Source organism: Thauera sp. (assembly GCF_034003485.1).
In the GTDB taxonomy this organism is placed as follows: domain Bacteria; phylum Pseudomonadota; class Gammaproteobacteria; order Burkholderiales; family Rhodocyclaceae; genus Thauera.
The window spans coordinates 1-54,996 of the sequence record NZ_JAVEYL010000006.1; the positions used below are offsets into that span (position 1 = coordinate 1).

58 protein-coding genes and 1 tRNA gene (1 of these 59 only partly in view) are annotated in these 54,996 nt (G+C 67.1%); 30 read left to right on the top strand and 29 right to left on the bottom strand.

The genetic code is table 11. The features are described from left to right. The 9 genes from RBT54_RS04350 to RBT54_RS04390 form a co-directional block, all read left to right on the top strand. The coding region (locus RBT54_RS04350) for a flagellin (protein ID WP_320364488.1) at positions 1–354 on the top strand (354 nt) is incomplete at its 5' end. 77 nt (positions 355–431) lie between these two features. Then, positions 432–854 carry a flagellar protein FlaG gene (locus RBT54_RS04355; RefSeq protein WP_320364490.1) on the top strand — a complete coding sequence of 141 codons (423 nt, stop codon included), beginning with the start codon at positions 432–434 and terminating at the stop codon, positions 852–854. A 37-nt stretch (positions 855–891) separates the two neighbouring features. Further along, complete coding sequence (fliD, locus tag RBT54_RS04360) at positions 892–2,313, top strand: flagellar filament capping protein FliD (protein WP_320364491.1); 1,422 nt, start codon at positions 892–894, stop codon at positions 2,311–2,313. Positions 2,314–2,344: 31 nt separating this feature from the next. Continuing rightward, positions 2,345–2,758, top strand: a complete 414-nt coding sequence (gene fliS / locus RBT54_RS04365; protein WP_320364493.1) for a flagellar export chaperone FliS — start codon at positions 2,345–2,347, stop codon at positions 2,756–2,758. Between the two features lie 21 nt (positions 2,759–2,779). After that, positions 2,780–3,124 (top strand): flagellar protein FliT, encoded by a 345-nt coding sequence (locus RBT54_RS04370; protein ID WP_320364495.1) that lies wholly within the window; start codon positions 2,780–2,782, stop codon positions 3,122–3,124. A gap of 46 nt (positions 3,125–3,170) precedes the next feature. Beyond that, positions 3,171–4,412, top strand: a complete 1,242-nt coding sequence (locus RBT54_RS04375) for a flagellar hook-length control protein FliK (protein WP_320364498.1) — start codon at positions 3,171–3,173, stop codon at positions 4,410–4,412. Beyond that, on the top strand, positions 4,405–4,767 hold the full coding sequence (locus tag RBT54_RS04380) for an EscU/YscU/HrcU family type III secretion system export apparatus switch protein (protein ID WP_320364502.1): 363 nt from the start codon (positions 4,405–4,407) through the stop codon (positions 4,765–4,767). Before RBT54_RS04375 ends, RBT54_RS04380 begins: the two co-directional genes overlap by 8 nt. Before the next feature lie 210 nt (positions 4,768–4,977). Continuing rightward, on the top strand, positions 4,978–5,757 hold the full coding sequence (locus RBT54_RS04385; protein WP_320364504.1) for a flagellar brake protein: 780 nt from the start codon (positions 4,978–4,980) through the stop codon (positions 5,755–5,757). A gap of 39 nt (positions 5,758–5,796) precedes the next feature. Continuing rightward, positions 5,797–6,573 carry a flagellar brake protein gene (locus RBT54_RS04390; protein ID WP_320364506.1) on the top strand — a complete coding sequence of 259 codons (777 nt, stop codon included), beginning with the start codon at positions 5,797–5,799 and terminating at the stop codon, positions 6,571–6,573. 45 nt (positions 6,574–6,618) lie between these two features. On the opposite strand, the gene fliE is transcribed toward RBT54_RS04390, so the two are convergent. The 3 genes from fliE to RBT54_RS04405 all read right to left on the bottom strand — a co-directional run bounded on the left by fliE (position 6,619) and on the right by RBT54_RS04405 (position 9,766). Further along, the gene (gene fliE, locus RBT54_RS04395) at positions 6,619–6,942 is read right to left on the bottom strand and encodes a flagellar hook-basal body complex protein FliE (RefSeq protein WP_320364508.1); all 324 of its coding nucleotides are present in this window, start codon (positions 6,940–6,942) and stop codon (positions 6,619–6,621) included. Positions 6,943–7,088: 146 nt separating this feature from the next. Further along, positions 7,089–8,546 (bottom strand): sigma-54 dependent transcriptional regulator, encoded by a 1,458-nt coding sequence (locus RBT54_RS04400; RefSeq protein WP_320364510.1) that lies wholly within the window; start codon positions 8,544–8,546, stop codon positions 7,089–7,091. Continuing rightward, entirely contained in the window at positions 8,543–9,766 is a 1,224-nt protein-coding gene (locus RBT54_RS04405) for a sensor histidine kinase (protein ID WP_320364512.1), read from the bottom strand. Before RBT54_RS04405 ends, RBT54_RS04400 begins: the two co-directional genes overlap by 4 nt. Positions 9,767–9,987: 221 nt before the next feature. Here RBT54_RS04405 and fliF point away from each other — a divergent pair, with 221 nt between their 5' ends. From fliF to fliR, 13 genes are all read left to right on the top strand, one after another. Then, positions 9,988–11,685 (top strand): flagellar basal-body MS-ring/collar protein FliF, encoded by a 1,698-nt coding sequence (gene fliF, locus RBT54_RS04410; protein WP_320364515.1) that lies wholly within the window; start codon positions 9,988–9,990, stop codon positions 11,683–11,685. Continuing rightward, the gene (gene fliG / locus RBT54_RS04415; RefSeq protein ID WP_320364516.1) at positions 11,682–12,683 is read left to right on the top strand and encodes a flagellar motor switch protein FliG; all 1,002 of its coding nucleotides are present in this window, start codon (positions 11,682–11,684) and stop codon (positions 12,681–12,683) included. Before fliF ends, fliG begins: the two co-directional genes overlap by 4 nt. 72 nt (positions 12,684–12,755) lie before the next feature. Beyond that, positions 12,756–13,610: a flagellar assembly protein FliH gene (locus tag RBT54_RS04420; protein ID WP_320364518.1), complete on the top strand. Its 855-nt coding sequence runs from the start codon at positions 12,756–12,758 to the stop codon at positions 13,608–13,610. Next, the gene (gene fliI, locus RBT54_RS04425; RefSeq protein WP_320364520.1) at positions 13,607–15,001 is read left to right on the top strand and encodes a flagellar protein export ATPase FliI; all 1,395 of its coding nucleotides are present in this window, start codon (positions 13,607–13,609) and stop codon (positions 14,999–15,001) included. Before RBT54_RS04420 ends, fliI begins: the two co-directional genes overlap by 4 nt. Positions 15,002–15,214: 213 nt before the next feature. Next, positions 15,215–15,658: a flagellar export protein FliJ gene (fliJ, locus tag RBT54_RS04430; RefSeq protein WP_320364522.1), complete on the top strand. Its 444-nt coding sequence runs from the start codon at positions 15,215–15,217 to the stop codon at positions 15,656–15,658. 178 nt (positions 15,659–15,836) lie between these two features. After that, on the top strand, positions 15,837–17,207 hold the full coding sequence (locus RBT54_RS04435) for a flagellar hook-length control protein FliK (RefSeq protein ID WP_320364524.1): 1,371 nt from the start codon (positions 15,837–15,839) through the stop codon (positions 17,205–17,207). A gap of 93 nt (positions 17,208–17,300) precedes the next feature. Next, the gene (locus tag RBT54_RS04440; protein ID WP_320364526.1) at positions 17,301–17,876 is read left to right on the top strand and encodes a flagellar basal body-associated FliL family protein; all 576 of its coding nucleotides are present in this window, start codon (positions 17,301–17,303) and stop codon (positions 17,874–17,876) included. An 11-nt stretch (positions 17,877–17,887) separates the two neighbouring features. Next, positions 17,888–18,898, top strand: coding sequence for a flagellar motor switch protein FliM (gene fliM, locus RBT54_RS04445; protein WP_320364527.1), 1,011 nt, complete (start codon positions 17,888–17,890; stop codon positions 18,896–18,898). Next, a complete protein-coding gene (gene fliN / locus RBT54_RS04450; protein ID WP_320364530.1) occupies positions 18,891–19,355 on the top strand; it encodes a flagellar motor switch protein FliN in 465 nt (154 codons plus the stop codon). Before fliM ends, fliN begins: the two co-directional genes overlap by 8 nt. Next, positions 19,355–19,801: a flagellar biosynthetic protein FliO gene (gene fliO / locus RBT54_RS04455; protein ID WP_320364532.1), complete on the top strand. Its 447-nt coding sequence runs from the start codon at positions 19,355–19,357 to the stop codon at positions 19,799–19,801. Before fliN ends, fliO begins: the two co-directional genes overlap by 1 nt. Beyond that, positions 19,791–20,531 (top strand): flagellar type III secretion system pore protein FliP, encoded by a 741-nt coding sequence (gene fliP, locus RBT54_RS04460; protein WP_320364534.1) that lies wholly within the window; start codon positions 19,791–19,793, stop codon positions 20,529–20,531. The genes fliO and fliP overlap by 11 nt, the downstream gene beginning before the upstream one ends. A gap of 25 nt (positions 20,532–20,556) precedes the next feature. Further along, positions 20,557–20,826 carry a flagellar biosynthesis protein FliQ gene (gene fliQ / locus RBT54_RS04465; RefSeq protein WP_320364536.1) on the top strand — a complete coding sequence of 90 codons (270 nt, stop codon included), beginning with the start codon at positions 20,557–20,559 and terminating at the stop codon, positions 20,824–20,826. A 94-nt stretch (positions 20,827–20,920) separates the two neighbouring features. Then, positions 20,921–21,718 carry a flagellar biosynthetic protein FliR gene (fliR, locus tag RBT54_RS04470; protein WP_320364538.1) on the top strand — a complete coding sequence of 266 codons (798 nt, stop codon included), beginning with the start codon at positions 20,921–20,923 and terminating at the stop codon, positions 21,716–21,718. A gap of 21 nt (positions 21,719–21,739) precedes the next feature. On the opposite strand, the gene RBT54_RS04475 is transcribed toward fliR, so the two are convergent. The 12 genes from RBT54_RS04475 to flgB form a co-directional block, all read right to left on the bottom strand. Then, entirely contained in the window at positions 21,740–22,219 is a 480-nt protein-coding gene (locus RBT54_RS04475) for a hypothetical protein (RefSeq protein ID WP_320364540.1), read from the bottom strand. Positions 22,220–22,222: 3 nt separating this feature from the next. After that, entirely contained in the window at positions 22,223–23,125 is a 903-nt protein-coding gene (gene flgL / locus RBT54_RS04480) for a flagellar hook-associated protein FlgL (RefSeq protein ID WP_320364542.1), read from the bottom strand. A gap of 13 nt (positions 23,126–23,138) precedes the next feature. Continuing rightward, on the bottom strand, positions 23,139–25,100 hold the full coding sequence (gene flgK / locus RBT54_RS04485) for a flagellar hook-associated protein FlgK (RefSeq protein ID WP_320364544.1): 1,962 nt from the start codon (positions 25,098–25,100) through the stop codon (positions 23,139–23,141). Positions 25,101–25,184: 84 nt separating this feature from the next. Then, complete coding sequence (gene flgJ / locus RBT54_RS04490) at positions 25,185–26,291, bottom strand: flagellar assembly peptidoglycan hydrolase FlgJ (RefSeq protein ID WP_320364546.1); 1,107 nt, start codon at positions 26,289–26,291, stop codon at positions 25,185–25,187. A 10-nt stretch (positions 26,292–26,301) separates the two neighbouring features. Continuing rightward, positions 26,302–27,426, bottom strand: coding sequence for a flagellar basal body P-ring protein FlgI (locus RBT54_RS04495; RefSeq protein WP_320364548.1), 1,125 nt, complete (start codon positions 27,424–27,426; stop codon positions 26,302–26,304). 10 nt (positions 27,427–27,436) lie between these two features. Continuing rightward, positions 27,437–28,111, bottom strand: coding sequence for a flagellar basal body L-ring protein FlgH (locus RBT54_RS04500; protein WP_320364549.1), 675 nt, complete (start codon positions 28,109–28,111; stop codon positions 27,437–27,439). 11 nt (positions 28,112–28,122) lie between these two features. Beyond that, a complete protein-coding gene (gene flgG, locus RBT54_RS04505) occupies positions 28,123–28,905 on the bottom strand; it encodes a flagellar basal-body rod protein FlgG (RefSeq protein WP_320364551.1) in 783 nt (260 codons plus the stop codon). 216 nt (positions 28,906–29,121) lie between these two features. Continuing rightward, complete coding sequence (flgF, locus tag RBT54_RS04510) at positions 29,122–29,862, bottom strand: flagellar basal-body rod protein FlgF (protein WP_320364553.1); 741 nt, start codon at positions 29,860–29,862, stop codon at positions 29,122–29,124. Between the two features lie 31 nt (positions 29,863–29,893). After that, entirely contained in the window at positions 29,894–31,252 is a 1,359-nt protein-coding gene (gene flgE, locus RBT54_RS04515) for a flagellar hook protein FlgE (protein ID WP_320364555.1), read from the bottom strand. A gap of 15 nt (positions 31,253–31,267) precedes the next feature. Beyond that, positions 31,268–31,942, bottom strand: coding sequence for a flagellar hook assembly protein FlgD (locus RBT54_RS04520; protein WP_320364557.1), 675 nt, complete (start codon positions 31,940–31,942; stop codon positions 31,268–31,270). A 62-nt stretch (positions 31,943–32,004) separates the two neighbouring features. Then, positions 32,005–32,409, bottom strand: a complete 405-nt coding sequence (gene flgC / locus RBT54_RS04525; protein ID WP_320364559.1) for a flagellar basal body rod protein FlgC — start codon at positions 32,407–32,409, stop codon at positions 32,005–32,007. A gap of 11 nt (positions 32,410–32,420) precedes the next feature. After that, positions 32,421–32,825, bottom strand: a complete 405-nt coding sequence (flgB, locus tag RBT54_RS04530) for a flagellar basal body rod protein FlgB (RefSeq protein WP_320364562.1) — start codon at positions 32,823–32,825, stop codon at positions 32,421–32,423. Positions 32,826–33,160: 335 nt separating this feature from the next. Between flgB and flgA the strand changes: the two genes are divergently transcribed. From flgA to parC, 6 genes are all read left to right on the top strand, one after another. After that, positions 33,161–33,829 (top strand): flagellar basal body P-ring formation chaperone FlgA, encoded by a 669-nt coding sequence (flgA, locus tag RBT54_RS04535; protein WP_320364564.1) that lies wholly within the window; start codon positions 33,161–33,163, stop codon positions 33,827–33,829. A gap of 112 nt (positions 33,830–33,941) precedes the next feature. Beyond that, positions 33,942–34,241: a flagellar biosynthesis anti-sigma factor FlgM gene (gene flgM, locus RBT54_RS04540; RefSeq protein ID WP_320364565.1), complete on the top strand. Its 300-nt coding sequence runs from the start codon at positions 33,942–33,944 to the stop codon at positions 34,239–34,241. A gap of 13 nt (positions 34,242–34,254) precedes the next feature. Then, a complete protein-coding gene (locus RBT54_RS04545) occupies positions 34,255–34,746 on the top strand; it encodes a flagellar protein FlgN (protein ID WP_320364566.1) in 492 nt (163 codons plus the stop codon). An 80-nt stretch (positions 34,747–34,826) separates the two neighbouring features. Beyond that, the gene (locus tag RBT54_RS04550; RefSeq protein WP_320364568.1) at positions 34,827–36,815 is read left to right on the top strand and encodes a DNA topoisomerase IV subunit B; all 1,989 of its coding nucleotides are present in this window, start codon (positions 34,827–34,829) and stop codon (positions 36,813–36,815) included. A gap of 18 nt (positions 36,816–36,833) precedes the next feature. Continuing rightward, a complete protein-coding gene (locus RBT54_RS04555) occupies positions 36,834–37,013 on the top strand; it encodes a hypothetical protein (protein WP_320364570.1) in 180 nt (59 codons plus the stop codon). Next, complete coding sequence (parC, locus tag RBT54_RS04560; RefSeq protein ID WP_320364572.1) at positions 37,010–39,445, top strand: DNA topoisomerase IV subunit A; 2,436 nt, start codon at positions 37,010–37,012, stop codon at positions 39,443–39,445. Before RBT54_RS04555 ends, parC begins: the two co-directional genes overlap by 4 nt. Before the next feature lie 152 nt (positions 39,446–39,597). On the opposite strand, the gene motD is transcribed toward parC, so the two are convergent. The 11 genes from motD to rlmD form a co-directional block, all read right to left on the bottom strand. After that, positions 39,598–40,437 carry a flagellar motor protein MotD gene (gene motD, locus RBT54_RS04565; protein ID WP_320364574.1) on the bottom strand — a complete coding sequence of 280 codons (840 nt, stop codon included), beginning with the start codon at positions 40,435–40,437 and terminating at the stop codon, positions 39,598–39,600. A gap of 19 nt (positions 40,438–40,456) precedes the next feature. Further along, positions 40,457–41,197 carry a flagellar motor protein gene (locus RBT54_RS04570; RefSeq protein WP_320364576.1) on the bottom strand — a complete coding sequence of 247 codons (741 nt, stop codon included), beginning with the start codon at positions 41,195–41,197 and terminating at the stop codon, positions 40,457–40,459. A 33-nt stretch (positions 41,198–41,230) separates the two neighbouring features. Next, the gene (locus RBT54_RS04575; protein WP_320364578.1) at positions 41,231–42,001 is read right to left on the bottom strand and encodes an RNA polymerase sigma factor FliA; all 771 of its coding nucleotides are present in this window, start codon (positions 41,999–42,001) and stop codon (positions 41,231–41,233) included. 124 nt (positions 42,002–42,125) lie between these two features. Continuing rightward, the gene (locus RBT54_RS04580) at positions 42,126–42,914 is read right to left on the bottom strand and encodes a flagellar FleN (RefSeq protein WP_320364581.1); all 789 of its coding nucleotides are present in this window, start codon (positions 42,912–42,914) and stop codon (positions 42,126–42,128) included. A gap of 2 nt (positions 42,915–42,916) precedes the next feature. Then, complete coding sequence (flhF, locus tag RBT54_RS04585) at positions 42,917–44,407, bottom strand: flagellar biosynthesis protein FlhF (protein ID WP_320364582.1); 1,491 nt, start codon at positions 44,405–44,407, stop codon at positions 42,917–42,919. Between the two features lie 118 nt (positions 44,408–44,525). After that, the gene (gene flhA, locus RBT54_RS04590; protein WP_320364585.1) at positions 44,526–46,628 is read right to left on the bottom strand and encodes a flagellar biosynthesis protein FlhA; all 2,103 of its coding nucleotides are present in this window, start codon (positions 46,626–46,628) and stop codon (positions 44,526–44,528) included. 11 nt (positions 46,629–46,639) lie between these two features. Further along, a complete protein-coding gene (gene flhB, locus RBT54_RS04595; RefSeq protein WP_320364586.1) occupies positions 46,640–47,782 on the bottom strand; it encodes a flagellar biosynthesis protein FlhB in 1,143 nt (380 codons plus the stop codon). A 144-nt stretch (positions 47,783–47,926) separates the two neighbouring features. Continuing rightward, positions 47,927–48,385, bottom strand: coding sequence for a DUF192 domain-containing protein (locus RBT54_RS04600; protein ID WP_320364588.1), 459 nt, complete (start codon positions 48,383–48,385; stop codon positions 47,927–47,929). After that, positions 48,385–48,975 (bottom strand): pseudouridine synthase, encoded by a 591-nt coding sequence (locus tag RBT54_RS04605; protein WP_320364590.1) that lies wholly within the window; start codon positions 48,973–48,975, stop codon positions 48,385–48,387. Before RBT54_RS04605 ends, RBT54_RS04600 begins: the two co-directional genes overlap by 1 nt. Positions 48,976–49,033: 58 nt before the next feature. Next, a tRNA-Ser gene (locus RBT54_RS04610) sits at positions 49,034–49,121 on the bottom strand. 79 nt (positions 49,122–49,200) lie between these two features. Beyond that, on the bottom strand, positions 49,201–50,511 hold the full coding sequence (rlmD, locus tag RBT54_RS04615) for a 23S rRNA (uracil(1939)-C(5))-methyltransferase RlmD (RefSeq protein WP_320364592.1): 1,311 nt from the start codon (positions 50,509–50,511) through the stop codon (positions 49,201–49,203). 328 nt (positions 50,512–50,839) lie between these two features. Here rlmD and RBT54_RS04620 point away from each other — a divergent pair, with 328 nt between their 5' ends. Further along, positions 50,840–51,268, top strand: a complete 429-nt coding sequence (locus RBT54_RS04620; protein ID WP_320364593.1) for a hypothetical protein — start codon at positions 50,840–50,842, stop codon at positions 51,266–51,268. A 77-nt stretch (positions 51,269–51,345) separates the two neighbouring features. On the opposite strand, the gene bamC is transcribed toward RBT54_RS04620, so the two are convergent. The 3 genes from bamC to RBT54_RS04635 form a co-directional block, all read right to left on the bottom strand. Continuing rightward, entirely contained in the window at positions 51,346–52,488 is a 1,143-nt protein-coding gene (bamC, locus tag RBT54_RS04625) for an outer membrane protein assembly factor BamC (RefSeq protein WP_320364598.1), read from the bottom strand. Positions 52,489–52,514: 26 nt separating this feature from the next. Beyond that, a complete protein-coding gene (gene dapA, locus RBT54_RS04630; protein WP_320364600.1) occupies positions 52,515–53,393 on the bottom strand; it encodes a 4-hydroxy-tetrahydrodipicolinate synthase in 879 nt (292 codons plus the stop codon). Positions 53,394–53,517: 124 nt separating this feature from the next. Then, positions 53,518–54,444, bottom strand: coding sequence for a histone deacetylase family protein (locus RBT54_RS04635; RefSeq protein WP_320364602.1), 927 nt, complete (start codon positions 54,442–54,444; stop codon positions 53,518–53,520). A gap of 156 nt (positions 54,445–54,600) precedes the next feature. Here RBT54_RS04635 and RBT54_RS04640 point away from each other — a divergent pair, with 156 nt between their 5' ends. After that, positions 54,601–54,996, top strand: partial view of a MoxR family ATPase gene (locus RBT54_RS04640; RefSeq protein ID WP_320364604.1) — the beginning only. It continues 522 nt past the right edge of the window; only the first 396 of its 918 coding nucleotides appear in the window; the start codon lies at positions 54,601–54,603; its stop codon lies off the right edge, out of view.

A 54,996-nucleotide genomic window follows, 5' to 3' on the forward strand; every position in this document is an offset into this window, starting at 1 on the left:
TCAAACGATCAGACACAAGCAGCAGCGCTCACGGGAGTATCTGTTTCTAATATCGATATTTCTGACTTCGACGGGGCCAACGAGGCGATAAAGACAATCGACGCGGCTCTGAAAACGATCAATACAAGTCGTGCTGAACTGGGAGCCCTCCAGAACCGCTTCTCATCGACGATTGCGAATCTGCAAACGACCTCCGAGAACCTGTCTGCTTCCCGCGGCCGAATCATCGATGCCGACTTCGCCTCGGAAACCGCCAACCTCACCCGTGGCCAGATCCTCCAGCAGGCTGGCACGGCGATGCTGGCCCAGGCGAACGGTCTGCCGCAGAACGTGCTGTCGCTGCTCCGCGGTTAAACTCGGTTGATGTAACCAGCGTTCGGCGCGGAGCTCCCACGGAGCTTCGCGCCGTTGCCCCATGAAGGAGGCGAATCATGAGCATTCAAGGCATCGCATCGTCCAACGCGGCGATGGACGCGCAACTGGCGCGCGTGGCCAGCCAGCAGTCGGCAGCCAGCAGCCAGCGCAGCAGCGGCAGCAACACCCAGGCGCAGACGCCGCGCGTGAACGAACTCGGTGGCACACAGAACACCGCCCGTCCCGACCCGGCCGGCAACGAGGCGGGGGTACCCGACCGTGAGACCCTGCTGCAGGCGGTCGACGAAGTGCAGAAAGCCATCGCGCCAGTGGCACAGAACCTGCTTTTCTCCATCGACGACGACACCGGCCGCACCATCGTCAAGATCGTCGATTCTCAGACCGACGAGGTGATCCGCCAGATGCCTTCGGAAGAAGTGCTGGCGATCTCGAAGGCAATCGACAACTTGAAGGGCCTGCTGATCAAGCAGCAAGCCTGAGCGACCGAACACAGACCCACACGAACAGGAGCAGATCATGGCATTGAGTGCATCGGGACTGGGCTCCGGGCTCGACATCAACAGCCTGGTCTCGCAACTGATGGCGGTCGAGCGCCAGCCGCTGACCGCAATGGCGAGAAAGGAAGCGAGCTTCCAGGCCAAGCTGTCGGCCTTCGGGCAGATCAAGGGCAGCCTGTCTGCGCTGCAGACTGCAGCCAACGCGTTGAACGACGCGGCAAAATTTTCCGCCACCAAGGCAACGGTGGGCAGCGACGCCGGCTTTACCGCCAGCACCAGGAGCGGTGCGGCGGCGGGCAGCTATTCGGTGCAGGTGGAACAGCTCGCCAAGGTGCAGCGCGTTGCCACGGCGGCGGGCACCAGCTTCGTGCCCACGGCCGGCACGGCCGAAGCCCCCACCACCGTCAGCATCACCTTCGGCAAGATGGACGGCAGCAGCTTCGTGGCGGGTGAGGCTGGCGCCAAGTCGATCGACTTCACCGGCAGCACCATCGAAGCGCTGCGCGACGCGATCAACAAGGGCGACCTGGGCGTGACCGCCAGCGTCATCGACAACGGCACCGCCAAGCAGCTCGTGGTCACCGGCAAGAACACCGGCGCCGAGCAGGCCTTCCAGATCGGCGGCACCGCGGGGCTGGCCTACGACCCGAGCGTGCCGATCCCCGACGGCAGCGCCAACGTGCCCGTCGGCGCCAACACCAGCTACGCGCTGCAGGCCTCGCAGGATGCACGCGTGAATATCGACGGCATCAGCATCACGCGCGGTACCAACAGCATCAGCGATGCGCTGGAAGGCGTGACGCTGACGCTGACCAAGACCACCGAGGCGGCGAGCAGCCTGAGCGTGGCCGAAGACTTCGGCGGCGCACGCAGCGCGATCGACGCCTTCGTCAAGGCCTACAACGACACTCAGACCACGCTCAAGAACCTCACCGCGTTCAACGCCGAGACCAAGGCCGCATCGACCCTGACCGGCGACTCCACCGCGCGCAGCATCCAGAGCCAGGTGCGCAACCTGGTAGGCGGCGCCCTGTCCGGCTTGGGCGACACCAGCCGACTGGCCGACATCGGCGTCACTTTCGACAAGGACGGCAAGCTGACGGTGGACGGCACCAAGCTCGACGCCGCGCTGAAGGACCCGAACCGCGACGTCGCCGCCTTTTTCACCGGCAGCGGCGACGTGAAGGGGCTTGCGGCAACGGTATCGGACGGGCTGAAGAACTTCATCGACACCGGCGGTCTACTCGCCGGACGCACCGAAGGCCTCAACAGCTCGATCAAGCTGATCGGCAAGCAACGCGAGGCCTTCGAGGCGAGGCTGGAAAGCGTGCAAAAACGCTACATGGCGCAATTCACCGCGCTCGACTCGACCATCGCCAGCATGACGCAGACCAGCAACTACCTGACCCAGCAGCTCGCCAGCCTGTCGAGCTTCCGCTAAACGATAAAAGCCCGAAGGGAGAACCCCCAGCATGTTCGGTGGATTCCAGCAGAACCGTGCCGCCGCCTACGCCAAGGTCGGCGTGGAGACCGGGGTCAACACCGCCGACCCGCACAAGCTGATCCTGATGCTGTTCGACGGCGCGCTGCTGCAGGTGCGCACCGCCGGTATCGCGATGCAGAACAAGGACATCCCCGGCAAAGGGATGGCGGTGTCGAAGGCAATCGAGATCATCATCAACGGCCTCAAGGTGAGCCTGGACATGAACGCCGGCGGCGAACTCGCCGAACGCCTGGCCGCGCTCTACGACTACATGAGCGAGCGCCTGCTCTACGCTAACCTGCACAACAGCCAGCCTGCGCTCGACGAGGTCAGCGGCCTGCTCGCCTCGCTGCGTGAGGCCTGGGCCGGCATTGCCGGACAGGTGAAATCCGCCGCGGCCTGAACCCCTGAGGACATCCGCGCCATGCTCACGCCCGCCACCCTCGACGCCCTCCTCGCCCGCTATGAAGCCATGGCCGACGCCGCGCGCGCCAACGACTGGGACCGCCTGTCGGCCCTGGAGCGCGAGGCCGCCGCGCTGCGCGAAACGGCCCGCGCCAGCGCCGATGCGGCGGCGGACGCTGCCACCCTGGCGACCCTCCCCGCCGCCGAGGCCAAGGCCCTGCGCGCCGGCATCGAGCGCCTGCTGGCGCTCGATGCCGAGATCCGCACCCACGCCGACCCTTTCCTCGCCAGCGTGCGCAAGCTGCTCGCCGGCGGGCGCCAGGAACGGGCAGTGCGCAACGCCTACGGCGCGCTCGCGCCCTGACCCGCGCGCGGGCTGATCGAACGCCGGCCACGCAGGAGCCCCCGCGATGATCCCCGCCGACCTCGCCGCCCGCCTGCGCCTGATCAACGAAGCCAGCTTCTTCAACACCGAGCCGCCGGTCGCGGGCCTGCAGCGCGCGCGCGAGATCCAGGCGCAACTGCCCGAGCTCGTCCCCGGCCAGCGCTTCTTCGCCACGCTGCAGCGCACGCTGCCCGACGGCACTTTCCGCGCGGTGGTCGCCGGGCAGCAGATGACGCTGGCGCTCAACACCGCCGCCAAGTCGGGCGACACGCTGGAGCTGGAGGTCTCGCAGGTCACGCCGCGTGCGGTGTTGGCACGCATCGTGGGCGCGGAGACGGCCGCGGGCAACGCCGCCTCGGCCCAGCCGGCGCTGAGCCAGACCGGGCGCCTGATCAGCTTTTTGCTCACCGGCCAGCCCACGCCGCAGCCGGCAAGCCTGGCCGGCAACCAGCCGCTGTTGAACGCACCACCCGCCAGTGGCGCGCAGCTTGTGCCGCTGCTGCGCCAGGCGCTCGGCCAGAGCGGGCTGTTCTACGAATCGCACCAGGCGCAGTGGGTGCTCGGCAAGCTCGACACCGCCGCGCTGCTGCGCGAACCACAGGGCCAGCAATCGGCACCGGGCGCAGGCCAGCCCGGCACGGGCACTTCGGCAGGCGCCACCGGGCAGGCCACGCCCTCGACCGCCTCCGCGCCCGCAGCGCAAGCCGCTGCCACTGCAGCCGCACGCCTCGCGGCCGGCGCCGACGATGCCGCACAGATCGACTCCACCCGCAGCGCCGCCGCCCTGCGCGCCGGCGTGGAAGAGGCCGCGCCCGTGCGCGCCCAGACGATTCCCGAGCGCCTGATGCCGGTAGTGCATCAGCAGCTCGACGCGCTCGCCACCCAGCAGTACGTGTGGCAAGGCCAGGCCTGGCCGGGGCAGCCGATCGAGTGGCTGATCGAAGACCCGCAAGGTGAAGACGGCGCCGAAGGCGACGAAACCGAGCCCACCTGGAACACCACCCTGCGCCTGACCATGCCGCGCCTGGGCGGCGTCGAAGCCCAACTGCACCTGACCCCCGCCGGCGTCGCGCTGCGCCTGCGCGCCGACGACCCGGCGACGATCCGCGCGCTCGACGCCGGCGGCGCCGCGCTCGCCTCCGCGCTGGAAGCGGCCAACCTCAAGCTCACCGGCCTGGTGGTGGAACCGCGTCCCGCCGCCACCGCTGCACCAACGGCGGACACCGCGAGCCGGGTAAGCGACAGCCAGGCCCCCCCGTATGCCTGAATCGCGCCCGCCCCTGCGCAACGAAGCCGTCGCGCTCGCCTACACCGCCGGCGAGGCCGCGCCGCGCGTGGTCGCCAAGGGCAAGGGCGTGATGGCGCGCGAGATCCTCGAGCGCGCCCGCGAGGCCGGCGTCTTCGTGCACCAATCGCCCGAGCTGGTCAGCCTGCTGATGCAGGTCGACCTCGACGCACGCATCCCGCCGCAGCTCTACGTCGCGGTTGCCGAGCTGCTCGCCTGGCTGTACCGCATCGAACAGGGCAGCGATGCCGGCACCGCGCCCGTCGCCCGCGACCTGCCCGAATCCCTGCGCCCGCGCCCCGCGGCCGACTCCCATGAGAACGTGTCTACGCCTTAGTAGTCGCGGCAGAGGGCGGCGGGGTAAGAGACGCATGCTGTGAAAGAACACCGCCGTGGGAGCGGGCTTGCCCGCGACTACGCATGCTCAAGCGCTGCATTCGCGGGCAAGCCCGCTCCCACGGGGCCGCGAGGGCCCTTTGGTGGGGCGCAGGGCCGCATCTCGTGATATAAGCGGGGCAACACACGCCGGCATCCCGGGCACGCACGCATGTCGATCGAACAAGAAGACACCCGCATCGAACTCATCCACGCCGAGGACGAGGCCAAGTACCTGCTGCACGACAGGCGCGAGATCCTCGCGATCCTGAAGCACATCGTCGCTGCCCGAGCGCTGGTAAGCGCGCGGCTGGCGCCTGGCCGCGAGTCTTACCTGTCGGCGTTGATCGAGGCGGACGATGGCGAGGACGGCGTACTGCTCGACGCCAGCGCCGATCCGGCGCAGAACGCGCGCATCCTGCGCACCGAAGCACTCGATTGCGTCACCCAGCTCGACAAGGTGCGCATCCAGTTCGTCCTCCACAACCCGCGCCTGGTCGATGAAGGCGGCAGCCCCGGCTTTCGTTGCAGCGTGCCCGACAGCCTGCTGCGCCTGCAGCGGCGCGAGTTCTACCGCCTGCAGACGCCCCTGTCGCACTCGGTCAGTTGCACGATCGCCCTGCCCCAGGACGACGGCAGCCGCCGCAACACAGAGCTGCGCATCCTCGACATCAGCGGTGGCGGCGTGGCAATTGCCGTGCCGCCGGTAGGCGTGCCTTTCGAACCGGGCACCGAGTTTGAAAACTGCCTGCTCAACCTGCCCGAGGCCGCCCCGATTCCGGCGCGGCTGATTGTGCGCAATCTGTTCCGCCTCACCAACCGCAGCGGCGCCGAGTTGCTGCGCGCAGGCTGCGAATTTGCCGACATGCCGCGCGGCGCCGAAGACGCGATCCAGCGCTACATCCTCAGGGTCGAACGCGAACGCAATGCGCGCGATCGCGGCCGGCTCTGATTCACACCCCGACAACCCTGCACACCCCCATCACCAACCATGGCCGACGCCTCCACGCCGCCCCCGATCGACCTCGCCCGCGAAGACGGGCTCGAAAAGTTCATGCTGCGCGGCAAACGTCAGGTGGCGCAGCTGCTGCAGGACCTGATCGAGCGCCGCTGCCTGATCTCCGCCCACACCGGTGGCGGGCATTCGTTCATGACCGCGGTGCTGCGCGTCGACGCAGAACGCGAGCGCGTGGTGCTCGACGCCAGCCCGGACGCCGACGCCAACCGCCGTGCGCTGGCTGCCGAGCGTGTGCAGTGCGTGACCGTTCTGGACCACATCCGCATCCAGTTCGCGCTTGGTGGAGTGTCGAGCGCACAGGAGAAGTCCCACCCTGCCCTGAGCACCCCTTTCCCGAAGGAGATGCTGCGCCTGCAGCGCCGCGAGTTCTACCGCTTGAAAGTGCCACTCGCACACGAGGTGACGTGCCTGCTGCAGGCCGAGGACCTTGCACGCAAGCCGGTGCGCGTGAGCGTACGCGTGGTCGATATCAGCGGCGGCGGAATCGGGATCATGATGGCGCCGGACGCAGCCGAGCTGGTGATTGGCGCCGAGCTGCCCGGTTGCACGCTGCGCCTGCCCGATGGCGAGCCGATCGACCTGACGCTGGAAGTGCGCAACATCACGCGCCTGACCCAACGCAACGGCGTGGAGATGCTGCGGGTGGGCCTGCGCTTTGCCGAGTTGCCACGCGCCGCCGACGCCCGCATCCAGCGCTACATCTTCAACACCGAACGCGAGCTCAACGCAAAAGAGCGCGGCGGGCTGTGAGGCCCGCCGCGCGCTGGGGTCGCTGCATCCGCCGTGGGAGCGGGATTACACCGGCATGTTCATGATGTCCTGATACGCGGTGACCAGCCGGTTGCGCACCTGGACCATCTGCTGGAACGAGAGGTTGGCCTTTTGCAGGTTGACCATCACGTCCTGGAGGTTAACGTTGGGGTCGCCGGCCGAAAAGTTCTGCGCCATCGTGCGCGCCTCGCCCTGTGCGGCGCTGACGTCCTTCAGTGCGTTGTTCAGCACGTCGGCAAAGTTGACGCCGCCCGCGGGCGCGTCTGCGGGCGACACCGCCTTGCCTTGTGCAACCTGCGACACCGAGCGCAGCTCGCTCAGCATCTGGTCGATTCCACGGGTATCCATACTGTTTCCCCCTCGGCTTCAGGGTGTTCGGTGACGTCAGTCTAGCAGAGCAAGGCGCGTGCCAAGCTTTGTCGCACCGCCATGCAGGCCCCAATTTTTTGGGAGCGCTCACACAACGGTTTGCCAGGGCCCGGGTCGGCCCAAGCTCAACAATCGTGGCCCTCCTCCCGGTACTGCTGCAGCTTGTAGCGCAGAGTGCGCTCGGAAATGCCAAGCTTTTCAACGGTTTTCTTGCGCGAGCCGGCGAACTCACGAAGCGTGGAGAGGATGTGCTCACGCTCGAGATCCTTCATGTTCGCCGGCCGTTCCGCGGGCGCGGCAGCGAACCCGGGTTGGGTCGCCGCTTGTGGTTGCGGTGCGGAAGCAGGCCACGCCGCGCTCGCAGCGGGGTCTGCGGACGGCGTGAAGCGCCCCAGCGCATCCGCAAAACCGGCAGATATTGCCGGCCCAGCGGCAGCCATTGCCGCTTCCGGGTTCCAGTGCGGCAGGCACAGGCGGATGGTCTCGGCGCTCACCGTGTCGCCCTGGGTCAGGATCAGCACGCGGTGCATGGTGTTTTCGAGCTCGCGCACGTTGCCCGGCCAGGCGTAGCGCGCCAGCAGGGCTTCGGCTTCGGGCGCAAAGCGCACCTGGCGCTGCAGGCGGGCGGCGTGGCGGGCGAGGAAGTGGCGCGCCAGCGGCAGGATGTCGCCCGCGCGTTCGCGCAGCGCGGGGATGGCGATCGGAAAGACGTTGAGGCGGTAGTACAGGTCCTCGCGAAAGCGCCCGGCGGCGACTTCCAGCAGCATGTCGCGGTTGCTGGTGGCAAGCACGCGGATGTCGAGCGCCACCGGCTTCTTGCCGCCGACGCGTTCGACCTCGCGCTCCTGCAGCACGCGCAGCAGCTTGGCCTGCAGGCCGAGCGGCATCTCGGAGATCTCGTCGAGCAGGATGGTGCCGCCCTGGGCCTGCTCGAACTTGCCCGGCTGCGCCGCCTGTGCGCCGGTGAAGGCGCCCTTCTCGTAGCCGAACAGCGTGGCTTCGAGAAGGTTCTCGGGGATGGCCGCGCAGTTGATGGCGATGAAGGGCTTCTTGGCGCGCGGCGAATGCTGATGGATGTAGCGCGCGAAGACTTCCTTGCCGGTGCCGGATTCGCCGGAGAGCATCACCGTGGCGTCCGATTCGGCCACGCGCGCGGCGAGCGCGAGCAGGTTGCGGGTGTGCGGATCTTCGGCAACGGTGTCTTCGGCCGCGGGCGGCACGGCGGCGTAGCGGCGCACGTGCTCGAGCAGCACCTCGGGTTCGAAAGGCTTCATCAGAAAGTCGCAGGCGCCACCGCGCATCGCCGCCACCGCCTTGTCGACATCGCCGTAGGCGGTCATCAGCAGCACCGGCAGTTGCGGGTAGCGGCTGCGCACCTCGTGCAGCAAATGCAGGCCGTCCATCGGCTGCATGCGCAGGTCGGTGACGACGAGGTTGAAGACGTCCTTTTCCAGCGCGACGAGCGCGCTCGGGCCGCCATCGACGCCGGTGACGCCGTGGCGCGCCATTTCGAGCGTGAAGCACACCGCGTCGCGCAGCGCGGCATCGTCCTCGACCACGAGGATGTTGAGGGATTCGATCATGGATGTCCGTTCCCGGAGGTCGCGCCGGCCGCCGCCAGCGGCACGGTGAGGATGAATTCGGCGCCCTGCCCCGGCGCCGAGCGCAGCGTGATGTCGCCGCCGTGGGCGCGTGCAACGCCGCGCGCGATCGCCAGGCCGAGGCCGGTGCCTTCGGCGCGGGTGGTGAAGAAGGGCTCGAACAGGCGTTCCTGCAGTTCCGGTGCAATGCCGCGGCCGCTGTCGTGCACCGCAAAGCGCACCGCGCGCACGCCGATACCGCTCTCGGTCGCGCCACGCAGCGTGACCTCACAGTGCAGTCTGCCACCCGCCTCGCAGGCCTGGATGCCGTTCTCGAGCAGATTGGTGAGCGCACCGCCGAGTGCCTTGCGGTCACCGACAACCTCGGCAGTGTCGCAGGTGCAGTCGGCGGCAAACGCCACCTGGCGGGCGCGCGCCAGCGGTTCCAGCGTGTGGGCGAGCTCGGCGACCAGCTCGCACACTGCAAAGCGCTGGCGCCCGGCGCTGTCGCCGCGGGCAAAGAGCAGCATGTCGCGGATCAGGCGCTCGAGGTAGCGCAGGCGCTCGAGCGCGCGGTCGGCCACCATCGTGCGCTGCATCGGGTCGAGCTCGGGCTGGCGCAGGTTGCCGGTGTAGAGCAACGCGGCGGCGAGCGGGGTGCGTAGCTGGTGGGCGAGGCCGGCGACCATCTCGCCCATGGCGGCGAGGCGTTCGTTGCGCTCGGCGGTCAGGCGCATGCGGTGGGTCTCGGTGATGTCGTGCACCAGCAGGATGCGCTCGTCGCCGGATTCGAGCCTGGATTCGGACAGGGCGACGCGGCGCAGATCGGCGTCGGCTGGGGGCACGGCCGATACCCCTGCGCTGCCATCACCGCTCGCCGCCGGGGGCAGTGTGTATTCGCCAGGCGTGCCGGTGGATTGCATCTGCATCGTCAGATCGGGCCAGGCTCGGCCCGCAAGCCCGGCGCCAAACAGCCCTTCGGCCGCACGGTTGGCCTGCACCACGCAGCCACTGCGATCCACCACCAGCACACCGGCAGGCAGCGCGCCCATCAGCACCGACAGGCGCTCGGTGAGTTGGCCGACCTGGGCCTGCAGGGCGTTGTAAGCGGTGGACAACTCTTCCGAGGCGCGGCTGAACAGCGCAAAGGCTTCGGCGAGTTGCGCCGCATCGAGCGGCGCGCCGCCCACGGCCTGTGCGCCGGGCTGCGGCGTGCCGGACAACGCTGCCGTCTCTGGCCCGCGCCTTGCATCGTCTGCCGAGGCAGCCCTTGCGGAGGGGAAGAATTCGGATTCCGTTTTCACGCCATGCACTGTAGTTGCCGTAGCTGTAATGGTAGCCGGCAAACAGGCGGCAAAAAATGCCGCTTTTCACACAATGGCGCTTGCGCACGCGGGCTGACAATGCCGCCATCCGTCGAAGCGTACGCAACAGGATCGCCACCATGGCCGCAGCAGAAAACACCGCCGAGTTCACCCCGGGCACCGCCCCCGCCGCGGCAGACTCACGGCTGCAGCAAACGCTGCAGAATCTCAACGCCCTCTCCCAGCGCCAGAAAGTCGCCGGCGCCGCCGCGCTCGCGCTGGTGGTCGCGCTGCTGGCCGGCGTGCTGATGTGGAATCGCGCGCCCGAATACGGGGTGCTGTTCTCCAACCTCGACGAGCGCGATGGCGGCCAGATCATCGCCGCGCTCGGCCAGCAGAACGTGCCGTATCGCATGTCGGCCAACGGCAGCGCGATTCTGGTGCCGCAGGGGCAGGTGCACGAGACCCGGCTGCGCCTGGCGGCCGAAGGGCTGCCCAAGGGCGGGCTGGCCGGCTTCGAGCTCATGGACGGACAGAAGCTCGGCATCTCGCAGTTCAACGAACAGGTCAATTACCAGCGCGCGCTCGAGGGCGAGCTGTCGCGCACCGTGCAGGCGATCGACGCCGTGGCCAGCGCGCGCGTGCATCTGGCCATGCCCAAGCAGACCGCCTTCCTGCGCGACGACCAGCGCCCCACCGCCTCGGTGATGGTCAACCTGCGCGCGGGCCGCATCCTCGATCAGAACCAGGTCGCCGGCATCGTGCATCTGGTGTCGTCGAGCGTGCCGCGCATGAGCGCGGAGGGCGTCAAGATCGTCAACCAGGAGGGCAGCCTGCTCACGGTGCAGGCCGACCCGCTGATGCGCGCCGGGCTCAACGCCAACCAGCTCGAATACGTGCGCGCGATGGAGAAGGCCTTCATCGAGCGCATCGAGAACATCCTGGCGCCCATGGTAGGCAAGGACAACTTCCGCGCCCAGGTGGCGGCCGATGTCGACTTCAACCAGGTCGAGCAGACCGCCGAGACCTACAAGCCGAACCCCACGCCCGATCAGGCGATCCGCAGCCAGCAGACCAACGAGGTCATCAACCCGCTGCCCGGCGCGCAGGGCATACCGGGCGCGCTGACCAACCAGCCGCCGGTGCCGGCCACCGCGCCGCTCACCGCACCCGCGGTGGGCGCCGGCCAGGGCCAGGGCGCGCAGGGCGTGCTCAATGCCAACCGCAGCGCGGTGCTCAACTACGAGCTCGACCGCAACATCCAGCACATCAAGCAGGCGGTCGGGCAGTTGAAGCGCCTGTCGGTGGCGGTGGTGGTCAACAACCGGACCATCCCGGCGCCCGACGGCACGCCGACCACCGTGGCGCTGACCGACGAGGAAATCTCTCGCATCACCAACCTGGTACGCGAAGCGGTAGGCTATAGCGCCGACCGCGGCGATAGCATCAACGTCGCCAACAGCGCGTTCGCCGGCGAAGTGGTGGAGCCGGTGCTGCCGTTGTGGAAGGACCCCGAGATGGTCGATCTCGGCAAGCAGGGCCTGAACTGGCTGCTGGTGCTGCTGGTGGTGCTGTTCGCTTACTTCGGCGTGATCCGCCCGCTGCTGCGCACCGTGGTGCCGCCCAGGGCGAAGGCTGGGGCCGAGGCGGCCGCAGGCGAGGCCGCCGCGGGCGAGGAAGACGAAGAGGGCGTGCGCGTCACGCTGTCGAGCGAAGCCGAGGGCGAGAGCTTCGAAGAACGCCTCGAGCGCGCCCGCAACCTGGCCCGCAACGATCCGAAGATGGTCGCCAACCTGATCAAGGAGTGGATGGGCGTAAATGAGGAGGCCCGCAAGTGACGACGCCTGACGAAGGCCTGGACAAGGCCGCCCTGCTGCTGATGACGCTCGGCGCCGACGCCGCCGCCGGCGTGCTGCGCCAGCTCGGGCCGCGCGAAGTGCAGAAGCTGAGCATGAAGATGGCCGAAATGTCGCCGCAGGCGCGCAGCGCGGTCGAGCCGGTGCTGACCGACATGATCGAGGCCTTCGGCAAGGGCGCGATGATCCAGTCCGACGAAAACCAGTTGCGCGAGATGCTGACCAAGGCGCTCGGCGACGAGCGTGCCGGGCATCTGCTGTCGCGCATGGTCAGCGGATCGGACACCGCTGGCATCGAGAGCCTGAAGTGGATGGACGCCGCCACCGCCGCGGACCTGATCAAGAACGAGCATCCGCAGATCATCGCCACCATCCTGGTGCACCTCGAATACGACCAGGCCGGCGAGATCCTCAAGCACTTCAGCGACCGCCTGCGCAACGACGTGGTGCTGCGCATCGCCACCCTCGACGGCGTGCAGCCGGCGGCGCTGAAGGAGCTCAACGACTCGCTCACGCGCATGCTGTCGGGCGCGTCGTCGGTAAAGAAGGCGGCGATGGGCGGCGTGCGCCATGCTGCCGAGATCCTCAACTTCGTGGGCTCGAACGCGGAGACCGCGGTCATCGACAACGTGCGCGAATACGATCCGGAGCTGGCGCAGAAGATCCTCGACGAGATGTTCGTGTTCGAGAACCTGATCGACATCGACGACCGCGGCATCCAGACCATCCTGCGCGAGGTGCAGTCCGACTCGCTGATCATCGCCCTGAAGGGTGCGCCGCCCGAACTGCGCGAGAAGATCTTCAAGAACATGTCCACGCGCGCTGCCGAGATGCTGCGCGAGGACCTCGAGGCCCGCGGCCCGGTGCGCCTGTCCGAGGTCGAGGCCGAGCAGAAGGAGATCCTCAAGACCGTTCGCCGCCTGGCCGAGGAAGGCCAGGTCATGTTGGGCGGCAAGGGCGGAGACGATGGCTTCGTGTAAGCGTCTGTCCACCTGTCCCGCCGAGTGCCCGTCAAGGCGCCCTTGCCCCCCGGCGGATGAGCGGAGGCGGGCATGACCGTGTCGCGCCACCAGGCCGTGGGCGCCTACCGGCGCTGGGAGCCGGCCGAGTTCGGCAGCGACGAGCCGGTCGGCGCAAGCGCTGCCGGCGCCAAGCGCCCGCCCCAGGAGGCAGTGGTACCAGACCCGGCGGACGCAGTCGCCGCCAATCCGCCGCGCACAGCGTCGCCCCCGGGCGCTTCGCCTGCGGCGGCCCCGGCGTCGGTGCCTCCAGCGGAGCTTTCGCTGCCCCCGGACTTCCACCTGCCCACCGCCGAAGAGATCGAGCGCATGCACGAGGAGGTGCGTGCGGCCGGTTTCGCCGAGGGTCGTGAAGCGGGTCATGCAGAGGGTCTCGAGGCGGGACGCGCCGAGGGCTATGCCGAGGGCAAGGCACATGCCGAGGCCGAAGCTGCGCGACTGACGAGCCTTGCCGACGGGCTGGACGAGGCGCTGCATGCGTTCGATAACGAGGTCGCCGAAGAGATCATGGCGCTCGCGATCGAGATGGCGCGGCGCATGGTCAGGATCACGCTCGCCGAACACCCCGACACGGTGCTCGAAACCGTACGCAGCGCGCTGCTGCAACTGCCGCAGGGGCACGCCCAGATCCATCTGCATCCGGACGACATGGCGCTCGTGCGCCAGCACCTGGGCGAGCAGCTCAGCCACGGCGGCCACCGCCTGCAGGAGGACGCCCGCCTGCAGCGCGGCGAATGCCGCATCGACGGCCAGGGCGCGCAGGTGGATGCGACGCTGGAAACGCGCTGGCGGCGGGTGCTGGAATCGATCGGCCACGACCGCGCGCGCTGGCAGGTGCCCGATGAGGACGCCGGCAACGCTGGCCGGGGCGGCGAGGCGCCGGCATGAGCCGCCACGACGCGCTGTGGCGCGACTTTCTCGGGGACGGGCGGCGGCTGGTGGAGAGCTGCAACCCGCTGGAAGTCTCGGGCCGGCTGACCCGCATCAACGGCCTGGTCATGGAAGCGTCCGGCATCAAGCTGCCGCTGGGTTCCGGCTGCCGCATCCTGGTGCCGGGCGGCGGCGCGGTCGAGGCCGAGGTGGTCGGCTTCAACGGCGACAAGCTGTACATGATGCCGACCGACGACGTGTTCGGCCTGGCGCCGGGGGCACGCGTACTGCCGATGGAGGTCGGCGTGCCGCGCCTGGTACCGGGCAAGCGCATCGGGCCGCGCCGCCGCGCCGCCGACCGGGCCAAGCATCTGCCGGTGGGCGACGCGCTGCTCGGCCGCGTGGTGGATGGCGCCGGCCGCCCGCTCGACGGCCACGGCCCACTCGCCACCCAGGAGACGCGCTCGCTGCAGGGGCGGCCGATCAACCCCCTCGCGCGCGCGCCGATCGCGCAGCCGCTGGACGTCGGCATCCGCGCGATCAACGCGCTCCTCACCGTCGGCCGCGGCCAGCGCCTGGGCCTGTTCGCCGGCTCGGGCGTGGGCAAGTCGGTGCTGATCGGCATGATGGCGCGCTACACCGAGGCCGAGGTCATCGTCGTCGGCCTGATCGGCGAGCGCGGTCGCGAGGTCAAGGAGTTCATCGAGCAGAGCCTCGGCCCCGAGGGCCTGGCGCGCTCGGTGGTGGTCGCGGCGCCTGCCGATACCAGCCCGCTGATGCGCATGCAGGGCGCGTCTTACGCCACCACGGTGGCCGAGTATTTCCGTGATCAGGGCAAGCAGGTGCTGCTGATCATGGATTCGCTCACTCGCTACGCCATGGCCCAGCGCGAGATTGCGCTCGCGATCGGCGAGCCACCCGTGACCCGCGGCTACCCGCCGAGCGTGTTCGCCCGCCTGCCGGCGCTGGTCGAGCGCGCCGGCAACGGGCCCGAGGGCGGCGGCTCGATCACGGCGTTCTACACCGTGCTCGCCGAGGGCGACGACCAGCAGGACCCGATCGCCGACGCTGCGCGCGCGATCCTCGACGGCCACTTCGTGCTGTCGCGCAACCTCGCCGACCAGGGCCACTATCCGGCGATCGACATCGAGCAGTCGATCTCGCGCGCCATGCACGGCCTGGTGGGCGACGACCACTTCGGCGTGGTGCGTCAGTTCAAGCAGTTCTTCTCGCGCTATCAGCGCTCGCGCGACCTGATCGCGGTGGGCGCCTACCAGCCCGGCGGTGATCCGCTGCTCGACATGGCGGTGAAGCTGTACCCGAAGCTCGAGACCTTCCTGCAGCAGGGCATCCACGAGCACGAGACCTACGACGGCGCCCTGCAGAAGCTCGCGCAGGTGTTCTCGTAGACCGTGAGTGACGCCGTGGAAACACGGCACGGTGGGCGCAGGCTTGCCCGCGAATATCGCATGTGCAACCGCCGTATTCGCGGGCAAGCCCGCTTCCACAGGGGTTCACGCGCGGCCCGATCGGCGCGGAACATGACATAAGTCCGCGTCGCAATGCAGCAGAGCGGGCTAGAATTCCGGCGGTAACAGCCCGTATCGAGAAATCCGGACCCGATGACCGCCCGCTTTCACCTCCAGCCCCTGCTCGATCTCGCCAACACACGTACCGACGAAGCGGCGCGCAAGCTCGGCGAACTCGTCGCCGCAGAGCGTGACGTGGAACAGAAGCTGCAGATGCTCGAAGACTATCGCCAGGAGTACAACGAGCGCTTCGCACAGGCCGCACGTGACGGCCTCAGTCCCGACGCCTGGCGCAACTACAGCGCCTTCATCAACAAGCTTGACGATGCCATCGGCGCACAGCGCAAGGTGGTGGAGCAGTCGCGCGCGAAAACGGTGGAAGGCCAGCAGGCATGGCTCGCCCAGCGCACCAAGCTAAAGGCCTTCGACACGCTGTCGCAGCGTCACCAGCAGGTGGTCAACCGCCAGGAAGCACGCCAGGAGCAAAAGCAGTCCGACGAGCACGCTGCCCGGCGCGCACGCGGTGAGGATCAGTAGATGCACGCATGGCGCGCCGCGCGCTGCAGCCGGGCATGGCGGCTCGCCTCGGGTTGCCCTGGATCCGCGCGGGGTCTGTCCTGGCGCACTTTTTCTCCATTTGGCATGAGGCTTGCTTGAAGCTGGCTACCGGATCGTCCGCGATCCATCGCATCCAGCCCACGAGAGGCCCCTCACCATGTCTGCACCGTTCTCCACCTCCAGTCTCGCCAACAGCCTGAACCTGCGCGTCTCGACGCCTGCGGCACGCAATGCGGTGCTCGGCATCGACGGTAGCGGCGCATCGGGCGACAGCTTTTCGCGCACGCTGCAGAACCAGATGAATGCGGGCGGCAGCGCGAGCGCCCGCAGCGAAGCCGCCCCCAGCCAGGCAATGCGCGAACCGGAACGCAGCCGCGAACCCGAACGCAGCGCGACGAACGAAGCCGGCAAGAACACGCAGCCCGATCGCAAGAACACGGATGCCGCCACGCAGAACCGGGACGCAGAGGCCAAGGCTGGCGAGGCCGCGGCCGCCGGTCAGAAAGGCGATACCGCTGCCACGACGCCCAACGGCGGACAGGCCGCCGATGCGAGCGCTGCAGAGACGACGACGGCCGCCGAAGAATCGGCCGGCACCCTCGCCGCCGCGGCAGCGCAGGGAAGTACCCAGGCCGAAGGCGAGACCGCACTCGATGCCCTTGCGAGCGCCGCGGCCACCGCATCGTCGACGCCCCCCACAGATCCGGCAGCGCTTGCCGGCCTGCCGGCAGCCATTGCCGCCCTGCTCTCCGGCCGGCAAGCGCCGCCGAGCGGCGAGGCAGGCGACGGATTGGCCACCGAGGCGCCGCTGCTCGCCACCGGCGGCAAGGGCCGGTCGCTTCAGAATTCCGGCCTGCTGCCGAAAACCGATGTATCTGCCGAGACCGGCGGGCGCGGCGTGGCCACGCCGGCCTTCCTGCTGCAGGGGCGTGAGCTCGCTGCCGCCGTGATCGGCGCCCGGGGCGCAGCCTCGGGCCAGGCGATGCAGTCGCTGCAGGGGGAACCGGGCAGCGCCGCAAACCAGCAAACGGCCCAGGGCGTGCACACGCATGGCGCAATGCACCTCTTGCGCCATGCGCCGGCCACGCCGCAGCTGCCGGTCAATACACCGGCCGGCCAGCAGGCCTGGGCGGAGGACGTGGGCAACCAGGTGCGCTGGATGCTCGGCCGCGCCGAGAGCAAGGCCGAACTGGTATTGACGCCGCCGAACCTGGGCAAGCTGGAGGTTTCGATCAACCTCAACGGCGACCAGACCACGGCGCAGTTCATCGCCTCGAGCCAGGCCGCGCGCGATGCGCTCGAGCGCGCGATGCCGCAGTTGCGCGAAGTGCTGCAGCAGGCGGGCATCATGCTGGGCGATGCCAACGTCAGCACCTCGCAGCAGGGTGCGGATGGTGAAGGACAGGAAGGCCGCGGTCGCCATGGCGGACGTGGCGAAGGCGCAATCGCGGGTGAGGCCGCCGGCACGGGCAGCAGCACCGGCGTGTGGCTGAGACAGCAGCAGGGGATGGTCGACACCTTCGCCTGAAGCACTTGAATAGGGGCGGCTCTGCCCCACTTTTCGGCGCTTTGGGTGGTGCGATCTTCCCGGATAATTCAATCCGTAAAACAGGAGATTCGCATGGCCAAGGCGCCGGCAAAAGCAGAAGAAGGCGACGACGTCCCGAAGAAGAAGGGCAAGCTCGGGCTCATCATCGTCATCGTGCTGCTCGTGGTACTGATCCTGGTCGCGGTCGCGGTCGGTGCGCTGTTGCTGCTCAAGGGCGGCAAGGACAAGGCCGCGGAAGAGCACGCCCAGCAGGCGGGCCCCGCCGCTGCGCAGTTGCAGACGGCGGGCACGATCGACCTGAGCAAGCCGCCCACTTTCGTTCCGCTCGACGCGTTCACGGTGAATCTGCGCCGTGACGAGGGCGACCACTACCTGCAGGTGGTCGCGGTGCTGCGCGTGGCCGACGCCACCATGGACGCGACGCTCAAGGCCTTCATGCCCGAGATCCGCCACCGCATCAACCTGCTGCTTTCGAGCAAGCTGCCTTCCGAGGTCGCGACCATCGAAGGCCGCCAGGCGCTCGCGCTGACGATCACGGAGCAGACCAACGAGGCGCTCGGCTTCAAGCCGATGCGCGACGCTGCCGGGCAACCGGTCCCCAATGGCCCGGTGCAGTCCGTGCTGTTCACCTCGTTCATCATCCAGTAAGGGCTGCCGCCATGGCTGCGGACTTTCTCTCCCAGGAAGAAGTAGACGCCCTGCTGCGCGGCGTCACCGGGGAGTCAGACGAACCGACCGCGGACGAAGCCGCTGCGGAGGGGGTTCGCCCGTACAACCTGGCCACGCAGGAACGCATCGTGCGCGGGCGCATGCCCACGATGGAGCTCATCAACGAGCGTTTCGCCCGTTACCTGCGCATCGGCCTGTTCAACTACATGCACCGCAACGCCGAAGTCTCGGTGGGGCCGATCAAGGTGCAGAAATACGCCGAGTTCGTGCGCAACCTGGTGGTGCCGACCAACCTCAACCTGGTCATCGCCAAGCCGCTGCGCGGCACTGGGCTGGTGGTGTTCGACCCCAACCTGGTGTTCCTCGTCGTCGACAACATGTTCGGCGGCGACGGGCGCTTTCACACCCGGGTCGAGGGCCGCGACTTCACGCCCACCGAGCAGCGCATCATTCAGGGCATGCTCGATGTCGTGTTCACCGAATACGCCCGCGCCTGGGCGCCGGTGTTCAAGCTGCAGCTCGAGTACGTGCGCTCGGAGATGAACTCCCAGTTCGCCAACATCGCCACGCCCTCCGAGGTGGTGGTGGCGACCAGCTTTTCGCTCGAGCTGGGCGGGGCGCAGGCCGACATGCACATCTGCTTCCCGTACTCGATGCTGGAGCCGATCCGCGACCTGCTGTATTCGACGATGCAGAGCGACCACCTGACCTCGGACCGGCGCTGGATCAAGCTGCTCTCAAAACAATTGCAGACCGCCGAAGTCGAGCTCGCCTGCAATTTCGGCACCGCCCGCGTGTCGCTGCGCGACATCGTCGACATGCGCGTGGGCGACGTGATCCCGCTCGACGTGCCCGAGGTGCTGCAGGCCGAGGTCGATGGCGTGCCGGTGTTCGAAGGCCACCACGGCACCAAGAACGGGCGTTATGCGGTCAAGGTCGAGCGCTTCGTCGGCCCCGAGGAAGCCGAAACCCCACAGATTCCGGGAGGCCACAATGGCTGACGAGAACCAGATTACCGACGATGACTGGGCCGCTGCGATGCAGGAGCAGGCCACAGCCGAAACCAGCGACAGCGAGGCCGACCGTGTGGCGGCAGAACTCGCGGCGGCGGCGATGGGCGATTCGCCCTACCAGGCCCGCCCGGCCAGCCAGTTGTTCGAGGACTTCGGCGGTGCCGGTGGCAAACCCGGCGCGCTGAACGACTTCGACATGATCCTCGACATCCCGGTGCAGATCACCGTGGAACTGGGGCGCACCAAATTGTCGATCCGCAACCTGCTTCAGCTCGCCCACGGTTCGGTGGTGGAGCTCGACGGCCTGGCCGGCGAGCCGATGGACGTGCTGGTCAATGGCACGCTGATTGCGCAGGGCGAGGTCGTGGTGGTGAATGACAAGTTCGGCATCCGCCTGACCGACATCATCACGCCCGCCGAACGCATGCGGAAGATCCGCAACTGATGGCTGCAATGCCTGCCCCGCAAGCAACCGAAGCGCTGGCCGCGCCTGGCGCCGGCACCAGCGCGGCGACAACACCGCTGACCACCGGCGCGGCGGTGCCCGAGCTTGGCGCCAGCGTGCTGCAGATGATGTTCGGCCTGGCTGTGGTCATTGCGCTGCTGTTCGCCTCGCTGTGGCTGATCCGCCGGCTGAGTGCGCCGCGCGGCGGAACGGCAATCAAGGTGCTTGCCGCCGCAGCGGTGGGGCCGCGCGAGCGCGTGGTGCTGATCGAGCTCGGCGAACAGGTGCTGGTACTCGGCGTGGCCCCGGGCAGCGTCACCCGCCTGCACGACATGAAGCGCAGCGAACTCCCCGTGCCCGTGAATGCCGGTGGCACCAACGCCCCCGGCGGCAAGGCCTTCGCCGCCTGGCTGAAGCAGGCCACGGAGCGCCGCAATGCGGGTTGAGCGGCTCATCCTGCCGGCCGTGCTCCTGATGCTGCCGGTGCTGGCGCACGCGCAGGCCCTGCCCGCATTGACCTCCACCGAAACCCCCGGCGGCGGCACCACCTACAGCCTCACCCTCCAGACCCTGGTGCTGATGACGCTCTTGAGCTTCATCCCGGCACTGGTGCTGATGATGACCAGCTTCACCCGCATCCTGATCGTGTTCTCGCTGCTGCGTCAGGCCATGGGCACGCAGACCGCGCCGCCCAACCAGGTGCTGCTCGGGCTCACGCTGTTCCTGACCTTCTTCATCATGGCGCCGGTGGCCGAGCGGGTGTACAACGACGCCTATCTGCCGATGTCCGCAGGCCAGATCCAGTTCGACCAGGCGCTCGAGCGCGCCTCGGTGCCGGTCAAGACCTTCATGCTCGCGCAGGTGCGCCAGCCCGACCTGGAACTCTTCGCCGGGCTGGCCAAGGTGCCGCCGGTGGACAAGGCCGAGGACCTGCCGATGCGGGTGGTGATCCCGGCCTTCGTCACCTCTGAATTGAAGACCGCGTTCCAGATCGGCTTCATCGTCTTCATCCCCTTCATCATCATCGACATGGTGGTGGCCTCGGTGCTGATGTCGATGGGCATGATGATGATGTCGCCGGTGATCGTGTCGCTGCCGTTCAAGATCATGCTGTTCGTGCTGGTCGACGGCTGGACGCTCTTGATCGGCTCGCTGGTGCAGAGCTTCGCGGTGTAGCCGCGCCCGCCCGAGGAGAACGACCATGACCCCTACCGCTGTCATCGAGCTCGGCCGCCAGGCCGTCGAAGTCACCCTGCTGGTGTCGGCACCGCTGTTCATCGCCGCGCTCGCCACCGGTCTCATCATCAGCATCTTCCAGGCCGCCACCCAGATCAACGAGATGACCCTGTCGTTCGTGCCGAAGCTGGTGGCGATCTTCGTCACCCTGGTGCTGGCCGGGCCGTGGATGATCACCATCCTGACCGACTTCATGCGCCGGCTGATCGAATCGATCCCGTCGATGATCGGCTAGCGTGGATGGTCGCGACCGTGCGCCGCGCGACCATCTCACCCTTGTACCGCCTACCCTCACTCCCCGCTGCGATGTCCCTTCGGCCCGCCCGCTCATGATCGAGGTCACCGCCGCCCAGCTCGACGCCTGGCTCGCCGCGCTGATGTTTCCGCTCGCGCGCCTGCTCGGGCTGTTCTCGTCGGCGCCGGTGTTCTCCAACCGCGGCGTGTCGGTGCGCGTGCGCCTGGCGATCGGGATGGGCGTGGCGATCGCGGTGCTGCCGGTGATGCCGCCGATGCCGCAGGTGGCGCCGGGCGGCGGCCTGGGGCTGGCGATCTTCGCGCAGCAGATGTTCATCGGCATCGCCATCGGTTTCATGATGCGCATCGTGTTCGCCGCAGTGGACATGGCGGGCGCGCTGATCGGCATGCAGATGGGCCTGTCGTTCGCGATCTTCTTCGACCCCGACGCCGGTGGGCAGACGGCCGTGCTGTCCGACTTCCTGAACCTGCTCGCCACCCTGCTCTTCCTGGCGGCCAACGGCCATCTGCTGATGATCGACATCCTGGTACGCAGCTTCGAGTGGCTGCCGGTGACGACGACCCCGGCCAATGCCGCAGGCTGGGGATTCATCGCGCGCACCGGGGTCACCGTGTTCACCGCCGGCCTGCTGCTGTCGCTGCCGGTGATCGCGATCCTGCTGGTGGCCAACATCGCGCTCGGCGTGCTGACGCGGGCGGCGCCGCAATTGAACCTGTTCGCCGTCGGCTTCCCGATCACGCTGACTGCGGGCTTCATCGGCGTGCTGCTGTTCATGACCAACTTCGCGCCCGTGCTGCAGAGCCTGTTCGAACGCGGTTTCGACAGCATCGGGGTGTTGCTCGACGCGCTCGCCCCCTTGCCTGCGCCTTGACCAGCGTCGCCTGACGAGGGCTTACAACTCCGGGAACAGGCGCGAGCGCACCAGGCGGATCTCCCCACTGGCGAACCGCCGTGCGAACGGCCGTGTCGACTCGATGCCTTCCTCGTAACGCAGCACGTCGAAGCCGGCAAAGCCGCCCGCCTCCACCACCTGGCGCGCATTGCGCAGGAAGACCTGGCGCGCTTCACCTTCGCCACCGGTGACGAGTGCCTTCATGCGCAAGTCCATGCGCAAGCGGTCCTCGCCGGCACGGCTGACGTCGATCTTCCAGGTCGGCGCGAGCGGATCGTAGATGGCATAAGCGACCAGCGCACCCGCAAGGTATTCCGGCTCGAGATATTCGAGCTCGCTCGCCATCCACACGACGCCCGCCACGAGCGCAACCGGCCCCGAAAGCTCGACGGCGCGCTCGCTCATCCGCGGCCCGCTGCCGTCCGACGCGCAGCCCGTGAGCAGCATCGTAAGGGTGAAGGAAAGGGCAGCGCGGCGCATGGTTCAGTTCAGGTAGTTGAAGAGCGAGAGCCCGGTGATCTTGAGGAAGGACTGCTGGGCGGCCTGGAGGTAAGTCTGCTGCTGGGTCAGGCGCGAGATGGCCTCGTTGTAGTCGAGATCCTGCAGGTTCGACAGCGTGGTGGCGTACTGCAGGTCGAGGTCGCTGCCGATGAAGCCGAGCTGCTCGACCTCGACGAGCTGCGAGCCGATCTGGGCGCGCGTGGTGAGGACGTTGTCGAGGCTGGTGTCCAGGCCGCCGAGGGCCGTGCTGACGGCATCGCTGACTACGCCGCCGCCCTCCAGCGCGCTGATGAACTCGCCGAGCACCTTGAACACGCTGTCGTCGCCCGCGCCGAACACGCGCTCGCCGCCGAAACTGACCGGCATGAAACGCGAGGACGATACCTGCATGGTGCGGATACCCTGGTCGCCGTCGTATGCGGCGGTCAGGGTCGCGGAATTCCCATCAAACGCTGGCTTGTCGGATTTGTACCCGGCAAACAGGTAGTCGCCATTGGCATCGCGCGTGTTGGCGATTGCGAGCATGGCGTCGAACTGCGCCCGCAGATCGGTGGCGATCGATTTGCGATCGGCATCGGACAGCGCCGGATTGCCCGCCGCAAGCACACGTTCACGCGCGTACTGGATGATCTCGCCCGCTCCGTCGAGTTGCCCCTCGACCAGCTTGAGCGCGTCCTCGGCGTAGCCCTGATTGGTGGTGAATTGTTTGTTGACGCTGCGCGACTGGGTGACGTCGAGCGCGCGCGCCGAGGCCACCGGGTCGTCGGCCGGGGTGAGGATCTTGCGCCCGGTGGCGATCTGCTGCCCGGTGTAGAGCAGTGCCGCCGACTGGGTCTGCAGGGCGCGCACGCCCTGGTCGTAAATCATGTTGGTCGATACACGCATGATGCGTTCTCCCTCAGCGGCCGATCGCCAGCATTTCGTCGAACAGGCGCTGCGCCACCGACATCACCCGCCCCGCTGCCTGGTAGGTCTGCTGGAAGCGCACCAGGTTCGCCGCCTCCTCGTCCAGATTGACGCCCGACACCGAGTCGCGCGCCGCCGTGGCCTGCGCCAACAGCGAGCTCTGCGTGCGCTCGCCCGCTTGTACCTCGCGCGCCTTGCTGCCGACCTTGGCCACAAGTTGAGCATAGGCGTTGTTGAGCGTGGCGGTCGGCCGATCGGCGCTGCCGCCGGCGCCGAACATCAGCTTGTCGGTCTGCAGCGCGCCGAGCAGCGCGGCGTTGCGGTTGTCGGCGATGCCGTCCTTGTTGTCATCCAAGGTGACAACATCGTTATCGGCAGGCACTCCGGAAATCTTGAGTTCGATCTTCACGCCATCCGCATTGGTGACTTCGAACGTCTTTCCAGTGCTGTCCGTCGCGGGGTCGTAGGCAAGCGTGCCAGTCCAGCCAGCGACTGCCGGAACAAGCTCGAACGCGTTCGTTGCTTGATCGAAGGTGTAAGACAGGCTCGGCAACGACAGCGATGTGCCGGCAGCATCCTCTTTCACGCCAGCGAATACCACTGATTGCACTTTGAGCGAGCCCGTGTTGGCGCTCGGCAAGTTCGCAAGCACCGGCGCGGCCGCCGCAACATCCCGCGGATCACTGATCTCCATCCCGATGGTGCCGGCAGCATAGCGCGTGGGATAGACGAAAACCTTGTCGCCATCGACCATGCCATCCAAACCGCTGAAATCCAAACCGGCGAACGTGGCATCCCCCCCGGCAACGGCGAGCGGACTGCCCTTGCCCGTCGCAATATCGACCAAGGTGTAGGCACCACCGTCCTTGCGCAGTTCGTAGTCCGCACCCGTGAGTTCGGCGAGCTTGGCAGGATTGATCGCGACCTCGACCCCGCTATCCGCCGGCTCGATCCGTGCGCTACCTACGCGGAAAAAGTCACCGCCCAGCGCACCCTCCAGGTCGACACCAAGTTTGTGCTGCTCATTGAACGCCGTCGCAATCGTAGCCGCAATCAGCCCCAGGCTGCGCTGCGCCGGCTCCAAGCCATCGCGCCGCACCGCGAGCAAACCGCCGAGCTCCCCGCCGCTGATCAGGTTCTCGGCCAGCGGGGTCTGGGTGCCGTTCGGGCCGCTGATCATGACCATCGGCCGACCCTTCTCGTCGAGCGTGTCGCCCATCGACAGTTGCTTGGCGTTGGTGCCGAGCACCAGCGCCTGACCGCTACCGATGAAGATCGACAACGAACCGTCACGCTGCGGCACCGCATTGACCTTGACCAGCGTGTTGAGCTCGGCGATGGCCTGGCCGCGCTGGTCGAGCAGGTCGTTTGCCGCCGAACCGAAGCCGGTGGCCTGCGACACGGCGATGCGCTGATTGAGTTCGGCGATGGCGCCCGCGTAGCTGTTGATGCTGGCCATCGTGGACGCCATGTCCGTTTCCACGCCCTGGGCGATCTCGCCGATGAGCGCGTCGAGGGTGTTGAAGCGAGAGACCAGGGTCTCGCCGGTCGAAATCAGCGCCTGGCGGGCAGCAACGTTGGTCGGGTTGGACGAGACACTCTGCAGTGCGCCGAAGAATTCGTTGAGCGCCGGGGTAAGACCGGTGTCGGAATCGGCCAGCACATTGTCGACCTGCGAGATGAAACGGTTGTAGGCCGCGAACTCGGCGCGGCGGCTGTCCGCGTTCATCACCTGGGTCTCTAGCAGCTCGCTGTAGGAACGCTTGACGCCGGTGATGGCCGTCCCGGTACCGAAGAAGGCGCCGCCAAGAAACTGCGGGTCGCGCGCTTGCTGGGTGACGCTCTGGCGGTGATAGCCCGGCGTCGCCGCGTTGGCGATGTTGTGGCTCGTGGTGTTGAGGTAAGCCTGCGAGGCGTTCAGGCCAGTGAGCCCGATGTTGAGCAAGGACGACATGATGTTTCCCTGATGCGCTGGTTTTGAGGCCTTACAAGCAAGATCCCTGCCAGGCCCCTGTCACCCCAGCGCGCAGACCCCGTTTCAGCCCGCCAGCGCAAGCGCGTTGCGCAGCGTGTTGCCACCGATGATGCGGGTGAGCTTGTCGGCGTACATCGGGTCGGTGGCGTAGCCGGCGTCCTGCAGGCTGCGCGCAAAGCCGGCCGGATCGGTCTGGCCGAGCACGTCGGCGTAGCGCGGGCTGCGCGTCATCAGGTTGGCGTAGTCGCGGAACGACTCGGCGTACGAGCCATAGGCGCGAAAGCGCGAGGGCTCGGTGTAGGCCTGGCCGTTGGCGTATTCGGTGACGTCGCGCGCCACGCTGTTGCCCTTCCAGCTGCTGCCCGCCTTGATGTTGAAGAGGTTGTGGCTCGCGCTGCCGTCGGCGTGACGCAGCTGCTTCTGGCCCCAGCCGGTCTCGAGTGCAGCCTGTGCGACCATGAACTGCGGCGGGATGCCGGTCGTGCGGCTGGCCTCGACCGCATGCGGCCACACCTCGGCAACGAAGTCCCTGGCGGGCTGCGAGACTGCACCCGTGGCGTCGCGCGCGCTGCGCACGGCCTCGTTGAGCCGGGCCTCGAGCGCGGCCTTTTCGTAGATCGATGCGGCGGAGAAGCTGCCGGTGCCGACCCCAGCGCCCATGCCCGGAACACGCGCCGCATCCGGCAAACCGGCAAGGGCGGCAACGGCAGAAGCTTCCAGTTCACGGCCACGGACGGCAGGAATTGCCGGTCGGCGCACGACGTTGGCCAGATCGAAACCGCTGTTGCCGGCCCGGCTGCCGGCGCCGCTGCCTGCCGCGCCCTCATCCGCCTGAGCGTCCACGGACGCCGCCGCCCCCACAGGTCCATCCTTGCCGCCAAGCTGGCGGTAGATGACCTCGGACAGGCCGGTGCCCCTGGACTGCGACATGTTCAGCGCCATCTGCTGGTCGAGCAGGCTCTGGTACATCTTGGTCTGCTCGCTGTCCATCATGCTGGTGGCCGGCGTGGCGTCGCGCATGGATTTCATGACCATCTGCAGGAACAGCGCCTCGAACTGCTTGGCAGCGGCGCGCAGGGCGACGTCCTGCTGGCCGTCGCTGCGCGCAAGCCGCTTGAGGTCGCCGAGCGAGTTGGGATCGAAGGCGTTGAGCTGGAAGCCGGCATTCATCACGACGTCCTCAGATGATCTCCAGGTCGGCACGCAGCGCGCCGGCGGCCTTCATCGCCTGCAGGATGCTGACGAGGTCCATCGGCTTGGCACCGAGCGCATTGAGCGCCTTCACCACATCAGCAAGATTGGTGCCGCCGCGCACATTGAACAAGGCGCCACTGTCCTGGACGATATCGACCTGGCCGGTCTGCGTGACCACGGTCTGCCCGCGGGAGAACGGCGCAGGCTGGCTGACCTGGGCCTCGGTGTTGACGGTGACGGTGAGGTTGCCGTGCGCCACCGCCACGTTCTGCAGCGTGACGCGCTGGTTCATGACCACCGAGCCGGTACGCGAGTTGACGATGACCTTGGCCGCCTGCTGCATCGGCGTGACCTCGAGGTTCTCGAGGTGGCCGAGGAAGGCGACGCGCGCGCTGGAGTCGCCCGGCGCGCGCACCTGGATGCTGCGCCCGTCGAGTGCGCGCGCAGATCCCGGATAGACGAGATTGATCGCATCCACCACCCGACGCGCGGTGCCGAAATCGTTGTCGTTGAGCTCGAAGGTTACCGTCTCGCCCTCGCCCAGCATCGTGGGTACGGCACGCTCGACCGTGGCGCCGCCCGGGATGCGGCCAGCCGACAGGTGATTGATGACCTGCGACGCGCCGCCGCCCTGCGCACCGGCGCCGCCCACCGCCATGTTGCCCTGGGCGATCGCATAGACCTGGCCGTCGGCGCCCTTGAGCGGCGTCATCACCAGCGTGCCGCCGCGCAGGCTCTTGGCGTTGCCGATCGAGGACACGGTGACATCCACCTGCTGCCCGGGGCGCGCGAACGGCGGCAAGGTCGCGGTGACCATCACCGCGGCGACGTTCTTCAACTGCAGGTTGGTGCCCGGCGGCAGGGTCACCCCCATGTTGCCGAGCATGTTGATGATGCTCTGCACGGTGAAGGGGGTCTGCGTGGTCTGGTCGCCCGAGCCGTCGAGGCCGACCACCAGTCCGTAGCCGACGAGCTGGTTGTCGCGCACACCAGCCACCGAGGCGAGATCCTTGATGCGCTCGGCGGCGGCCTCGGCGGCGGTGCTGTAGAAGATGCCGGCGGCGAGCATCGCCACCAGGGCGCGCATCAACAGGGATGGAAGCTTGGACATGGCGCCGTCCTCAGAAAGGCATGATGGCGACGAAGAAGCGCTGCAGCCAGCCCATGGTGTTGGATTCGTCGATGAAGCCGCTGCCGCGGTATTCGATGCGCGCATCGGCGACCTGGGTCGACTGCACGGTGTTGGCGGCGGTGACGTTGTTGGGATTGACCACGCCCGAGAAACGGATGAACTCGTTGCCCTGGTTGATCGCCACCATCTTCTCGCCCGACACCAGCAGGTTGCCGTTGGGATAGAGCTCGATCACGGTGACAGTGATCGTGCCGTTGAAGGCGTTGTTGGCCGCCGCCGCACCCTTGCCGGCGAACTCGGACTCGGCATCGGCCTCGGCCGCAAGGCCGCTGAGCCCGCTCAAGGGCAGCCGAGTGATCGGTCCGATGCTGGCGGTCATGCTGCCGTTGCGGGTGGCGTTGGCGTTGGCGCTCTTCTGCGCGGTGTTGCGCTCGACGAGGTTGATGGTGATCGTGTCGCCCACATGACGGGCGCGCCGGTCCTCGAACAGCGGCCGGGCGTAAGCGACCTGGTAGATTGCGCCAGTGGCGGGCACGGCCTGGGCGCGTGCCTCGGCGCGCGCGGTCATCGGTTGATGCACCGCGGTCGGTGGCGTGGGATAGATCGACGCGCAACCCGACAGCAGGGCCAGGGCGACGAGGGCGAGCGCAGCGGAGAACTTCATCGCAGCGCGCCTCAGAGCTGGGTCAGCCGACCGAGCATCTGGTCGGAAGTGGAGATGGCGCGCGAGTTGAGCTCGTAGGCGCGCTGGGTGACGATCATGCTCACCAGCTCTTCGGCCACGTTGACGTTGGAAACCTCGACATAGCCCTGATTGAGCACCCCGGCGCCGTTGGTCCCGGGCTGGACGGGCGTGGCCACGCCGCTGGAGGCCGTCTCGTAGAACAGGTTCTCGCCCGCCGCCTGCAGGCCACCCGGGTTGACGAAGGTGGCGAGCTGCACGGCGCCAATCTCGACCGGCGCCACACCCCCGGCCTGCAACACGCTCACCGTGCCGTCCTTGCCGATGGTCACCGACAGCGCATCGGCGGGAACGTTGATGTTGTCGGCCAGGGTGTAGCCGCTGGCGGTGACCACGTTGCCCTGGTTGTCGAGCTGAAAGGCGCCGTCACGGGTATAGGCGGTGGTGCCATCGGGCATCGCGACCTGGAAGAAACCGTTGCCCTGCACCGCGACGTCGAGCGAGCCGCCGGTCTGCTGCAGCGTGCCCTGGGTGAAGATGCGCTCGGTGGCCACCGGCTTGACGCCGGTGCCGATCTGCAGGCCGCTGGAGATCTGCGTCTGCTGGGTCGACTGTGCGCCGGGTTGGCGGATGGTCTGGTAGAGCAGATCCTCGAAGATCGCGCGCTGGCGCTTGAAGCCGTTGGTGGATACGTTGGCCAGGTTGTTGGAGATCACGTCCAGATGGGTTTGCTGGGCGTCCAGCCCGGTGCGGGCGGTCCACAGTGAGCGGATCATGATGAAGTCCTTTGCCGTGCGTTGCCGGTGCGGCAGACATTGCCGGTCGAGATTGCCGGATCGGCGTGTGAATTGCCGCCGGCGAATTGCTGTCTGCTCTCGTTCGTTCGCTGCCGCTTTGCCGCTTTTTCGATGGAATCAGTTTAGGCTCGTGCCGTCACCGACCATGCTGCGATAAGCAATGCAAAAACCGTGCTAATCCGCCAGCGGAGTCCCTTAACCGACGCGGCCGAGCACCTGCGCAGCGGCGCGGTCGTTCTGCTCGGCGGTCGAGAGCATGCGGGTCTGCATCTCGAACTGACGGGACAGGGAGATCATCTGCACCATCTGGTCGACCACATTGACGTTGCTGCCTTCGAGGTAGCCGCCCGCCACACGCACGTTGGGGTCGGCCTGCGCCAGCGCCCCACCCTGCACGCGGAACAGCCCGTCGTCTCCGCGCACCAACTGAGCCTCGGCTGGATTCACCAGCTTGAGCTGGGCAACCACATTGACCACCCCGGGCTGGTCGGGCTGGGATGCGGAAATCGAGCCGTCTGCACCGATGGTGATTTCGTTATCGGGCGGAATCGTGATCGGCCCACCGTCGCCCAGCACCGGCTTGCCGTCGTGCGTCTGCAGGATGCCGTTGGGGCTGACTTCGAGGCTGCCGTTGCGGGTGTAGGCCTCGCTGCCGTCGGGCATCTGTACCGCCAGCCAGCCCTTGCCGGCGAGCGCGACGTCGTAGGGGCGGCCGGTGAATTGCAGCGAACCTTCGCCGAAATCGGTCGCCACACTGGCATCGACCGTAAATGAGCGCGTGCGCATCGCTTCGGTCTGCACCTCCACCGCGCGCAGCTTGTGGAGCTCGGCGCGAAAGCCGGTGGAGGTGGCGTTGGCGAGGTTGTGCGCGACCGCCGCCTGCTGGTCCATGGTGCCCTTGGCGCCGGTCATCGCGGTGTAGATCAGGCGGTCCATCGCTGGCCTCTTGCGTTAGGTGGGATCAGAATCAGCGCAGGTTCACCAGGGTCTGCAGGATCTGGTCCTGCGCCTTGATCGACTGGGCGTTGGCCTGGTAGTTGCGCTGCTGGATGATCATCTGCACGAGCTCCGTGGTGAGCTCGACGTTTGCATCCTCGACCATGCCGGCGGAAATCACCCCGGCCACGCCCTCGCCGGGCTTGGTCGGCGCGGTGAGGCCGGAATCGAGCGTGGCCTCCCAGTAGTTGTTGCCAATCGAGTTCAGGGCGTTGGGGTTGCGGAAGGTCTGGATTGCGACCTGGGCGAGGCCCACGGTTTCGCCGTTCGTATATCTTCCGGTGACGATGCCGTCGCGACCGACCGACACGCCCGCGAGTTCGCCGCCGGTATAGCCGTTCTGGGTGAGCTCGGTAATCAGGTAGGGACCACCGATCTGGCGCATGCCGCTGAAATCGGTGTAGAAGGTGAAGTCCATGGCATCCGGTGCGTATTTCTCCGGCACCTCGAGCGGCGAGGTCGCACTCGGCCCGGCTACCGGCGTTTTCAGCGTGCCGTCCTCGTTGAAGCTCAGTGTCCATGTGGGTGTGACGGGACCGGGCGGGGCCGGGGGCGCGGGCGGGGGCGTCGAGTCGAGCGGGTAGTCGCCGTCGACACTGAGGAAGACCTTCCAGGTATTCGCCGTCTCTCCTGCGGTCACGTTCGCTTTCACAAAGTAATAAGTGAACTCGTGAGACTTGCCCAGGCTGTCGAACGCCTCGATCGAGGTCGAAAAGTTGTAGGTCCGTGCGTCGCGCCATTCATTCGTCGCCGGGTCGCCGAGCGGACGCGGGAAGGTGTTCCCCGGCAGTGAGGGATAGGTCTCCTCGGGGCTCAGCGCATTGGCGTCGAGGTTGCCGCCGACTTCGACCAGATTTGTCGCCTGCGCAAGCGAACCGATGATCGGGATCTGAATTTCCTTCAGCCCGCCCACCGGCGTCGGCAGCTGGCCAAGTGCAGCGGGGCTCTGGAAACCCATCAGTTTCTCCCCGGTCGCGGCAATGATGAAGCCGTTCTTGTCGAGTTCGAACTGCCCGTTGCGGGTATAGACGTTCGGCCCGTCCGAGCGCCCGACGATGAAGAAGCCATCGCCATTGATCGCCAGGTCAAGCGGGTTGTTGGTCGTGGTCAGGTTACCCTGGGTGAAGCTCTGCCGCACTGCCCCAAGGGTGCTGCCCGCCCCCACCTGCTTGCCGGAAACCGAACCGGTCAGCGACGCCGCATACACGTCTCCGAACACCGCCCCGCCGGTCTTGAAGCCCACCGTGTTGGTGTTGGCAACGTTGTTCGAAATGATGTCCAGGGCCTTGGAGGAAACGTTCAGGCCGCTCAAACCTTGCTGGAAAGACATGATCGGGGCTCCGGATCAGAGGATCTGCTTGATGTCGTTGTATTTGAAGATGCCGAGCGAACCGACCTGGAAGTCGGTGCCGGCGGCGCCACGGATCACGCTGGTGACCGGGCCGAATTCGAGACTGCGACCGGTGACCTTCTCGCCTTCCATCGTGGCGCTCATCTCGATCGTGTAGACGCCCTGGGCGGCCTGGGCGCCATCGTTGGCGGTGCCGTCCCAGATGAAGTTCTGGCTGCCCGCCTCGACGTCATCGAGCTGGATCTGCTTGACCTCGAGGCCGGACGCATCCTTGATCGACAACACCACCTTGTCGGCAGGCGCATCGAGCTCGAAGCCGCCGATCGCACCGGATTCGGTGAGCGACAGCTTCTTGCCTTCGACCAGCACACCACGGCCAACCAGCGCAGCGGCCTGCATCGAGTCGCTCTCGCTCTGGTTGTCGACGAAGGACTGGAACATCTTGTTGAGGCGCTCGATACCATCGACCGTGCTCATCTGCGCCAGCTGCGAGGTGACCTCGGCGTTTTCCATCGGGTTGAGCGGGTCCTGGTTCTTGAGCTGCGTGGTGAGCAGCGTCAGGAAGCGCGCGTTCATGTCCTCGGAGGACGTCGCCGCCGTCTTCTCGCGGGTGTTGATGTTGGCAAGCACGCTCGCGGCGGTGCTCTGGGTAGTCGATACGGTGCTCATTGCTTTCTCCTGCTCGCGGCGCCTGTCGCCTGACGGCCTGTCTGGAAGCCCGCCTGCAAGCCTTATTGGCCAATCTGCAAGGTACGCTGAAGCAAGGTCCGTGCCGTGTTCATCACCTCGGCGTTGTTCTGGTACGAGCGCGAGGCGGAGATCATGTTCACCATCTCTTCGACCACGTTGACGTTGGGCATCTCGACATAGCCGTCTGCATTGGCGGCCGGGTTGTTGGGCTCGAACACCAGCCGCATCGGCGCGGTGCTTTCCACCACACCCTTGACCTGCACGCCCACGGCGGCCGGCCCGGCGACCGGCTGGGCCGCGAACACGACCTGCTTGGCGCGGTAGGGCTGGCCGTCCTCGGCGGTGACGCTGTCGGCGTTGGCGAGGTTGGAGGCGGTGGTGTTGAGCCGCAGCGACTGCGCATTGAGCGCGGAGCCGGCGATCTGAAAGACGTTGAGCATGCTCATGAGGATTCTCCTTACTGGCCGGTGATCGCGGTGTTCATCGAACGCAGCATGCCGTTGATGAAGGTGACGCTGGCCTCGTAGCGCAGCGCGTTCTCGGCGAAGGCCGCGCGTTCGACGTCCATGTTCACCGTGTTGCCATCGACCGCAGATTGCAGTTCGCTGCGATAACCGGTGAGCGCCTCGAGCGTGGGCGCGCCGCCGCCCTGAATGTGGCCGGACTGCGTGGTGGCGAGCGGCACCCCCGAATTCGAGGCCTTCAGCGCCCCCTGCAGCACAGCGCGGAAATCCACGTCCTTCGCCTTGTAGTTGGGCGTGTCGGCGTTGGCGATGTTCGAGGCGATCAACTGCTGGCGGTGTGCCTGCAGGCTGAGGGCGGTCTGATGAAACTGGATCTGCCTGTCGAACAAGGTATTCATGTCGGTGCTCCTGGGGCCGCGCGATCGGCATGGTCCGGTCGCAGTTTCCATGCCAGTCATCTTAGGCGTCGGGACGCACGCCCCTTTTGCCGATAAGCGGCCGAAACACCGGCCAATTTCGCCGGCAGCGGGCGGCAAGGATTGCCGACCTGCCGCCCTGACTTCGCCCGTTCCGGTCTCACGGTTGCCTCCGAACGCGGCAACGTGGTGCAATCGTGCGCATGTCTTCAAATCCCGCCCCGTACCAGTCCCCGCGACAGCCCGTCGACTGCCCCCCGACCCTGTGTCGCCCGATCGCTCGACCGCCGTTCGGTCGCGCCCTCGTTGCGCTCACGATGCTCGTCACCGCGTCGGGACTGCCCGCATCACCTGTCCATGCCCAGCAGGCGCCGGACGTGGCCGAGGCACGGGTGCGGGAATTCCTGCAAGCTCAGGCCGCCGGCCTGCCGGGCGAGGTGGCGATCCAGGTCAGCCCACTCGACCCGAACAACCAGTTGCCCGCTTGCGCCGCGCTCGAGCCCTTCCTGCCGGCCGGCACGCGCGCCTGGGGACGTATCAGCGTCGGTGTGCGCTGCGCTTCGCCGGTAAACTGGACCGCCTATCTGCAGGCGCAGGTATCCGTGGTTGCCGACTACCTCATCGCGGCGCGACCGCTGCGCGCAGGCCAGATCGTCGGTCCGGCCGACATCGGCCAGCGCCGCGGCGACCTGACCGCCCTGGCGGACAACACCCTCACCGATGGCACCCAGGCCATGGGCCACCACACCCGCTTCGCAGTGGCCGCCGGCACGCCCATACGCGGCGACATGCTGCGCATACCGCATGCGGTGCGCCAGGGGCAGAATGTGCCAGTGGTCAGCGTAGGCCCGGGCTTTCGCGTCTCCAGCGAGGGCCGAGCAATGAACAACGCCGCGCCGGGTGAAAGCGTGCGCGTCCGCTTGAGTAACGGCCAGGTCGTCACCGGTGTCGCGCAGCCGGGCGGCACGGTCGAGGTGAGCTTCTGACCAGGCGAGAGCGACCACACCGCCGCGTGAAGAATTTCACGACTTATTCGCTAAAGTTTTTCCGGACCCCGCCGAAAAGAACGTCAGAGTCAATTTGTTTTGGAGCTGCGCCATGAAAATCGAAGGTACGGGCAAGCCGATTGCCCCCAGCGCCACGGGCGAGGCCCGCCCGCGCAACCCGGCGAATCCAGCGTCCACGGTCGCGAGCGGCGCCGACAAAGTCCAGCTGTCTTCACTGTCGTCGAGCCTGCAAAAGGCCGAGAGCGCGATCGCACAAGCGCCGGTCGTGGATACGCAGCGCGTCGCGGAGATCAAGCAGGCAATCGCCAACGGTGAATTCAAGATCGACGCAGGCCGGATCGCCGACGGCCTGATCAACAGCGTCCGCGAGATGCTGGCCGGTCAACGCTGACCCACGACCGGCAATGAACCGCGCGCCGGCTGTGCCCACACCCGCCGATCAGCAGCGGCTCGCCCTGCTGATCGAGGCCGAGGCCATCCAGCTCGGGGAGTTCGTCGCGCTGCTCGAGCGTGAGGAGGCGCTGCTGACGTCGGGTGACACCGATGCGCTGCTCGCGCTCACGCAGGACAAGAACGAACGCTATCGCCGGCTGCAACGCCTGTCCGACGATCGTGTGCTGCTGCTCGGCCGTCTCGGTCGCGTCACCTCCGACGCGACCATCCGCGAACTGCTCGCCGACCTGCCGCGGGTGCTCGCGCGCTGGGATGAAGTCATCGGCCTCGCGCGTCAGGCGGGCGAACGCAATGCCATCAACGGCAAGCTCATCCTCGAGCGCATGGCGCACAACCAGGCCGCGCTGTCGGTGCTGCTTGCCGCCGCCGACCAGCCCCCGCTCTACGACGCCGAAGGCCACACCCGCGCCGTTGGCGGTGGACGCATGCTCGGCAGCGCCTGAGCGCGCCACAGCCTGAACATACATACAGCGCCGGGCTCTGCTATCCTTGCGCCCTTCGTGAAACCGAACGGGCCTGCAGCATGGCTGGCAAGCAAGACACCCCCAAGCAGTACGACGAATCCTCCTTCCGCGTCCTGAAAGGACTCGAGCCGGTGCGTGAGCGCCCCGGCATGTACACCCGCACCGACAGCCCGGCGCACATCATCCAGGAAGTGATCGACAACGCCGCCGACGAGGCGCTCGGCGGCTTTGCGAAGAAGATCCACGTCACCCTGCACCTCGACGGCTCGGTCACCGTGGCCGACGACGGCCGCGGCATCCCGGTCGGCCTGCATGCGGAGGAAGGCGTGCCGGTGGTGGTGCTGGCCTACACGCGCCTGCATGCGGGCGGCAAGTTCGACAAGCGCGAGGGCAACTCGGCCTATGCGTTCTCGGGCGGCCTGCACGGCGTCGGCGTGTCGGTGACCAACGCGCTGTCCACCCGGATCGAGGTCGAGGTGCGGCGCGAGGGCAAGATCCACCGCATCGACTTTGCCGACGGCGGCGAGACGATCAGCCCGGTGCGCGTCGAAGGCGACTGCGGCCGCCAGACCGGCACCCGCGTGCGGGTGTGGCCCGATGGCAAGTACTTCGATTCGCCGCGCGTGCCGATGAACGAACTCGAGCGCCTGCTGCGTTCGAAGGCGGTGCTGCTGTCGGGCGTCAATGTGCGACTCGACATCGAGCAGGCCAATGGCCCGGCGCTGACCAAGACCTGGTCCTACCCGGAAGGGCTGGCCGGCTACCTGAAGGAGCTCGCCGGCGACGTCGAGCCGGTGGCGCCGATCTTCACCGCCGAGAAATATGCCAGCAAGGACGACCCCACTTTCGCCGCCGGCGAAGGCGCGGCCTGGGCGCTGGCGTGGTTCGAATCGCCCGTGCCGAGCGAGTCCTACGTCAACCTGATCCCGACCGTGAACGGCGGCACCCACGAATCCGGCCTGCGCGCCGGCGTGTTCGAGGCCATGAAGTCCTTCATCGACCACCACACCCTGCTGCCGCGCGGCGTCAAGCTGCAGCAGGAGGACGTGTGCGGGCGCATGAGCTTCGTGCTGTCGGCGCGCCTGCTCGACCCCCAGTTCCAGGGCCAGGTGAAGGAAAAGCTCAACTCGCGCGAGGCGGTCAAGCTGGTGTCCTCGCAACTGCGCGACCCCTTCGAGATCTGGCTCAACAACCACGTCGAGGCCGGCCGCGCGATCGCCGAGCTTTCCATCAAGCAGGCGCTGGCACGGCAGAAGAGCGCACAGAAGGTCGAGAAGAGGAAGACCTCGGGCGTCGCGGTGTTGCCGGGCAAGCTGTCGGACTGCGAATCCGAGGACCTCGCCGACAACGAGCTCTTCCTGGTCGAGGGCGACTCCGCCGGCGGCTCGGCCAAGATGGCGCGCAACAAGGAGACCCAGGCCATCCTGCCGCTGCGCGGCAAGGTGCAGAACGCCTGGGAGATCGACCCCGACCGTCTGTTCGCCAACGCCGAGATTCACGACATCGCGGTCGCGCTCGGCGTGGATGCGCACAAGGCCGACAGCGACGTGGACCTCTCCGGCCTGCGCTACGGCAAGGTGGTCATCATGTCCGACGCCGACGTCGACGGCGCCCACATCCAGACCCTGCTGCTGACGCTCTTCTTCCGCCACTTCCCCAAGCTCATCGAGCGCGGCCACGTCTATGTGGCGCAGCCGCCGCTGTATCGCGTGGACGTCCCCGCCCAGGGCAAGAAGCGCCCGCCGCGCCGCCTGTATGCGCTCGACGAGGGCGAACTCACCGCCATCCGTGACCGCCTCGCCAAGGAAGGCTTCAAACCCGACGCCATCGAGATCGGCCGTTTCAAGGGCCTGGGCGAGATGAACCCCGACCAGCTGCGCGAAACCACCATGGACCCCGCCACCCGCCGCGTGCTGCCGGTCAAGGTGCGCAACGGCGCGCTCAAGGACACGCTGAAGATGTTCACCCTGCTCATGGGCAAGGGCGAAGCTTCCGGCCGGCGCGCGTGGATGGAAGAAAAGGGCGACAGCGTCGAGGCGGATATCTGAGCCCCGGAGGACCCGCACATGAAGACGAACTCCAATAACAAGCTCACGCCGGTCGGCGCGCTCGACGCCCTGGCGCTGTTTGAACCCGATTTCTCGATCACGCGCGATCAGCCTGCAAAGGCGGAACCGCGCGCGCCGATCGACACGGGGTCGAACTTGGAGCGCGCGCCGAACGAAGGCGAAGATCACCAAGCATGAGCAACAACACTCCCGACCTGTTCGGCGCCTCCGAGGCGCCCGAATCTGCCAAGCCGCTGACGACCGCAGTCGCACCGGCGCTTCCCGCAACGAGCGAAACACCCGCGGCCATGATTGGTGCGGACCTGCCGCCCCCCCCTGCCCCACCCGCCGCCCCGGAGCCCGAGCCCGAAGACGACGGCACGCTGGCGCTGGACCGCTTCGCCGAGCGCGCCTACCTCGCCTACGCGATGAGCGTGGTGAAGTCGCGCGCGCTGCCGCAGGTGGAAGACGGCCTGAAGCCGGTGCAGCGCCGCATCCTGTTCGCGATGAGCGAGATGCGGCTGTCGTCCACCTCCAAGCACGTGAAGTCCGCGCGCGTGGTCGGCGACGTGATCGGCAAGTACCACCCGCACGGCGACTCCAGCGTCTACGACGCCATGGTGCGGGTGGCGCAGGACTTCTCGCTGCGCTACCCGCTGGTTGACGGCCAGGGCAACTTCGGCTCGCGCGATGGCGACTCGGCAGCGGCGATGCGCTACACCGAGTGCCGCCTGACCCCGATCGCCGAGCTGCTGCTCGCCGAGATCGACCGTGGCACGGTGGACTTCATCCCCAACTACGACGGCGCCTTCGAAGAGCCGCAGCTCATGCCGGCGCGCCTGCCCTTCGTGCTGTTGAACGGCGCCTCGGGTATCGCCGTGGGCATGGCGACCGAGATCCCGCCGCACAACCTGCGCGAGGTGGCCGAAGCCACCTGCCACCTGATCCGCCACCCCGAAGCCACGCTCGAGGACGTGCTCGCCATCATCCCCGGCCCGGACTTCCCCGGCGGCGGCCAGCTCATCTCCACCCCCGAGACCATCCGCGACGCCTACGCGTCCGGCCGCGGCAGCCTGCGCCTGCGCGCGCGCTGGAAGATCGAGGAACTCGCGCGCGGCCAGTGGCGGGCGATCATCGAGGAGCTGCCGCACGGGGTGTCCGCGGCGCAGGTGCTGTCCGAGATCGAGACCCTGACCAACCCGCAGCCGCGCGCAGGCAAGAAGGAGGTCTCGCAGGAGCAGAAGAACCTCAAGCAGCTCGTGCTCGGCGTGCTCGACACGGTGCGCGACGAATCCAGCGACAAGGCCCCGGTGCGCATCGTGCTGGAGCCCAAGTCGAGCCGCCAGAACCGCGACGAGTTCATGGCGGTGCTGCTCGCCCACACCAGCCTGGAGACCTCGGCCTCGGTCAACATGACCATGATCGGCCGTGATGGCCGCCCGCAGCAGAAGAACCTGGTGCAGATCCTGCGCGAGTGGATCGACTTCCGCTTTGTGACGGTCGAGCGCCGCACCCGCCATCGCCTGGACGAGGTCGATCGCCGCATCCACATCCTCGAAGGCCGCATGATCGCCTTCCTGCACATCGAGGAGGTGATCCGCGTGATCCGCGAATCGGACGAGCCCAAGCCGGCGCTGATCGCCGCCTTCGGGCTGTCGGACATCCAGGCCGAGGACATCCTCGAGATCCGCCTGCGCCAGCTCGCCCGCCTCGAAGGCTTCAAGATCGAGAAGGAGCTCGCCGAGCTGCGTGACGAGCGCGCCGGCCTGCAGCACATCCTCGACAGCCGCGCGGCGATGACCAGGCTCATCCTCAAGGAGATCCAGGACGACGCGAAGAAGTACGGCGACGACCGCCGCACCCTGGTCGAAGCCGTGGCCGCGGTGGCGCCGGCCGAGATCAGCGTGCCGGACGAGCCGGTGACGGTCATCGTGTCGAAGAACGGCTGGGTGCGCTCGCGCCAGGGCCATGGCATCGACCCCGCCGGCATCACCTACAAGGCCGGTGACTTCGGCTTCGCGGTGATCGAGACCCGCACCGTCTGGCCGCTGATCGTCATCGACAGCAACGGCCGCGCCTACACGGTGAAGGTATCCGAGCTGCCCGGCGGGCGCGGTGATGGCGCGCCGATCGCCACCCTGGTCGAGTTCCAGGATGGCGGCAAGCTGGCGCAGGTCGTCACCGACGCGCCGGAGGCGGTCTATTTCTTCGCCAACAGCGGTGGCTACGGGTTCTTGTGCAGTGTTGGCAATGCCACCAGCCGCCAGCGTGCGGGCAAGGCTTTCATGGGCCTCGAACAGGGAGAAAAGGTGCTTGCACCGGCAAGGGTCTGTGGCGACTGGATCGCCGCGGCGTCGGAAAACGGTCGCCTGCTCGTCTTCCCCCGCCCCGAGATGAAGACCCAGAGCGGCGGGCGCGGCGTGATCGTGATGGCACTGGACGAAGGCGAGACGCTCGCCGCCGTTGCGGTGCCCGCCGACGACGCGGTGCTGACTGTGGAAGGCACCGGCCGCGGCGGCAAGACGGTGACGATCGAGCTCAAGCCCGGCCAGCGCGAGCCGCTGCGCCACCGCCGCGCACGCAAGGGTGCACCGCTGACGCCGAAGGTGAAGCCGGAAAGGATGCGCTGAACAAGTCCCGTCACCGAAGTCAGGATGCAGCAATCGCCAGCCCAACGCGTCTTCGATGTGTGCTGCTTGTGGGAGCGGGCTTGCCCGCGAATAGGCGAATGCTCCCGCAGCCGATGGGCGCCTGACGGACGGGGCGATCGCCTTCGGGGGCTTCAGCCCTCGATATTTGCCGGCAGGATCGAACGGATCGGGTCGTCAGGAGGAATGGTCGTCGGACCCGGCTCCGGTTCGAGATCGGCGGAGCGCGATTCGATCAGCACCGTCACCCGTCGATTTCGACCACGCCCATCCTCGCTGTCGTTTTCTGCCACCGGGCGCTGGTCGGCGTAACCTGCGGCGGTCAGGCGATCAGGCGACACCCCGTTGTCGATGAACAGGCGCGCCACGGTGGACGCGCGCACAGCCGACAGTTCCCAGTTCGACGGGAAGCGGAAGGTGTTGATCGGAATGTTGTCGGTATGCCCCTCGACCGTGATCGGGAAGGGCGCCGGCGCAAGCACCTGCGCCACTGCATCGAGCGCCGCGACCGCCCCCGGCCCGAGGGCGGAATCGCCCGGCGCAAACAACAGGCTGGCGTTGATTTCGACCGAAACACCGAACGCCCCTTCGGTGACATTGACCTGGCCCGCCCGCGTCAGCGGCGACAGCACGCGCCGGATCTCATCCGCCATATTGCGCATGCGCTGGGCAGTCTCGCGCCGGCGCTGGTCAGCAACTCGATCGGGCGCGGGCGGCGCCGCCTGGGTGATCGGCCGCGTCGGCAGCACGCTCATCCGCGGCAGTTCGATCTGCTCGCCGCTGTCATTGACGGTGACGTTGCGAAAGGCCTGCACCAGCGAATCCGACAGCACCCGGTATTTGCCCTCGTTGACCGAGGACAGCGAGTACATCACCACGAAGAAGGCGAACAGCAGGGTGATGAAGTCAGCATAGGAAACGAGCCAACGCTCCTGGTTGTCATGCTCCTCTTCCCGTTTGCGCCTGCGCCCCATGATCGGCTCCAGCCCCTGCTCAGACGACGTAGCCCTGCATGCGGCTGGCGATGATGCGCGGATTGTCGCCATTGGCAATGCCCACCAGCCCGTCGACGAACATTTCGCGCTGGTTGGTGAGGGTGAGGATGTGTGCCGCCAGTTTCTTGGCGATCGGAATGAACACCAGGTTGGCGAACCCCACGCCATAGATCGTGGCAACGAAAGCCACCGCGATGCCGGCGCCAAGCCGCGACGGGTCCGACAGGTTTTCCATGACGTGGATGAGCCCCATCACCGCGCCGAGGATACCGATCGTGGGCGCGTAACCTCCCGCCGCCTCCCAGATCCGGGCCGCCTGGCGCATCTGCCCTTCCCAGACACCGATCTCCACCTCAAGCACTTCGCGCAGCCGGTTGGGCTCGACACCATCGACCAGCAATTGAAGCCCCTTGCGCATGAACGGGTCGGGCAGCGCGTCGATCTGGTTCTCGAGGGTCAGCAGGCCTTCCTTGCGCGCAACCGCACTCCAGCTGGCCACCTGCTCGATGATGGTCTCGGGGCTCACCACGGGCGGCACGAACACCCAGCGCCCCATGCGCATGCCGTCGACAAAGGTGCGCAGCGGGCTTTGCAGCATCACCGCCCCCAGCGTGCCACCGATCACGATCAGGAAGGCCGTGGGCTGGAACAGCGAGGACAGATGTCCGCCCTCCAGCACCTGACCGACGACGATTGCGGCGATGCCGAGCGTGAGGCCAACGAGGCTGATCTTATCCATGGCGAGCAGAAACCGCGGGAATGGTCGTCATGGTCAGTTCGGCGCCGGATTCTTGGGCGGACGACCACGCCGGCGCGCGACCGGCATGGCGCCACCACCCTCGAAGATGCAGGCGCGCAGGCGCGCGACCGCCTGACTGTGCAACTGACACACGCGTGATTCGGTGACGCCGAGGACCTCGCCGATCTCGCGCAGGTTGAGCTCTTCGTCGTAGTACAGCGCCATCACCATCTGCTCGCGCTCGGGCAGATGCTCGATCGCAGAAACGAGGCGGCGACGCATGTCCGCGTCTTCGAGCAGGTCGAGCGGGTTGCTGTCGGCCTGGGCGAGGTGACGATCGAGATAGTCGTCGTCCTCTTCACGGTTGAAATCCTCGAGGTAGACCAGTTGATGACCGCGCGCGTCCTGCAGCATGCGCTGGTAATCCTCCAGCGCCATGTCGAGGGACTGGGCAAGTTCCACTTCGGAAGGATGGCGGCCGAACTGCTGCTCGAGGCTGTGGATCGCGGCCTCGATGCGGCGCATGTCACGACGCAGACTGCGCGGCAGCCAGTCGTTCTCGCGCAGGCCGTCGAGCATGGCGCCGCGGATGCGCTGTGCGGCGTAAGTCTCGAACTGCGCGCCAAGCCCCTGCTCGTAGCGCCCCAGCGCGTCGAGCAGGCCCATCATGCCGTTCTGGATCAGATCGTCCACGTCGACGCTCGCCGGCAGCTTGGACATGAGCTGGAAGGCAATGCGCTTGACCAGGGGAGCGTAGGCCTCGACGAGGTTGGACTTGTCGAGCTTACCGTTTGCGTCGTACATCCATTCGGCCTGTATCGTCTTGCGGCGCGAAGCGCTGCCCGCGCCAACTCCGGATATCGAAGGCCTTGATTGTCCTGCAGCGTTGCCGGCATTACCAGCGGGATAAGTCACACTCATGGAGTCGTCATCCACGTCCGACGTCCGGCACACGGCCCATGTCGGCCACCCGACGCAGGAAAGCTGCGCCCGCAGCGCGCGGCGTCGTTTGCAGCGGCTCGCGAAGGCCCGCCGCGATGTCGTCACGCTCCAGTTCGCCCAGCCAGGCGAGCGGTACGCCGACATGGCGCCGGACCAGCTTTTCCAGGCTGTCGAAGAACGCCGCCGCATCCTTGCGTCCGCGTGCGCGGCACACCGCCACATGGACGGAACCGGCGCCGGCCGCAGCCAGCCCCTTGATGGTCTGATAGGCCTCGGTCGCGCCGCTCGCGCTGGCCTCGGCCACCACCAGACGGCGCGGCGCCGCCTGCACGAAAGGCGACGGCTCGGCCGCTTGTTCCCCGGACGCATGCACCAGCACGAAGCCGGCATGACGATGCAGGATGCGCAGCGCCTCCACCAGGCACGCGCGGCGTGCATCGTCGAGTAGCGGCAGGGCAAGCGCCGCCGCGGCCGCCGGCACCCGCCCGACCAGGCCGGGCACCGGCTGCAGCACAGCCGAGAGCGTGGTCCGGCCATCGAGCAGTTGGAGCAGGTCGGTACCACTCGCCACGCCCAGCGTATCAGCCAGCGTTTCGCTCCCCTCGGCCTCGTCCAGGATCAGCACGCGCTCTGCCCGTCCGGCGATGCGGTGCGCAGCGAGCACGGCGTTGTCGGTGCGCAAGCGTCCACCGGCATATAGCGCCACCACCTGCGGTGGTGCGCGGCGGAACAGGCGCCGCAGCCCTGCCGCCTGGTCTTCGCGTCCGTCGAGCATGATCACGCCCCCCCTGCCGCGAGCAGCATCCCCGCCTCGTCACCGCTCAGATGCCAGGGCGACTCCCCCGCATGCTCGCGCAGGGCGCGATGGAGCAGATAGGCACGATTGGGCAGGTGCAGGTCTTCGGGCACGCGTTGACCGTTGGTGAGGTAGCGGATGTCGAGCTTGTGGCGCACCGCCACGTCGAGCGCGGGCGCCAGCGAAGCCGCCTCGTCCACCTTGGTGAAGATGCAGCCGGCGAGATCCTCGCCCGCATAGGCGCGCACCACATCGTCGAGCGTGTCGCCGCGTGCGGTCGCGTTGAGCAGCAGAAGACGGCGCACGTCACCGGCGCCGGCGAGCATCGCGGCCTGCTCGGCCACCATGCGGTCGCGCTGGCTCATGCCCATGGTGTCGATCAGCACCATGTGCTTGTTGCGCAGCCCAGCCAGGGTCTGGCGCAAGTCGCCGGCATCGCGCACCGAATACACCGGCACGCCGAGGATGCGGCCGTAGATGCGCAGTTGCTCCTGGGCACCGATGCGGTAACCGTCGGTGGTGATCAGCGCCAGCTTGCTCGCGCCGTGGCGCACCACGCAGCGTGCGGCGAGCTTGGCGGTGGTGGTGGTCTTGCCGACGCCGGTCGGGCCGACGAGGGCGAACACGCCGCCGCGATCGAGCAGGTCCTCGTCCGACGCGCAGGCACGCATGATGCGATCGAGCGCGGCACCCACCGCCTCGCGCGCCTCGGTGCGGTCGGCGTCCTCGCGCACGGCCTCGCACAGCTTGCGCGCAACGGTGGATGAGAACCCGGCCTCGAGGAGTTCGCCGAGCATGGTGGCGCGCGCCGGCGCCTGACGGCGGGTTTCGCCCCAGGCAAAACCGGCGAGCTGACGCTCGATCATGCCGCGGATGCCGGTCAGTTCGGACATCAGGCGGGCGTTTGTTTCCTGCAGCTCGCGCACACGCGCACTGCCAAACTCGTCCACAGCCGTCGATTGCGCTGCTGCACGAGCGGAGAACACCGCCGGACTTGCGGCCTCGACGCTGCGGGGGCGTGCGGCCGGCGCTGCGGCACGGATCATCGCATCGCGACTGCGTACGGCATAGTCGGCGGTCTCGATACGAGGCGGATTGAAGGCACGGAGCACCGGAGCCGATTCGCCCGGAGGCTGCGCCGGCGGGCGCGTTCCATTGCGCGCGGCGCTGGCGGCCAGGGCCGACAGGCTGACCTGGAAATCGGGCTCGTCGACTGCGGGAACCGGGGGCGCCATCGCCATCGGGCGGGCCGCAGCAGGGCGGGCGTCCTGTGCCTGAGCACCTGCGCGCGCCGTCACGGCGGCGCGATTGGCCGCCTGCAGCGCACCGACCGCCTCGCCGGGCAGGGCCAGGATCTCCACGCCGCCTTCGACGGCACGGTTGGAGAGCACGATGGCTTCCGGCCCGAGGGCTTCCTTCAGGGCGCGGAGCGCCTCGCGGGCGGTGGGGGCAAAGTAGCGTTTGACGTTCATGGCAATTCTCCCGGTGGCCACAATCGACCACTGCTTGATGAGGATTATCGCCATGTCCGGTCAAGCACCTGGGGCGGAATAAAGCGCCTTTCCCCCGCTTATTCGCCCAACGGCTCCATCAGCCCTGCGCACCGACCATGGCGGTGACGCGGATGGTGCGGCTCTCGGGCACTTCGCTGTTGGAGATTACCTTGAGCGCGGGCACGGCACGGCGCAGGAAGCGCGACAGCAGCATGCGCAGCTGCGAAGGCACCAGCAGCACCGGCGGCAAGCCGATGTCCTCCTGGCGCTGGGCGATCTGCGCGGTCTGACGCAGCAGGGTGTCGGCCAGGCCGGGCTCGATCGCGCCGCCCTCGCCACCCGAGGCCATGGCCTGCATGAGGATGCGCTCGAGCCCGGGCTCGAGCGCCATGACCTGTACCTCCGCGTTGCCCGGGAACAGGCCTTGCATGATCGCCCTGCCAAGCGCCTCGCGCACCCGGGTGGTGAGCTGCACGGGATCCTGCGTGCGCGTCGCATGCTCGGCCAGGCCCTCGATGATGCTGCGCATGTCGCGGATGTTGACGCCCTCTTCCAGCAGGTTCTGCAGCACGCGCTGCACGGTGCCGATCGGCAGCAGCTTGGGCACCAGGTCCTCGACGAGCTTGGGCGAATCCTTGCCGACGTGGTCGAGCAGCGCCTGGGTTTCCTGGCGGCCGAGCAGCTCGGCGGCGTGATTGAGGATGACGTGGTTGAGGTGCGTGGCCACCACCGTGCTCGCATCGACCACCGTGTAGCCGAGCGCGTGCGCCTGCTCGCGCATCGACGCGTCGATCCACACCGCAGGCAGGCCGAAGGCGGGGTCGGTGGTCTCGCGCCCGGCGATCGGGCCTGACACACGTCCCGGGTTGATGGCGAGGAACTGGCCCGGATAGGCCTCGCCGCCACCGACCTCGACGCCCTTGAGCGCGATGCGGTAGGCGTTGGGCTTGAGCTCGAGGTTGTCGCGGATGTGCACCGGCGCCGACAGGAAGCCGACCTCCTGCGCGAACTTCTTGCGCAGGCCGCGGATGCGCTTGAGCAGTTCGCCATCCTGGCCCTTGTCCACCATCGGGATCAGCCGGTAGCCGACCTCGAGGCCGAGCACGTCCACCTGCGAGACGTCGTTCCAGCTCGCCTCGAGGTTGTCCTGCGCGGGCATCGCTGCCTGCGCCGCGACCTCGGGCGCCGCGGCGGCGGCCTCGGCCTCGACGATGCGTTTGCGCCGAAACCACGCCATGGCACCGAGCGTGCCGGCGAGCAGCAGGAACACCAGGTTGGGCATGCCCGGAATCAGGCCAAGCACACCGATGATGGCCCCAGTCAGCACCATCACCTGAGGGTTGGAAAACACCTGGTTGATCACCATTCCGCCGACGTCGCCTTCGTCGCCGACCCGGGACACGACCAGGCCCGCCGCCACCGAGATGATCAGCGACGGAATCTGCGCGACGAGGCCATCGCCGATCGTGAGCAAGGTGTAGGTGTGCGCCGCCTCGCCCACCCCCATGTCGTGCTGCATCACGCCGACGAAGAGACCGCCGATGATGTTGATCGCAAGGATGATGATGCCGGCCACCGCGTCGCCACGCACGAACTTGGACGCACCATCCATCGCGCCGTAGAAGTCCGACTCCTGCGCGGTTTCCTTGCGCCGGCGCTTGGCCTCCTTCTCGTCGATCAGGCCGGCATTGAGGTCGGCATCGATCGCCATCTGCTTGCCGGGCATCGCGTCGAGCGTGAAGCGCGCCGACACCTCGGCGATCCGCCCCGCGCCCTTGGTGATGACGACGAAGTTGATCAAGGTGAGGATCACGAACACCACCAGACCGACCGCAGTGTTACCGCCGACGAGGAAGTTGCCGAAGGCCTCGATGACCTTGCCGGCCGCATCCGGACCGGCGTGGCCCTCGAGCAGCACGACTCGCGTCGACGCCACGTTCAGCGACAGGCGCAGCAGCGTGGTCATCAGCAGCACGGTCGGGAATACGGAGAAGTCCAGCGGCCGCTTGGAATACATCGCCACCAGCATCACCATCACCGAGATCGCGATGTTGAAGGTGAAGAACACGTCGAGCAGGAACACCGGCAGCGGCAGCACCATCATCGACAGGATCACGATGATCAGCACCGGCGCGGCAAGCTGGCGCAGGTTGGCCGGCGTTAGCAGCTGGCGCAGGTTCAGGGTGTCGTTCATGGCCATGGTTCAGGCACTCATTCCTCGGGCGCACCCGGATCCATGCCGGCGGGCACCGGCAGTGTGACAGGCGCGACGGGCGGCAGGCCGCCCTGCTTCATCCAGGCGTCGAGCTGGTAGACATACGCCATCACCTCGGCCACCGCGGTGTACAGCCCGGCAGGGATGGACTGCTCCAGTTCGCAGTGTTTGTAGAGCGCACGCGCCAGCGGCGGCGCCTCGAGCATCGGCACGCCGTGCTCCTTCGCAATCTCGCGGATCTTCAGCGCCAGTTCGCCACGCCCCTTGGCGACCACCACTGGCGCCCCCATCTTTTCGCCGTCGTACTTGAGCGCCACCGAGAAGTGGGTCGGATTGGTCACCACCACATCGGCCTTGGGCACCTCGGTCATCATGCGCCGGCGCGCCATCTCGCGCTGCAGCGCACGGATACGGCCCTTGACCATCGGGTCGCCTTCCTGCTCCTTGCTCTCGCGCTTGACCTCTTCCTTGGTCATGCGCAGCTTCTTGTGGTACTGCCAGAGCTGGAAGGGCACGTCGATCAGCGCGAGCAGCCCGAGACTGAGCACGATCATCAGCGCGGAGAAGGCCACGGTATCGGAAAAGTCGGCCATGCCGACTTCGAGCGGCTCGACCATCAGGTCGAACAGGTGATCGATGTTGAACCACAGCACGAGCGCGGCGATTCCGCCCACCAGCAGCGACTTAAGGATCGCCTTCATCATTTCGGCCAGACCGTGCACCGAAAACATGCGCCCGATGCCCTTGATGGGGTTCATGCGGCCGAAGTTGAGGGCGAGCACCTTGGGCGCAAAGACGAGGCCACCGAGCAGGATCGGCGCTGCCACTGCCGCAACGAGCAGCGCAAAAAACAGCGGCATCAACGTAAGCAGCGCCCCGCTGAGCATGCGCTGCAGCACATCGAGCATCAAGGCCGGCTCGAAGGCCGCGGCACGCTCGAACGCGAAGCCGCCGCGCACCAGGCCGGCCACGCGCGTCGCCATCCAGTTGCCCATCAGCAGCAGCGTGGCGGCACCGGTCACGGTCACGAGAAAGGTCGACAGCTCCCGCGATTGCGGGACCTGTCCTTCCTCACGCGCCTGCTCAAGCCTTCGCGGTGATGGGTCTTCTGTCTTCTCGAGATCGCTTTCTTCGGCCACGGCCGGCTCCGTTCGCCATCTCCAACGCCCGGACGGACCCGGACACGAGACGACGTGAGCCGATTATCGACCTCTACCGGCAAGCACCGGCGCCGGAAAAAAGCGACTAAACAGGCGCTATTCGCGTCTTGGCCAACGCGGCGATCAACGCGGTGCCGGCAGGCGCTCAAAACCACGCAGCGTGTCGCCGGCCTTGACCCCGCGCTCGGCGAACCAGCCCAGATTCATCTCCAGCGCAAAGCGCGCCGGACCCGCCGCGCAGTGGTTGTCGGTGGTCTGCGGCTGCATGTCCTCGATGTTGATCACCCTGCCCCGCTCATCCACAAACGCCACCGACAGCGGCAGCGGGGTGTTCTTCATCCACATGCAGTGCGCACGCGCCTCGGGAAAGACGAAGACCATGCCGCGATGCAGCGGCATCGCGGTGCGATTCATCAGCCCGATCTGGCGCGTTTCGAAGGTATGCGCCACCTCGGCCTCGATGCGATACATGCCGAAGCCCAGTTCAGCCTCGGGGAGGCGGGATTCGGCCACGGCCGCCGGTGCGAAGGGAGCGAGCGCGCCCGCAGCGAGGAGCGCAGCAGCTAGCGTGCGAAAGCTCATTATTTTCCTGACCTTTTGTGAGGCTTGTAAGGAACCGCGCCCCTCCCCGCCACATCGAGCTCGCGCCACTGGCCGGGCAGGAGCCCTTCGAGCCGCCAGGGGCCGATCGCGACCCGGATCAGACGCAGCGTCGGGAAGCCCACCTTGGCGGTCATGCGCCGCACCTGGCGGTTCTTGCCCTCGCGCAGCACGATCTCCAGCCAGCTCGTCGGCACCGACTTGCGAAAGCGCACCGGCGGATCGCGCGGCCAGAGCCAGTCCGGCTCCGCCACGGTGTTCGCCTCGCAGGGCCGGGAATGGAAATCGCCCAGATCGAGGCCTGCACGCAATCGGGTGAGCGCCGTTTCGTCAGGCTCACCCTCGACCTGGACGACGTAGGCCTTGGCGAGTTTGTGGCGAGGATCGGCGATGCGATGCTGCAAGAGCCCGTCGTTGGTAAGCAGCAACAGACCTTCGCTGTCCGTATCGAGCCGCCCTGCGGCATAGACACCGGGCACGGGAACGCAGTCTTTCAGCGTGGCACGGCCGGCCTGATCGGTGAACTGGCAGAGCACGCCATACGGCTTGTTGAGGAGAATGAGGCGGGACATGGGTAGCGCCGGGCCTCTCCCGGATAAACATGCAGATCGGCAAGCTGCGCGATTCTTCTGGCGGAAGCGGTGAGATTCGAACTCACGAACGGTTGCCCGTTGCCGGTTTTCAAGACCGGTGCAATCGACCACTCTGCCACGCTTCCTAAACCTGTTTTCACGACCGTTGCAGTCAAGCGCTCGGCCACGCCTGCGCAAGGGCGCGCAGTATACCACCGCACGAGATCAGTTCGCCTCGGGACGCTCGAAGAGGGCGATCGACTCAACATGTGAGGTCTGCGGGAACATGTTGGCGATGCCGGCGCCCTTGAGCACATAGCCCTTCTCCCTCACCAGCACGGCCGCGTCGCGCGCAAGCGTAGCGGGGTTGCAGGACACATACACGATGCGTGCGGGTTGCTGTTGCGGGCCGATCGCCTTGACCACGGCGATCGCGCCTTCGCGCGGCGGGTCGATCAGCAGCTTGTCCAGCGGGCCCAGCGCGGCGAGGCTGTCCTCGGTGGCCTCGAACAGATTGGCTGCGTAAAAGGTGGTTCGCTCGGCGAGGCCATTGCACCGGGCGTTCTCGAGCGCGCGCGCGACCAGCGCGTCACTGCCTTCGACACCGATGAGCTGCGCGCCGCGACGCGCAATCGGCAGGCTGAAGTTGCCCAGTCCGCAGAACAGATCGGCAATCCGCTCGCCTGGCTGCGGATCGAGCAACTGCATCGCGCGCCGGATCAGCAGGCGGTTGATGTGCACGTTGACCTGGGTGAAATCGGTCGGCCGGAAATCCAAGCGTACGTCGAACTCCGGCAGCGTGTAGGCGAGCGGCGGTCCGTCCAGTGGATGCAGCGGCGTCGCCGAGTCCGGCCCGTTCGGCTGCTGCCAGACCTGGATGCCTTCGGCCTCGGCAAATGCGGACAGCCGCTTGACATCGGCGCGGCTGAAGGGCTGCAGGTTGCGGAACACGAACACCGTGGCCTCGTCGCCGATCGCAATCTCGACCTGAGGCAGGCGATCGGCAATCGACAGGTCTGCGATCATCTCGCGCAAGCGCGGTAACAGCGCCGAAATCGCAGGCGGCAGCACCGGACACTCGCGCATATCCACGATGTAACTCGAGCGCCGTTCGTGGAAGCCAACACGTACTCCCCCCTTGCTCGGCACCAGCCGAACGCCGAGGCGGGCGCGATAGCGGTAGCCCCAGGCGGGACCATGAATGGCGGGATGGAGGATCTCGGGCCGCAGCTTGCCGATGTGCCAGAGCGCATCTTCGAGGATGCGCTGCTTCGCTGCCGCCTGAGCGACCGTGTCCAGATGCTGCATCGAACAGCCGCCGCAGGTGCCGTAATGCCGGCAGCGCGGGGCAACGCGCAACGCGCTCGGCTTCAGGATACGCACTGCCTCCGCCTGCTCATAACTGGGGCGCGAGCGGCGCACGACGTACTCCACCCGCTCCCCGGGCAGCGCGCCCTCGACGAATACCGCCTTCCCGTCCGTGCGCGTTACGCCACGGCCTTCGTGGTCCAGGGATTCGATGACGGCGATGGGCATGACGGTTCGGGTTCGGATTCTGTCGAGGAGCGCGATTCTAACGCCTGACCGCCCCACCGACGCACCGACTTGCCGAGCAGATCCAACCGTGAAGATCCAGAAAGAGGGTCCAAGATCCACATCGATCAAACTTTATCCAACTGTTTCGAAATGCTTTTTTACGCTTAATTGGCATGCTGCAGCGCACCAGCTCATCCTCTTGCCATCCACGCGCATGCTAGACTCCGTGTGCTTTCGCTACAGCCCGAGGTCGTCCTGTTCAATTAAGTGCAGACGCCCGGAAATCACTCGGCGAAAGCCCCCCTGAACCCCGAAAGGAAAAAAGACCATGAAGAATTCCCTGCTCGTTGCTGCCCTCGTAGCGCTCGCCGTTTCCGCCTGCGGCAAGAAGGAAGAGCCCGTTGCCGTGCAACCGGCACCGACCGCTCAGGAGCAGATGAAGGAATCCGCCGCTCAGGCCGTCGAGGCTGCGAAGGAAAGCGCCCAGGCCGCGGGTGACGCCGCTGCTGCCAGCGCCCAGGCCGTCAAGGAAGAAGGCGCCGCCGCGGTCGACGCAACCAAGGAAGCTGCAGCCGCTGCCACCGAGAAGGCCGAAGCGGCCACCGAAGCCGCCAAGGAGCAGGGCGCTGCCGCGGTCGAAGCCGTGAAGGAAACCGCCGCAGCCGCTGCGGACGAGGCCGCCGAGGCGGCAGAAGCAGCGAAGGCAGCGGCGGATGCTGCAGTCAGCGCCGCCAAGGCGTCGGCCGAGCAGAAGTAAGCCCCCCCTCACGCGTCAGACTTTCCGTGAAACAAAAAGCCGGCTTGAAGCCGGCTTTTTGTTTGATCAAAGAACGGTCAGCGCAACTGCTCGTGCAACAGACCCAGCATGCGGCGCGCGGTTTCCGAGTTGTCCTGACCACCTTCGCGGCTCAACACGCTGACCCGCGAACCCTCGCCTTGCCCCTCGACGCGCAGACGGTACTCGCTGCCGCCCTGCGCCGGCTTGTCGTCGCTGCGCCAGAAGGCCAGGCGCGACAGGAAGCCTTTGTCAGGACTGCGGTTATCGGCATCGGGGTCGACGTAGCGGACGAAGTAAAGGCCCTGGTTGCGGTCACGATCCTCGACCGTGAAACCGATGCGGTCGAGTGCGAGCCCGACACGTCGCCAGGCACGATCGAATGGCTCTTCCATCACGAGCATGACCTGGCCGTCGCCCGCCGCGCTGATCTGCGCACGCTCGGGTGTCTGCTGGGTCGCAATCGCCGCGTCGGCACGGGCCTCCTCGGCGCCCAGTCGAACCATCAACCGGCGCAGCATCTCGGCCTCAAGCTCCGGGTCTGCGGGGCGCGGTTGCCAGATGGTCGAATCCTTGGCTTCGGTCGGATAGATTTCCATCATGCCGCGGTGGCTGATGTAGACCTCGACGGTGCCGGTCTCCTTGCCCTGCTCCAGCCGGGTGCGGAACTTGTCGCGCTCGGGGGTGGAGAACAGACCGTCGAACACCTTGCCGATGCTGGAGCGAATGAAGTCCTGCGGAATCTTGGCGCGGTCCTCCGCCCAGTCGGTCTCCATCACGCCGATCTCGGGACTGTCGATATTGAGGATGAAACCGAGCTCGAGCCAGAAATCCTTGATCTGCGGCCACAGCTCTTCGGGTGTCCCTCCAACCACCAGCCAGCGCTGGCTTCCCGCGCGCTCGATGCGCATGGATTCGGATGGGCTGAGTACGGTGCTCGCAGCCGACGCCGTGGCCGGCTGACCGGCGCGGTCGGCGCTGTAAGCCGAGTAGGTCGCGACGCCGCGCGGTGACACGTCGGGCACGGCGAAGCGGTCGTCGCGCTGGGGCGCGGTCAGGTCGGGCGGGATCTCGAGCGGACGCTCGATCTGGCGGGCGCTCTTGTAGTCGATCCGTTTGGATTCGAGCAGCGATCCCGAACAACCGCCGAGCGCGAGCGAGAGTGCGAGCAGGGACAGTGAGGTGCGCGTGGAACGGTTCATGGAATTCCTGGACAGAGAGATTCGGGTCAGACCTGGATGCCGGCCTTGCGCATGGCCTTGAGCACACGCTCGTGGTGGCTTTCGGACAATTGCGTCAGCGGCAGGCGCATGCCATCACCGATCAGGCCCATGCGCGCAACGGCCCACTTGACCGGGATCGGGTTGGCCTCGCAGAACAGGTCGCGATGCAGACCGGTGAGCGCGGCATTGGTTTCACGCAGGGTGCGCATGTCGCCGCTGGCTGCGGCCGCGCACAAGTCGTGCATCGCGCGCGGCGCGACGTTGGCGGTGACCGAGATGACGCCGTGGCCACCGAGCATCAGGAAGGCGGCCGAACTCATGTCGTCGCCGCTGTAGAGGGCGAAGTCGGCAGGCGCGCGCTCGATCAGGTCACAGGCGCGGTCGATGTTGCCGGTGGCGTCCTTCAGGCCGACGATGTTGGCGATCTCGGCCAGGCGCAGCGTGGTGTCGTTGGCGAGATCGGCCACGGTACGGCCCGGCACGTTGTAGAGGATCAGCGGCAGCTCGACCGCCTCGGCGATCGTGCGGAAATGCCGGTACAAACCTTCCTGCGTGGGCCTGTTGTAGTAAGGCACGACTGAAAGGTGCGCGGTCGCACCCGCCTGGCTGGCGAAACGAGCGAGCTCGACGGCTTCGGCAGTCGAATTGGCACCGGTGCCGGCGACAACTGGCACGCGTCCCGCCACGTGCTCGACGGTAGCGCGGATAAGCTCGCAATGCTCATCCACGTCAACCGTGGGCGACTCGCCGGTGGTGCCAACGACGACGATGCCATCGGTGCCTTCGGCGATGTGCCAGTCGATGAGGCTGCGCAGGCGGGGGAAGTCAAGGCTGCCGTCGTCCTGCATGGGCGTGACGATGGCGACTAGCGATCCGGTAATCATGGCGTCGGGGAGAAATTAAAGGTTCGATTCTAACGCCGACACGGAGCCAGTGCGACACGCGTGCAAGCGTGCGTGAAAGGCCCCGCGGTGGCGTCGATAGAAATTCGGATCAAAAATCGGCGCTTCAAAGATCGGCAAGCGTCTTGATGTGGGCGACCACCGAGCGCGCAAGCGAGGACAGCGAATAGCCGCCCTCCAGGATCGACACGATGCGCTTGTGGCCGCAGTCTTCGGCGACGTCCTTGATCTGCTTGGTCGCCCACATGTAGTCGGCTTCGAGCAGGCCAAGCGAGCCCATGTCGTCCTCGTAGTGCGCATCGAAACCGGCCGAGATGAAGATCATCTGCGGATTGTGGCTGCGCAGTGCGGGCACGACGATGTCAGTGAAAACCTGGCGGAACGCGTCTCCGCGCGTGCCGGCCGGCAGGGGCACGTTGCACATGTGCGCCGGCGGGTTGTCGGCACCGCTGTAGGGGTAGAACGGATGCTGGAAGATGCCCGCCATCATCACCCGCGGGTCGTCGCGGAAGATGTCCTCGGTGCCGTTGCCGTGGTGGACGTCGAAGTCGACGATCGCCACCCGCTCAAGGCCATGCGCCTCGAGGGCATGACGCGCAGCGATGGCGACGTTGTTCATGAAGCAGAACCCCATCGCCTTGGCACGCTCGGCGTGATGACCGGGCGGACGCACCGCGCAGAAGGCGTTCTCGATCTCACCCTTCATGACGAGGTCGGTGGCGTATACGCCGGCACCAGCGGAGCGCAGCGCGGCCTTCATCGTCCCCGGACTCATCGCAGTGTCGGGGTCGAGGTGGCGAATGCCGTGCTCGGGCACGTTGCCCAGCAGGCTCTCCAGGTACTCGGCCGGGTGCACGCGGGTGATCTGCTCACGCTCGGCGACTGGCGCGTCGTAGAAGGAGATGTACATGTCCAGCCCTGCAGCGATGAGGCGATCATTGATCGCCGACAGCCGATCAGGACATTCGGGGTGCATTGACCCCATGTCGTGCAACCAGCAGTCACGGTGCGTGATGAATGCTGTGGTGGTCATACTCCTCCCTCTCCGATCGCGAACGCCCGGCCTGGCGACCAGAGCCATCCGAGCCAGACACTTGTCGTGCCAGTCATCGTGATGCAGATCATCCGGACTGGCTTGCTTTGTCGTCTATTATCACCGCTTCCCGGCTAATTTCACAGTACGCCCGCAATGCCCCTGCATCATGCAAATCGCCTGCTCGAAACGGCCGGCAACATCATCCTCGGCAAGGGGCACGAACTGCGCCTCGCGCTGGCCTGCCTGATCGCGCGCGGCCACCTGCTGATCGAGGACGTACCCGGCGTGGGCAAGACCACCCTCGCCCATGTGCTCGCACGGCTGATGGGGCTGCAGTTCCAGCGCATCCAGTTCACCAGCGACCTGCTGCCCGCCGACATCCTCGGCGTGTCGATCTTCGATCGCGGCACGAGCGCGTTCCGCTTTCACCCCGGGCCGGTGTTCGCTCAGTTGATCCTGGCCGACGAGATCAACCGCGCCACACCGAAGACGCAGAGCGCCCTGCTCGAAGCCATGGAAGAACGTCAGGTCACGGCTGACGGCGAGACC

Excerpts from the sequence above, each read along its gene's own strand:
- RBT54_RS04355 (WP_320364490.1), top strand. The coding sequence starts at position 432 with ATGAGCATTCAAGGCATCGCATCGTCCAACGCGGCGATGGACGCGCAA.
- fliD (WP_320364491.1), top strand. The coding sequence starts at position 892 with ATGGCATTGAGTGCATCGGGACTGGGCTCCGGGCTCGACATCAACAGC.
- fliS (WP_320364493.1), top strand. The coding sequence starts at position 2,345 with ATGTTCGGTGGATTCCAGCAGAACCGTGCCGCCGCCTACGCCAAGGTC.
- RBT54_RS04370 (WP_320364495.1), top strand. The coding sequence starts at position 2,780 with ATGCTCACGCCCGCCACCCTCGACGCCCTCCTCGCCCGCTATGAAGCC.
- RBT54_RS04375 (WP_320364498.1), top strand. The coding sequence starts at position 3,171 with ATGATCCCCGCCGACCTCGCCGCCCGCCTGCGCCTGATCAACGAAGCC.
- RBT54_RS04380 (WP_320364502.1), top strand. The coding sequence starts at position 4,405 with ATGCCTGAATCGCGCCCGCCCCTGCGCAACGAAGCCGTCGCGCTCGCC.
- RBT54_RS04385 (WP_320364504.1), top strand. The coding sequence starts at position 4,978 with ATGTCGATCGAACAAGAAGACACCCGCATCGAACTCATCCACGCCGAG.
- RBT54_RS04390 (WP_320364506.1), top strand. The coding sequence starts at position 5,797 with ATGGCCGACGCCTCCACGCCGCCCCCGATCGACCTCGCCCGCGAAGAC.
- fliE (WP_320364508.1), bottom strand. The coding sequence starts at position 6,942 with ATGGATACCCGTGGAATCGACCAGATGCTGAGCGAGCTGCGCTCGGTG.
- RBT54_RS04400 (WP_320364510.1), bottom strand. The coding sequence starts at position 8,546 with ATGATCGAATCCCTCAACATCCTCGTGGTCGAGGACGATGCCGCGCTG.
- fliF (WP_320364515.1), top strand. The coding sequence starts at position 9,988 with ATGGCCGCAGCAGAAAACACCGCCGAGTTCACCCCGGGCACCGCCCCC.
- RBT54_RS04420 (WP_320364518.1), top strand. The coding sequence starts at position 12,756 with ATGACCGTGTCGCGCCACCAGGCCGTGGGCGCCTACCGGCGCTGGGAG.
- fliI (WP_320364520.1), top strand. The coding sequence starts at position 13,607 with ATGAGCCGCCACGACGCGCTGTGGCGCGACTTTCTCGGGGACGGGCGG.
- fliJ (WP_320364522.1), top strand. The coding sequence starts at position 15,215 with ATGACCGCCCGCTTTCACCTCCAGCCCCTGCTCGATCTCGCCAACACA.
- RBT54_RS04435 (WP_320364524.1), top strand. The coding sequence starts at position 15,837 with ATGTCTGCACCGTTCTCCACCTCCAGTCTCGCCAACAGCCTGAACCTG.
- RBT54_RS04440 (WP_320364526.1), top strand. The coding sequence starts at position 17,301 with ATGGCCAAGGCGCCGGCAAAAGCAGAAGAAGGCGACGACGTCCCGAAG.
- fliM (WP_320364527.1), top strand. The coding sequence starts at position 17,888 with ATGGCTGCGGACTTTCTCTCCCAGGAAGAAGTAGACGCCCTGCTGCGC.
- fliN (WP_320364530.1), top strand. The coding sequence starts at position 18,891 with ATGGCTGACGAGAACCAGATTACCGACGATGACTGGGCCGCTGCGATG.
- fliO (WP_320364532.1), top strand. The coding sequence starts at position 19,355 with ATGGCTGCAATGCCTGCCCCGCAAGCAACCGAAGCGCTGGCCGCGCCT.
- fliP (WP_320364534.1), top strand. The coding sequence starts at position 19,791 with ATGCGGGTTGAGCGGCTCATCCTGCCGGCCGTGCTCCTGATGCTGCCG.
- fliQ (WP_320364536.1), top strand. The coding sequence starts at position 20,557 with ATGACCCCTACCGCTGTCATCGAGCTCGGCCGCCAGGCCGTCGAAGTC.
- fliR (WP_320364538.1), top strand. The coding sequence starts at position 20,921 with ATGATCGAGGTCACCGCCGCCCAGCTCGACGCCTGGCTCGCCGCGCTG.
- RBT54_RS04475 (WP_320364540.1), bottom strand. The coding sequence starts at position 22,219 with ATGCGCCGCGCTGCCCTTTCCTTCACCCTTACGATGCTGCTCACGGGC.
- flgL (WP_320364542.1), bottom strand. The coding sequence starts at position 23,125 with ATGCGTGTATCGACCAACATGATTTACGACCAGGGCGTGCGCGCCCTG.
- flgK (WP_320364544.1), bottom strand. The coding sequence starts at position 25,100 with ATGTCGTCCTTGCTCAACATCGGGCTCACTGGCCTGAACGCCTCGCAG.
- flgJ (WP_320364546.1), bottom strand. The coding sequence starts at position 26,291 with ATGAATGCCGGCTTCCAGCTCAACGCCTTCGATCCCAACTCGCTCGGC.
- RBT54_RS04495 (WP_320364548.1), bottom strand. The coding sequence starts at position 27,426 with ATGTCCAAGCTTCCATCCCTGTTGATGCGCGCCCTGGTGGCGATGCTC.
- RBT54_RS04500 (WP_320364549.1), bottom strand. The coding sequence starts at position 28,111 with ATGAAGTTCTCCGCTGCGCTCGCCCTCGTCGCCCTGGCCCTGCTGTCG.
- flgG (WP_320364551.1), bottom strand. The coding sequence starts at position 28,905 with ATGATCCGCTCACTGTGGACCGCCCGCACCGGGCTGGACGCCCAGCAA.
- flgF (WP_320364553.1), bottom strand. The coding sequence starts at position 29,862 with ATGGACCGCCTGATCTACACCGCGATGACCGGCGCCAAGGGCACCATG.
- flgE (WP_320364555.1), bottom strand. The coding sequence starts at position 31,252 with ATGTCTTTCCAGCAAGGTTTGAGCGGCCTGAACGTTTCCTCCAAGGCC.
- RBT54_RS04520 (WP_320364557.1), bottom strand. The coding sequence starts at position 31,942 with ATGAGCACCGTATCGACTACCCAGAGCACCGCCGCGAGCGTGCTTGCC.
- flgC (WP_320364559.1), bottom strand. The coding sequence starts at position 32,409 with ATGAGCATGCTCAACGTCTTTCAGATCGCCGGCTCCGCGCTCAATGCG.
- flgB (WP_320364562.1), bottom strand. The coding sequence starts at position 32,825 with ATGAATACCTTGTTCGACAGGCAGATCCAGTTTCATCAGACCGCCCTC.
- flgA (WP_320364564.1), top strand. The coding sequence starts at position 33,161 with ATGCTCGTCACCGCGTCGGGACTGCCCGCATCACCTGTCCATGCCCAG.
- flgM (WP_320364565.1), top strand. The coding sequence starts at position 33,942 with ATGAAAATCGAAGGTACGGGCAAGCCGATTGCCCCCAGCGCCACGGGC.
- RBT54_RS04545 (WP_320364566.1), top strand. The coding sequence starts at position 34,255 with ATGAACCGCGCGCCGGCTGTGCCCACACCCGCCGATCAGCAGCGGCTC.
- RBT54_RS04550 (WP_320364568.1), top strand. The coding sequence starts at position 34,827 with ATGGCTGGCAAGCAAGACACCCCCAAGCAGTACGACGAATCCTCCTTC.
- RBT54_RS04555 (WP_320364570.1), top strand. The coding sequence starts at position 36,834 with ATGAAGACGAACTCCAATAACAAGCTCACGCCGGTCGGCGCGCTCGAC.
- parC (WP_320364572.1), top strand. The coding sequence starts at position 37,010 with ATGAGCAACAACACTCCCGACCTGTTCGGCGCCTCCGAGGCGCCCGAA.
- motD (WP_320364574.1), bottom strand. The coding sequence starts at position 40,437 with ATGGGGCGCAGGCGCAAACGGGAAGAGGAGCATGACAACCAGGAGCGT.
- RBT54_RS04570 (WP_320364576.1), bottom strand. The coding sequence starts at position 41,197 with ATGGATAAGATCAGCCTCGTTGGCCTCACGCTCGGCATCGCCGCAATC.
- RBT54_RS04575 (WP_320364578.1), bottom strand. The coding sequence starts at position 42,001 with ATGTACGACGCAAACGGTAAGCTCGACAAGTCCAACCTCGTCGAGGCC.
- RBT54_RS04580 (WP_320364581.1), bottom strand. The coding sequence starts at position 42,914 with ATGCTCGACGGACGCGAAGACCAGGCGGCAGGGCTGCGGCGCCTGTTC.
- flhF (WP_320364582.1), bottom strand. The coding sequence starts at position 44,407 with ATGAACGTCAAACGCTACTTTGCCCCCACCGCCCGCGAGGCGCTCCGC.
- flhA (WP_320364585.1), bottom strand. The coding sequence starts at position 46,628 with ATGGCCATGAACGACACCCTGAACCTGCGCCAGCTGCTAACGCCGGCC.
- RBT54_RS04600 (WP_320364588.1), bottom strand. The coding sequence starts at position 48,385 with ATGAGCTTTCGCACGCTAGCTGCTGCGCTCCTCGCTGCGGGCGCGCTC.
- RBT54_RS04605 (WP_320364590.1), bottom strand. The coding sequence starts at position 48,975 with ATGTCCCGCCTCATTCTCCTCAACAAGCCGTATGGCGTGCTCTGCCAG.
- rlmD (WP_320364592.1), bottom strand. The coding sequence starts at position 50,511 with ATGCCCATCGCCGTCATCGAATCCCTGGACCACGAAGGCCGTGGCGTA.
- RBT54_RS04620 (WP_320364593.1), top strand. The coding sequence starts at position 50,840 with ATGAAGAATTCCCTGCTCGTTGCTGCCCTCGTAGCGCTCGCCGTTTCC.
- bamC (WP_320364598.1), bottom strand. The coding sequence starts at position 52,488 with ATGAACCGTTCCACGCGCACCTCACTGTCCCTGCTCGCACTCTCGCTC.
- dapA (WP_320364600.1), bottom strand. The coding sequence starts at position 53,393 with ATGATTACCGGATCGCTAGTCGCCATCGTCACGCCCATGCAGGACGAC.
- RBT54_RS04635 (WP_320364602.1), bottom strand. The coding sequence starts at position 54,444 with ATGACCACCACAGCATTCATCACGCACCGTGACTGCTGGTTGCACGAC.